Source organism: Streptomyces aureus (assembly GCF_000725495.1).
Lineage (GTDB): Bacteria > Actinomycetota > Actinomycetes > Streptomycetales > Streptomycetaceae > Streptomyces > Streptomyces aureus_B.
In genome coordinates this window covers 1-47,462 of the sequence record NZ_JNZD01000039.1, presented here as the reverse complement: position 1 = coordinate 47,462, position 47,462 = coordinate 1, and the positions used below count along the sequence as shown (strand labels likewise).

Genomic DNA, 47,462 nt, shown 5'->3' with positions numbered 1-47,462 from the left:
GGTGTCCGGTTTGGTGAGGGTGCGGGTGAACGTCTCGTCGAACAGGGGTTTGTTGTGGTGGATCGGGACGGGAACGGTGGCGGCGTCCTTCCAGCCGCTCTTGCCGTCCTTGGAGTACTGCAGGGTGACGGTGGGGTGGGCGGGCCAGTGGGCGCGGGTGTCTTCGTAGGAGACGTAGCCGTGAGTTCGCAGGGCTCCGTCGTCGTCGAGTGATGCGCTCAGCCCGGTGTGCGTGGTGTAGGCGACGTGGAGGCTGAAGGGTTGGGTGGCGTACTGCTGGAAGGGCATGTCGCCCGTGCCTGCGATGAGTTCGCCGTTCGGGGCGGCGCCGTCCGAGGAGACATGCAGGGTGTAGTTGCCCTGGCTGTCGGTGGTCGTCGTGTCGGCCACGTGCGCCCGGTCCTGCAGCGTGATCGCGGTGTGGGGCAGCGGTTGCCAGCCCGAGGTGGTCTGGATCTCCGCGTGGCCGGTGACGGTCCCCGCCGCGCCCTGTTGCAAGTTCAGGGCGTGGGTGCTGGCGGTGAAGCGGATCGGTGCCTGAGCTGTGTGCATGCTCTGGGGGGACACCGGCGGGCGGATCGCCCCGGGGTAGCGGCTGGAGGCCTCGGGTGAGGCCCACAGTTGGAAGAACGTCATGGTGGGGACGAAGGTGGCGGTGAAGCGGCCGTCTTCGGAGGTGGTCGCGGTCGTGTGGATGTGTCCGGCGTCGACATCGACGGTTACGCCGCCGGCGGGAACCGGGACGTCGCGGTCGCGGGGGTCGCGGGCGACGGCGATTCCACTGACGGAGACGTTCTGGTGGAGGTAGTCCGGCACGTTAGGGGTGGCGGTGACGCCGGTGAGCCTGATGACCGTCTGGTAGTGCAGGGTGTGCGGGGAGAGAGCCCCGGTGACGGTTGCGCCGGAGGCGTCCTGCAGATCGACGGTCACCCGGTAGTCGCCGAGTTCGGACAGGTGCACAGGCGCTCGCCAGACTCCGGATCGGGCGTCCTCCCCGGAGTACTGGGTGAAGTCCGTGGTCGATCCGGCATCCGCGGTTCCGTCCGGTGCGTCCAGTGGGGAGAAGTGGGCTGTGATGCGGGTGAGCGGGCTGTCGGAGTGTGCCGTGACGTAGAGCAGGCCCGGTTCGTACCAGCCGTCGGCGTCGGACAGCACGGGACCGCCGGTGGTGCCGTCCGCGTGGGCCGGGGCGGTTCCTGTGAACAGGGATGCGGACAGGGCGGTCGCCGTGGCCGCGGCCAGGAAGGTACTGCGTCTCATGAAGGTTCCCAGGGCAGAGGTGGGTTGCGTTGCGTGGGGGAGCCGGATTCCGGATTCGTGTCGGGTGCCGCCCGCACCCGAGGGTGTCCGGGTGCGGGCGACGGTACGGAATGACGGTCAGGTGTCAGTCGAGCTGGGCGACCTTGGGCAGGTCATCGGCGGACGCTGCGTCGGCTGGTGGAAGAGCATAGGGATAGATGCGGACGTTGCTGATCGCGCCGTTGGTGTATTCGCCGTAGGTCCCAGAGGCGAGCTTGCGGCCCAGCTGCAATGGGCCGGTGGCGTTCCACGGGGAGTAGGTCCAGTCGGTGGTGGCTGCGAGTTTGCCGTCGACGTAGAGGCGGATTTCCTTGGCGGTGGCGTCGTAGATGCCGACGAGATGCGTCCACCGGCCGGCGACCGCCTTGGTGCCGTACGTGGCTCGCCAGACGGCACTACTGGTGTCCGTGCTGTGCCGACCGAACGCCCAGGACTGGGCGCCGGAGGAGAAGTACAGCTGGAAGCCGTTGTTGGTGGTGCCGTTCTGCGAGATGAACGTGCTGTTGGCTGCCAGTGAGTTGAGCTTGACCCAGGCTGAGACGGTGAAGCTCTTGGAGGTGTCCACGGCCGGGCCGGTCGCGCTGCCGTAGCCGGTGGTGCCGTTCAGCGTGAGGGCGTTTCCTCGGGTGGTGTCGTTGGTCCAGGAGTAGCCGCCGGACAGGCCGGCTGTGAGTGTTCCGGTGCCGTCTGCGGTTGTGGCGCCGCTGCCTTCAGCCAGCTTCCACCAATGGGTGGCGATGTCGGTGACCGATCCCAGTGCGACGGCTGGGGCGAAGTCATAGGTCGGCGGTGAGGTGAGAACCGGACTCTGGCGGTAGTTGTACTCGAGGAGCTGGCCGTAGGTGTCGACGGCATACAGGTCCGGCATGCCGTCCGGGCCACCGGGGTGGGTGGAGGTGCTTCGGACCGGGCTGTTGACGTCGCCGGGGGAGGCGACGACCGGGTAGGCGGTCGGCGACAGGGTGAGGCCGAGGCTGGTGTGCGTGCCCGGGTGGAGCAGGTCGGGGACCAATGTGGCCGGGTCGACGGTGATCGGATAGCTGTACAGCTGGCCGGTTGTGTTGTCGCGGGACCACAGGACGGGCTTGTCCTTGAAGGTGCCCGCGGCGATCAGGCTCTGGCCGGTCCAGTCGCCGTCACCGAGCAGGAGCGGGTTCTTGAGGTGGTAGCCGCCGTCAGACTGGTAGATCCAGAGTTCCTTGTTCTCGACGGTGATGACTGCGGGGTAGTCGTCGGTGTTGCCGAAGACGTTGCCCGGGGCGATGAGCTGGCTGACGTTCCAGCTCGTGCTGTTGTAGTCGGTGGCGCGGCAGCGTGTGTCGTCGGCGACGACGTCGGACGCCGCGCAGGCGTCCTTGACGACGCGGTCGAAGCGCTTGTCGACGAAGCCGCCGAGGGTGGACCATTGGGTTTGTGGGATGGAGGCGTCGTTGACCGGGTCCAGGTCGTTCTTGACGATGTAGAGGTTGTGGCTGTTCTTGTTGTACGCCCACAGGTCGTCGCCGCTCGCGCCGTGCAAGTTGCCGCGGTGGGCGATGAGGTAGTTGTTCCAGCTGGTGCCGTCGGGGGAGTCCTCCTTGGTCGAGACCGTGACGGGGCCGGTGACGTCCGGCGCTTTGCCTGCGACCGGGTCGCTGTGGACGGGTGCGGTGTTCTGGCCCGGGTCCTGGTTGCCGGGGATCAGGTCGAGGTCGCCGGTTTTTGTGGTGGCGAGCAGGTCGGGCACGCCGTCGCCGGTGATGTCGCCCGGCTTGATGGGGGTGGCGGGGTCCCAAGGGACCGTGAAGGTGTAGCCGGCGGGGCTGGCGGATATGTTGCCCGCCTTGTCTACTCCGGCGACGTACAGGGTGTGCACGCCCCAATCCTGGATCGGGACCTGGATGGTGGCGGTGGAGCGGCCCTGGCTGTCGGTGCCGGAGATCGCGGCGGGCCGGCTGTCCGCCTCGGTGGGCGGTGAGTCGAGCTGCCACAGGAAGGACTGTATGCCGCTGGACTTGCAGGCGCCGGGGGTGCAGGTGTCGTCGCTGGAGGGGGCGTCAGTGCCGGCGACGGTGAAGTTGGTGGTCTTGCCGGGGCCGGCGTAGACGGGGTCGCTCTCGCGCGGGGTGCCGACCGGTGGGAAGGCGGGGTTGCCGGAGATGTCCGGGGCTGGTGGTGCGGTGAAGTCGGTGTTGAACCAGCAGTGGTCGGACTTGCCCGAGGTCAGGGCTTGGTCGGAGTCAGTTTCGGCGTAGACGTCCCAGCCGTATTGGTGTCCGTCTTTGAGGGTGGCGCCGATTTTCAGTGCCGCGTCGGTGCCGGAGGCCAGCGATGCGCTGTCCGGGGTCGAGACGGCGGCGCCGTTGCCGTCGCCGTCGGGGTCGATGGTGCGGTCCCACACGTAGTAGTGCGCTTTGACCTTCTCGCCGGAGATCTGGCTGGTGACGGTGGAATGGAGGGTGATGTTGCTGCCGGCGTCGGAGTAGGTGGTGGCGCCGATCCAGCCGACGCCGCTGGTGGTGCACGGGGCCGAGGCGTCGGTGGCGCCCGGGGTGATGTGCAGGTCGGTGGGGATGCCGGGCGGGACGTCAAACGTGGTGGTGAGGGTGAGCGTGGTGGACAGGCGAAGGTAGTCGTCGTTGCTCGAGGACTCCGACTCGTTGCCGTACAGGCCGATGGTCCAGGTGTTGGCACCGTCACCGAAGGTGCCGTCCGCGTCGTAGCCGTTGCCGTCCTCATCGGCGATCTTCTGGGCCTGGCTCTTAACGTGGAAGGTGGCGGTGCTGTTGCTGCAGGAGCTTCCGGAGTTGGCGCCGCTGGGCACGGTGTCGGTCACCGGAGGGAAGGCTGTGTCGTGGACGCCGGGGCGTGACAGCCAGTCGGTGCTGGAGCTGATGGCGTTGGTGGTGTGGAGGGTGAGCGGCTGGTTCTGGCTGCAGTTGTAGCTCGCTGCGAAGGTGGTGGAGATCTTCACGTAGGCGTCGGAGATCACGTACGAGGCGTGGAGTCTGTCGGTGGTGATCGCCCAGTAGGACCGCTCCAGCCCTGTCCCGCAGGCGCCGCCCCACCGCTGGTAGCCCGCGCCCTGTCCGTTGGTCTGCGCCTTGTCGTACTGCGGGGAGTTGTTGCAGGCCGAGCTGGAGTAGACCTCGGTGTAGTGGCCGGTGTGCGAGGAGACGGGGTTGGTGTAGGGGTCGATGTACACCGGGTAGGTGGTGTCCGGGCCGGTGAGCATGCCGGCGTCGGGGGTCAGCGTCACGGCGTCGCTCGTGGCGGTCATGGCGACCGGTTTGGTGGTTGCCTCCGGGCCGGGACCGTCCACGGAGGACGTGAGGTCGGCCACCGGGCCGCCGAGTCGGGGCGGGGTGGTAGCGGAGTCCCACATCAGCGGTTGCGGGCTGGTGTAGGCCACGTCGCCATCGGCGGTGGTGGCCTTCATACTGTCGGCGTCGGTGGCAGCGAGTGTGAGGCCGCGAGTGTCGGCGGCCAGCGTGAGCTTTTTCAGACGCGGGTTGGCCGCCGCGTCCGCGTTGTGGACGATCAGGACGTCGCTGAAGCCACCCTGGCTGGTGACGGATACCGACAAGTCAACTCCGGGCAGCACCGAAGAGTACAGCGCCGTGTCGTCGCTGACGCTCGGTGCCGGCAGGGTGAACGGCAGAGTCAGCGCCATGCTGGGGCCATCTGCATGGGTCAGCGTGACCAGAGGGCCGTCGCCGCCGCCGGAGAGGGTGACCTTGTTCGGTGTGGCCTGGGGCGCGTAGTTGCCGTGGCCGTCTGCGGCAAGGGTGGAGTCTACGGGAGTCCACTCGCCGTTCTTGAGGACGCGGGTGGGCAGCGCGCTGGTGGTGCTGGTGAAGGTGCCGTCCGGCAGCGCGTCGGTGGTGGAGACCTCCGTGGTCAGCGCGTCCACCGGGACGGTCCTGCCCGTTGAGAGGGCCTCGGTCCGGGCTGCCAGCAGCGGGTCGGCCGGAGCGGGCATGGAGTCGTCGGCGACGGCGGGCAGTTGAGGGAACATCGCCACCAGGCTCATGAGCGCGGTGAACATGGCCAGTCTGCCGGCCGCAACGGCGCGCCTACGGCGGTTGCGTATCGGGGGTCTCAACACCTGGCAGGCTTCCTTCGGTTCGAGGGGCAGCGGGGTGGGAGAGCCCGAGTGCCACAGTGATCTGAGAAGTGATCAATTCCGGCACAGAAACTACACAGAATCTGTCATGGGCATGCATTGCTTCTCCCTTGAATCGGCAAAGCGTCTTGAGCCGTGATCATGAAGCTACCTAACCTCCGTTCGATCGCTCACCTGTGATCGCACTGTGTGACAGCCCGTCAAGAGGGTTGTGTCCTGGGGGGTTTACGCGTGAGTGGCAGACGGCGCTGGTTTGCGGGGACATGGCACCGGATATTCCTCGGCGGACTCGGGCTGTGGACCGTTCCGATCGCCCTGCTCGCGCTCCTGGTGCCCGTAGCCATCACCACGGGCTTCGGCATGCCCGGTTTCATGGCAGGCCACTCCGGCGACGACGGCTTCGGCCACCACGGCGGCTTCACCTTCGACGGCACCGTGTGGCGCCCCAAGAAACTCGCCGCCACCAAAGCGGTAGGGGCACACCTCCTGCAGCCGAAGGCGCAGAGCCACCCCAAGGGCTACAAACGACTGGCCACTTACCGTCCACAGGCGAAGCATTGGCCCAAAGCCGGCACCGCCGTCGTCGACCTCCGCGCACAGGGCGCCGCGAAGCCTGTCAAGGCAGGTTCCCTGCCCGTCTGGGTGGCACCCGCCGACCCCAAGCAGAGTGTCGATTCCGCGAGGGTCCAGGCCGCGTCCCACACCCAGACGCTGCGCGCCGGCGCCAACGGCATGCTTCTCGGCATCACCCCGTCCGGCAGTCCGTCAAGCACCCCTTCCGGCACGGTATCCACGCGCGACCGGGTCAAGGTGGTCATCGACTACTCGGACATCGCCCGGGCGTACGGAGGCGGTTACGGCTCCCGACTGCGGCTGGTGCAACTGCCGGGCTGCGCGCTGACCACTCCCGAGAAGGCGGAGTGCCAGAAGGTCACCCCGCTGAAGTTCACCAACCGGGCCTCCGCCGAGCAACTGACGGCGACCGTCACCTTGGCCTCCGCGTCCGGCGCCGACGGCACGGCCGATCCCAAGTCGACCGACGACACCGCCAGTTTGACGCCGACCGCGAGCGCCGGTCTCTCGCAGGCCCCGGACGCCACCGCCACCGAAACCGCGAAGCCGACCACCGGCGCGGAATCTCCGAAGCCCGACCAGAGCACCGCATCCCCCAAACCGTCCGAGAGCGCGAACGGGCCGGAGGTGATGTCGGAGCGCACCGCACCACTGACCGCGGCCGCTGCCGCCGGCACCACGGCGCTCGCCGTGACCTCCGGCGCCTCCGGCTCCCAAGGCGACTACGGGGCAACGGAGTTGTCGGCCGCCGGTACCTGGCAGGCATCGGCCACCGGCTCCTTCACCTACTCCTACCCGATCTCTGTGCCCGCCGCAGTCGGCGGCAACGCGCCCTCGGTGGGCCTGGGTTATGACTCCCAGTCCGTCGACGGGGAGACCACCGCCCGCAACTCCCAGGCCTCCTGGGTCGGCGACGGCTGGAGTTACCAGGTCGGTTACGTGGAGCGGCGCTACCGCAGTTGCAGCTCGCTGCTCGACTCCGACGGCAAGAAGCTCGTCAAGGGGTCGGGGGACGAGTGCTGGGGCGGGGACAACGCCATGCTCTCCTTCGGGTCGCACTCCGGCGTGCTGGTGCCCGACGGTGTCGACTCCGGCGTGCCCGGCGAGATCAAGCAGTGGAGGATCCAGGGCGACGACGGCACGCTCGTGCAGGAGCTGTCCGGCGCGGCCAACGGGCTGCACGACGGCGTCTACTACCGGGTGCTGACCTCGGACGGCACCGCCGCTTACTTCGGGGCCGACCACTCACCGAAGGACCCCGGCACCAGCACTGCCATGCCCGCCGATCCCGCCGACGCTTCCACGCATTCGGCCTGGGGCGTTCCCGTCCTGCACCCGCGCTCAACGGACCCTTGCCACGATGACGCCAAGGGAAAGTTGTCTCAGTGCGACAAGCCCGAAGGCTGGCGCTGGAACCTCGACTTTGTTGTCGCGCCCGACGGTTTCGTGCAGCGCTACGACTACACCAGTGAGTCCAACTACTACGACCTCGGCGGCGGTCAGGCGGCCGCTACCGACGACCCGGACGACACCGGCACGCTCACTTCCTACACCCGCGGCGGTGCGCTGACGCTGATCTCGTACGGCTACACGCTGGATGACGAGCAGGCCGGCCGCACTCCTGGCGCCGAGGTCGATTTCGGGCTGGCGCAACGGTGCCAGACGACCAGCACGTTCACCGACTGCTCGAGCGACAACCTCAAGGACAGCACCGCCACCCACTGGCCGGACGTGCCGTGGGACCTGCACTGTGACTCCACGGACAAGACCAAGCTTCCCGACGGCGCCACCACCGTCCCGGCCGACGTGTGCGTTACTTCCGGCCCGAGCTTCTGGACCACGACGCGCCTGGACTCCATCACCACCAAGGTCCACGTGAAGGCCACCGACCAGCTCACCGCGGTCGACACCTACAAGCTGGGTCAGGTCTACTCGGACGCGGGCGGCACCGTCGACCCGGTCACCGGCACCACGGTGGACCCGAAGGACGCCGGGATGCTGCAGGCCGTGATGTGGCTGCAGTCCCTCCGCCATACCGGCAAGGGCACCTACGACAACGGCAACAGCGACATCGCTCTGAACCAGGTGTCGTTCACCGGCACCGAGATCGACAACCGGGTCAACGACGACTCCCCGTCCGCCCCACCCCTGTACCGGCCGCGTATCTCCAGCATCCAGACGGAGACCGGCGAGTCGATCGCCGTCGAGTACAACACGGCCCCCTGCGCGGGCAAAACACTCTCGATTTCCCAAGCCGACAGCAACACCGAATCCTGCTACCCCGTCTACTGGACCGTGCCCGGTGCTTCGAAGCCGATCGCGGACTGGTTCAACAAGGTCACGGTCGACAGCGTCGCCACCTCTGACCTGACCATCGCCGGCCAGTACAAGCCGGACGCCCAGAACAACCCGGCCGGCTCCGAGACGCAGATCTCGCACTACAGCTACTCAGGTCCGGCCTGGCACCGTGACGACTCCGCACAGACCGACGACCAGTACCGCACCTGGGACCAGTTCCGCGGATTCCGCACCGTCACCGTACAGACCGGGCAGGCCCCCGAACCCGTCACCCAACAGACCACCACATATCTGCAGGGCATGGACGGCGACTACAAGGCCGACGGCACCCGTCGCTCCGTCAGCGTCGACGCCAAGGTCGACGGCAACACGGTGCTGAGTGTCACCGACGCCGACCAACTGGCCGGCACCGATTTCCAGGACACCAACTACACCCAGGCCGGCGGCACAGTCGACGCAGTCGGCATCAACGGCCCGTTCGCCTTCACCACCACCGCCTCCGCGGCCCAGACCTCCTGGACGGCCTGGACCCAGGACGACAATCCCGGCGGGACCAAACCAGACCCCTCCACCCTGCCCGACCTCACCGCACACCGCATCAAAGCCAGCAGCTCCCTCCAGTACGAACGTCTCGCCAACAACACCTGGCGGCACACCAAGACCGACACCACCTACGACAGCCAAGGACGGCTGTCCACCGTCAACGCCCACGGCGACGGCGTCGACCCCAAGCAGGAAAAGTGCGCCACCACGACGTACGCCGACCCACCGTCGTCGAACACGATGATGCTGTCCTACCCCGACCGCGTCACCTCGGTCGCAAGTGACTGCACCACCGCAGCAAGCGCGAGCAACCTGCTGACAGACAAGAAGATCTACTACCTCGGTGACGGCACCCCCAGTGGTCTCGGCACCTACGGGAAGGTCTCCGCCACCGGCGCGTCGACCGCGACACAGACGGCCACCAGCTACACCGGCACGACGGAGAACTGGCTGACCACCTCGGCCATGGGCTACGACGGCGCAGGCCGAGTCACCGACTCCTACGACGCCACCGGGCAGAAGACACACACCGACTTCAGTCCCGCATGGAGCAACGCCGGCGGCAACACCAACGCCACCAGCGAGACCTCCACCAACAGCAAGGGATGGAAGGTCACCTCCACCCTCGACGCCCTGCGCGGTTCGACCCTGGAGAGCGTCGACGCCAACGGCCGCAAGACCGACATGACCTACGACGCGCTCGGACGGCGTACCGCGGTGTGGCTGCCCGGCCGGGACAAGGCATCCGGCCAGAGCGCCGACCGCACCTTCGCCTACTCCATCAACCCCGGAGCCGTCCCCGCACCCGGCGACACGATCACCCAGCCCGGCGCGCCCACCTCCGTCACCTCGAAGACGCTGCGGGACGACGGCACGTACGCGACCTCCGTCTCGATCTACGACGGCATGCTCCAGCCCCGTCAGATCCAGGCCACCGCCATGGGCGACTCCAACTCGGGCCGGGTCATCTCCGACACCTTCTACGACTCCCACGGCTGGCAGGTCTCTGCCTACGCGCCGTATTCGGAGCCGACCACCTTCCCCTCGACCACGCTGTACGCCGCGAACGAGAACCAGATCCCCTCGGAGACCACCACCACCTACGACGGTGAGGGCCGGCCCCTGAAGGCGACCCTCTGGCACCAGGCCGTCGAGCAGTGGCACACCTCCACCAGCTACCCGGGCGCCGACGAGGTCGACACCACGGCTGCTGCCGGAGGCCGCTCGACCGCCTCCTTCACCAACGCCGTCGGCCAGACCACCAGCACCGTGGTCAAGAACACCGGCTCCACCGTCACCCTGTCGGGCGGCTCGGTTATTCCATCCGGTACGTCGCTAACCTCCGACAGCGTGCGTCTGACGATGCAGCCGGACGGCAACCTCGTCCTCTCCGCCCTGGCGAGCGGGGCGACCATCTGGTCGTCGGGCACCTCCGGACACGCCGGCGCCTGGGCGAAGTTCGGCACCGACGGCAACCTCGTCATCTACAGCACCGCCGCAGCCCAGCTGTGGACCACCGGCCTGACCGCCACCACGGGCGCCACCTTCCGAGTCCGCAACGACTCCACCGTGGTCGTCGTCGCCTCCAACGGCACCACCGTGCTGTGGAAGCAAGGCACCGCAGGTGCCGTCGCGGCCGCCGACTCCACCACCAAGTACACCTATTTCCCTGCGGGCCAGATCGAGTCGATCAAGGACAACGCGGGCAACGCCTGGTCGTACACCTACAACCTGCTCGGCCAGAAGCTCACCCAGAACGACCCGAACACCGGCACAACCACGTTCGACAAGTACGACGTCGCCGGCAACCTGCTCCAGACGACCGACTCCCGCGGCCAGGCCACATCCTTCACCTACGACTGGGACAACCGGCCCACGGCCGAGTACGCCGCCGCCTGGTCGGCCAACCCCGACCCGTCCAAGCTGCTGGTCTCCCACGTCTACGACACGCTGGAGAAGGGCTACGCGACCTCCGCCACCCGCTACGTCGGCGGCGCCTCAGGGACCGCGTACACCCAGGCCGTCACCGCATACAACACGGCCTACCAGCCGCTCGGCACCACGCTTACCGTCCCGTCCTCCGACGGCTTCGCCGCCGCCGGGCAGTCCAGCGCACCCGCCTCCGGCAGCGTGACCTACACCGCCACCAACCACTACACCGACACGGTCGGCCTGCTGTCCACCACGCACTTCCAGGCCGACGGCAACCTGCCGGCCGAGGACATCGACTACGGCTACACCCAGCAGGGCAACCTTGACGGCATCGGCGGCTTCATCAACTCCGCCAACACCCCCGCCTACCTCGACACCGCCGTCCACGACGCCTTCGGACGCGTCCTGCAGGCCAACTACGGCCGCACCGGCAAGGAACTGGCGACCTTCGCCCAGTACGACGCCACCACCGGACGCGTCACCCAAACCAGCAGCATGCTCCAGACGTCGGCCAACGCCCTGGACGTCACCAACCTGCGCTACAACCAGGCCGGCGAACTCACGGCGATCGACGACCTGCAGGACAACACCACACACGACACTCAATGCTTCACCTACGACTCCTTCCAGCGCCTGACCACCGCCTGGACCGACACCGCGGGCATCACCAACCCGAACGCGGCCACTCCCGGCGCGGTCGGCGCCTGCACCACCGCACGGGTGCAGACGACCACCACGTCCCCCATCACCGCCACCACAGTGGGAGGCCCGGCCCCCTACTGGCAGAGCTACACCTACGACCAACTCGGTGACCGCACCGGCACGGTCAACCACGACACCACCGGCAACGCCCTCAACGACACCACCCAGGCCGTCACCTACCCTGGCGCGGACGGCACGGCGCCCGCGCCCCTGCCCGACCAGGCAGGCACGGCCACCCTCACCAACCCGGCCGGTACGGCGACCATCGCCCCGACCTACACCGACCCCGCCCACGGCAACGTGAACGCCGGCGACACGATCAGCCGGAAAGTAACCTCCACCGGTCCGCTGACCAGTTCCTTCAGCATCACCGGCGGTGTCAAGCGGTGCGTCGACGACGCCGGCGGTTCCACCACGGCCGGCACCAAGGTGCAGGTCAACACCTGCAACGGCGCCACCAGCGAGAAGTGGACGGTCGGTACCGACGGCACGGTGAAGGTCCTCGGCATGTGCCTGGACACCACCGGCAACGCCACCACCAGCGGCACCCTCGTGGTGATCGACACCTGCAAGACCGACGCCACCCAGAAGTGGAAGGTCACCACCACCGGCACCCTGGTCAGCAACGCCAACACGGCGATGTGTCTGACCGACCCGGCCGCCTCTGCCACCACCGGCACCCAGCTCACCCTCGCCGCCTGCGGCGGCACCGGTCAGACCTGGACCAACGCCGCGACCGGCGCCGTCCCGGCCGGCCAGAGCCAGACCTTCACCTATGACGCCGAAGGCCGTACCGCCACCGTCGCCACGACCTCCGGCACCCACACCAACACCAGCAAGTACCTCTACGACGCCCAGGGCGGCCTGCTCGAGCAGACCGCCGCCGTCGACGGCACGGACAAGACCCGCATCCTCTATCTCTTTGGCGGCGCCGAGCAGATCACCCTGAACGTCTCGGCCAAGACCTGGACCGGCCTGCGCAACATCGCCGGCCCCGACGGCACCACCGTCACCCGCTCCAGCACGGGGACGGTCTCCTACCAGGTCGCCAACGGCCAAGGCACCGCCGTCACCGCTGTCGACGCGTCGACCCTGGCCGTCACCCGCCGCTCCTTCGATCCCTTCGGCAACCCTCGCGGCAACAAACCGAGTTCCTGGGTGGCTGCGGACGAGAACCACGGCTTCCTCGGACAACCCGCCGACCCCGTCAGCGGCCTGAACCTGCTGGGCGCCCGCGACTACGACCCCGTCCTGGGCCGCTTCCTCACCCCCGACCCGGTCTTCGAGCCCGGCGACCCCAACCAGATGGGCGGCTACACCTACTCCGGCGACAACCCGGCCAGCTCCTCCGACCCGAGCGGCCTGATGGAGATGATGGACTCCAGTGGAGGCGGCTGCAGCGCCAAGTGCGCCGCCGCCAACGACAAGGTGTACTCGTCCACCTCCACTTCCAGCGGAACGAAGAAGCACAGCAGCGGCTGCTCGGGCTTCTGGGGATGCGCCGGGCACTACTTCCACAAGGCACTCCCGGTCGCTGAGAAGGTCGCGACCGTGGTCGCAGTCGTGGCCGTGGCCGTGGTCGTGGTGGTGGCCGTTGTCACCTGCGCCGGAACCGTGCTCGCAGCCCCCGCTTGTCTCATAGCGGGCGGTGAAGCGGTCGCTGCAGTCGGTGGTCTGGTCGGTGGTGCCGACTGCATGGCCATGGGCTGCGGCGGAGGCGAACCAATAGCCGAAGAAGCAGGCGACTCGCCACCCGCAGGAGGCAGCGCTGGTGAGGCCGGCGAGGCCCCGAAGGGTTCGGCCGATGCCGCACCCCACGACGCGGGCAGCGGCTCGGGCGACGCCGCCGCCGCCTCGGGCGCGAGCAAGGAAGCCGCCAGCGACTCTGCGGGCACCAACGCGGCGGCGCCCAAGAAGGCCAACTCCCAGGACGAGGCTGCCTCCTCGAGCAGGGCAGCGGCTGCACCGGACGAACCCAGCACGGGCAATTCTGGAACCACAGCCGAAAACTCCCGCAGCGGCAACCGCTCGGGATGCAGCTTCTCACCCGGGACACCCGTCCTCCTGGCAGGCGGCAAAACCAAGGCAATCGGTAAGATCAAGACCGGCGACAAGGTCGAATCCGCCGACCCCAAGACGGGCAAGCACCAAGGCACCCGCACCGTCCAGCACATCTGGATCAACCACGACAAGGACCTGCTCGACGTCACCGTCCGGGACAAGGACGGCCACACCGCAACCCTCCACACCACCGCCAACCACCCCTTCTGGGACGACACCACCCACACCTGGAAACCGGCTGGGGAATTCCACCACGGTGATGTCCTCAACACAGTCGACGACGGTCACGCTTCCGTCGTGAAGATCCGGGTTACGCCTGGTACTGCGAATCGTTGGAACCTTACGGTCCGTGAACTGCACACGTATTATGTGCTCGCGGGCGGCATCTCGATCTTGGTGCATAACACCGAGGACGGTTTCTGCCCGCATGGCGGAGTCGGCCACCTCCAGGACGGTGTCGACGACATTACGGCCGCGGCCGGTGGTGGTGCGAAGTACCGAACGATGGGGGGACTTCATGCCGGCCTACCGACCGGGAAGGGCGGCATGGACTTCTACGCGGCAGGAGCCCGTTCGGATCTCACCGGCGCTCAGTACAACGAGTTGGATCCAGCTGGTGAGGGAGAATTCGGATTCCGTGTGCCTCAGCCACAGAAGCTGGTGGACAAAGAGGACCTGTGGCACGTCGAGGTGAAACTGTTCAACGAGGTGGCAGGCGTCTTGCAGATGCGACCAATGTTTTTGGTGGTCAGCAGACCGATCTGCCCGGCGTGTGAGTCCTTCTTGACCCGGAGAGGCGCCACTTTGACATCCGACAGGTCAGCGGAATGGTAGTCCTCGTGCTCGAGGGCTACGGGGCGGTACGGAGCGGAGATCGAGATGCCTGATTCTCAGGAGACGGCTGAAAGTCATGAGTCGAAGGCGTTGGCTTGTGCTACGGCGATTCGAGTCGGTGGCGCGCTGTACATTCTGGCCGAAGCGGCGGGCCTGGAGGATGCCTACTATGGTGCGGATGCCGGAATCCAGGCCGGGATCATTGCGATTACGCGGCAACGAGAGCTGAACCACGACGTCGTTCATGCCGCCATCGGTGACTGTGCTTCGCTGAGTGCCGAGTATCCAGGAACGGCGAATGCCGCGGCCTTCTTCGGTGCTGGCATCCGGGTGATCCGGATGGTCCTTGAAATGATCAGCGAGGATCACTCCGACGGGTCGTTGCAGCGGATCAACCACAAGGCCCGAGAGGCCGCGGGTTATTGGCCGACTGCCATCGTTGCGGGGGGTCGGGCATCGCTTGCCGAGTTCGAAGCTGACTGTCAGAACGCGGCTGTCGGCGTGTTTGGCAGCGATGGCGCGCGGGCCCTACGGGATGAGGCCGGAAAGCATGCGCTTGTGTACCGCCGTGCGGCGCAGGCACTTCGCTGAACCGCGAACAACCACCCCCTGACAAAGACGGGCTTCGGTGGGGTCAAGAACATCACTCTCGAGGGCAGCGTCACGGTCAAGTTCAGTGAAAGCGCAAAAGTAGAACTTGATCTCGAGACGGGCGAGGTTTCCTTGTTGCCGCAGAATTCTCTGACATCCCGAAGGGCTGAAAAATGCCGTATGTAATCATCGGTCTTATGAGTCTACTCGCTGGCCGCCGGGCAGTGGCGATTCGGCGTCGAGCGTTGAGCTCAGATGCTGCTGAGCCTTCTATGCTGCTCCATCGGCCTACGTTCCTTGCCGTACTTGCGGGTATTGCCATAGCTGGAGGCCTCTTTCTCCTAGTGGTTGGAGTTGCCGCTCTTTCCCTGGGGTGATGACCGCTGTAGCCGCCGTAAATCGGCCATCGCAATTGCGGCCTACTGCGCTTGGCCCGCGACCTCGTCGTTGAGAAGTCGTTTTCTCCCGTTGTTCATCCACGGAGCCATCGATTTGGCTAGGTCGACCGCCATCGGTGGCAGGCCGCTGCTCGCCACAGCTGTCGCATACGACATCTACGATGTGGCGACGCCGCCGAGCGGCGCAGCGCACGCAGACGGCCGTGCACGACGGGGCGAGCCTGGCGGGCCGGCTTGCGAGCCCGGGCTACGGCGCCAGGGCCAGCTCCTTCGGCGGGCAGGTCGAGCTGTGGTCGGCAGCGGGATCGGCGAGGGCAATCGTGGACGGAATCGAGGATCTGTTCCAGATGAGGAACTGGCTGGCAAGGCTGCTCAGGAAAGAGCGGCACCGCAGTGCGGAAGAGGACTCGGCAGCGGTCTCGTCGCCGGGCCCGGTGTGGAGCGATCCGGATCTCCCGGACGAGGAGCGCGCGGTTCTGCTCGTGCACCTCCTCGAAGACCCCACGGCGCGCGAGGACGAGCAGGAGGACGCGGCGTCGGCTCTGGAGTTCCTCTCTGGTCCGTTCGTCGAGGCGGCCTTGATCCTGGCCATCCGGGACGGCGACTTCAACAGCGACCTAGCCCAGGCCTGCGCCGAGTCCCTCGCCGGCCTCTGGGCCAGGGAGGGCCAAGTCGATGCCGCCTTCCTGGCGGAACTGCGACCTCGGCAACCGTGCCCCGCGCTTGCTGCCCCCTAGCGCCCTCTAGAGATCTTTAACGCCTGAGGATGCGGCGGTTGGAGGTTGAGGCCGGTTTTGGTGATGAGCCCATCGATGAGGCCGGGTCGGCACTCCAACTGTTTGAGCCGGACCTGCTCACGCCGATCCCGCTCCTTGGCCGTCAGCCCACCGCCATGGGGATACCTCATCTCTCCGGCATAGCGCGGCCCACGACAACCCTCACGACCCCCTAACCCCAACCATTAAAGATCTCTAGAGCTACGGATCAGAAGGTTTCTGACATCCACGGCTGACATCAACGACGCCGGACGAGGGCGTACGACAGCGACGCCGTACAGCCGTCACGTCAGGCGACAGCAGCGGCCGGAGGGGGTTCGGAGCGAACTTACAAGGCGAGTGTCAGCCCGTGTGATCCGGACGGCCGGAGGTCACGTAGTCGTGGTACTCGTCGCCGACAAATCCGAGATTGACCCAGCGGTCAGCGACCGCTCTGAACTCCCGCTCGGCCAGGCTGATGGCTTCCTCCGGAGTCGCCACGGTGGTGATCTTCTTGCCCCATGTCTCGTCCTCCGGGTCGAGCGGCAGATGGTCGGTGATGTCACGGAACGTCTCGGAGGGGATGTCTTCTACCTCCTGCAGATAGACCCCGACGCGAGCACGGCCAGGGCTGAGCGCGATCCAACGAACGCCACGCTGGCCGCCCCGCTCCACCGTGCCGAGGAACTGCTCGATCTCCTTGCCGCGCCGCAATGCTCCCAGCGCGAACATAGGCGTGAGATGCCGTACCAAAGCGCCTCCTTTCTCACTGTCCAGACGACGCCGCAAGGTCTTCGGCGCTGCACCAGAGATCAGGTGTCACCCTCACAGGCCAGAGGACCAGGGGTGCCAACACGCGCCCGCGCGTGCCACATCGGGCGGTCAGCCACGGTCAACGACGGTTCGCCGCGGTCACGATGACTGGCGCAGCTGACCACTCTTCAAAGCCGCTATGCCCGCGCACTCTCGATGACCTTGGCCACCAGGCTTACAAGGCAGACGTCAGCGGTTGCTCCCCACCCTCGCGAGGATGGTTCCAGCGCAGGACCTGATCGATATTGCATAGAGTCCCGCGAGCGCTGGTGTGGTGCCTGGTCGGATCAGCCATGTTTCCTCCAGCTCTCAGGGCTGGGTGTCGGCTGGTGTTTTCTGATGGCGTGCCAGCGGCGTTCGTAGTCGCGTGTGTGGCTGAGGAGGTCGTCGGTGGTGATGGCGCGGTTGTATTGGGCGGTGATGCCGCGCTGGGCGCAGATCCGAGCCACGGTGTGCGGTGCGGGAACCGTCCTCTCGAGCCGGCAACCCGCCCAGATCTCGTAGATGTGGAAGTGCAGGAAGTATCGGCGCAGTGTGGAGGTGCTGACTGGGCTGCCCCGCGGCCTGTTGTGCCCTTGCTTGCGAGGTGTGCGGAGAGCTCCTTGCCGGAGGGTTGGTCGCCGTGCACGTCTTGTAGACCCTCCATGCGAGGTTGTACCGGTCGACTACAGTGAGACCACTGTCGGTTCTCGCTTCTGGCTCCTCATGCTCTTCGACGTCCGCGGTCACTCGTGTGATACGCGTTCCCTGGGCGGTGTGGGCTCTTACGTCTGCGAGTGGAGCCGGGGCACGGTCGTGATCCGAACCGCCTTTCGAATGGCTGAGGTCGGCCGACGGTTCGTCGGCGGCCGACTCTCCATGGCCGAAGCGGTCGTACTGTTCGCTTGCCACGGACTGTACGTCGTGCGCGGCGGGGAGCTTACCCGCTGCGGTGATAGTGCTGTCGCGCTCAAGGACGTCGTGAGGCCGGGCGACCGCGTTCAGGAACCTGTCGTCCGTGAACTCGTCATGCCGGCCGCGGCGAGGCCGGCGGGGGCCGTCTGTGCTAGGGGCACGCCGTAGCTGTTTGGCCCTGGTCTGCGTGAGTCGGTAGGGCGCGGTGCAGGTCCGACGAAGCCGCCCTCGCTCCTCCCGCTCTCCTACTGGGTCTGTTGCGAAAGTGGATCGAGGTCGCGGATCGAGTGTGTGTGGGGGAGGTGGGCGGACGGACGAACTCCGACCACCCCCGGAGTGCCAGGGCACTGGTAGAGAATGGAGGTGGCCATCTGGCGGAAGGCGATCTTCCTTGAGATGCGTGATAGCGGCATGACGTACCGTGAGATCGCCAATGAGGCGCGGGGATCAGCTTCGGCTGTGTCCGCCAGGTCCTCGCGAAGGACCTGGACGCCGTGCCGTCCGAGGAACGAGGCCGATCAGTGTCGAAGACCGTCGGCCGACGCAGTCGGCAAGTGGGCAGACCCCAGCAGTACGCAGAGACGAAGGAGCGGCCATGCCGCAGAGGCCGGAACCCGTCAGCCAGCCGGACTACCTGACCGAGAAGCAGTGGATCGACCTCGCCTTCGCGGTGATGCGCGGCGTGGTCGAGGGGTGTCGGACGGCGGAACTCGGACTGGACCCGGCTCAGCTCTCGGACCTGGGCACGGCTGCGGTGAACGGGTTCCGGGCCCACTTGGACCAGGTGATGGCGGAGTCGCACGACGGATGACCTGGTGCGGTGGTACGCAGAGTTCGACGAGGACGAGCGGCTCGCGCCGGCGATGAACGCCGCCCTGGTGCAGCACGGTATGACGGGACTGCTCCCTCCCTGGCGGTGACGGCCGGCACCGGCAGGGACCGCTCCCTCCCTGATGGTGACGGCCGGCACCGGCGGCCGTCACCGAAGGGCGTCGAGCCGGGTGATCTGCCGGGCCGCTCTCCTTTCGATGGCGGCGGCGAGGTCCTTCGCCCGCTCGGCGCTCCCTGACCTGCGTTCACTCGCGCACAGCGTGCGGACCTGGGCCAGATGGGCCCGCAGACTCTCGGTGAAGAGGCGGTCGAAGTTGTCGCCCGTCACCGTCCGCGCCCTGCGCACCGTGTCGAGCGTGACCATGCCCGGCATGTTGTGCCCCTCGTGGGGGCGGGTGTCGGGCACACCCGAGGCCTCCAACAGCGCGCGCAGGTCCACGAGTTCGTCCTTCAGTCTCCTTTCCGCCCCCGCGGCCCAGCCGGCCAGGGCCGGGCGACCGGCGCGGGTGGGCGCCAAGTCGACCAGCAGCGAGGCCCGTTCGTCCATGGGGATCATCAACTGGAGCCATGCCGTGTCGGTGTCGTTGAAGGCGGCGGGCGCCGGCCTGTCGGTCGCCGGCTGCGGGGTGCAGCCGGCGACCGCCAGGCCCAGGAGCAGGGCGGCCGCCGTCCGCCGGGTCAGAACGTTCCGGCCGAGTTGCACTTGGCGCTCTGCACGATGCAGTCCTTCACACGCTGCCCGAGGGCCACGGTGTCCCAGGCGTTGAAGAAGTCACCATGGATGGACGAGGCCATGCCCGACGCCAGGCTGAACCCGTCGGCGCTCCCGCTGGTCGGGTAGCTGATGACGAACGACACCGAGGGGATGGCCACCGGGTAGGCGCCGCTGCACTTGCCGTCGTAGGTGAAGGCGACGTGCGACTTGTGGTCCGGGCTGTCAAGGTGCTTGCCGTCCCAGCAGTCCGGGAAGACCAGCTGGTACACCAGGTTGGCGGTGGGGGCGCACTGCGGCCAGTTGCCGTCGGCGCTGCGGCCGGTCTCGCCGCCGGGGCCGGCGCACCAGAACTGGTTGGGCGAGCCGGCCGGAGTGGCCACCTGCAACTTGGCGTTGCCCGCAATCATGCGGAAGCCCTGCGGGAAGGGAACGGTCGCCGTGGGGTCGGGCAGCCGCGACCCGTAGTAGACGATCATCCCGTCGGGTTCGACCGCCTTGCCGCGCTCGTAGAGCGTGGGGATCCAGTACGCCGAGAGGTCCTTGGCGGGTGTGCAGCTCGTCCCCGTGTTGGCCAGCAGGCTCTGGGTGGTGGTGAACGCGTCGGTGCTCTTGTTGCCGAAGAAGCTGTGCATGTGGGACGCACCGGGCAGGCCCGGAGCGACGATCGGGTCGTCCGGCTTGGAGTGGCTGTACGTGCAGGTGGCGTTGAACTCGGGGACGCGCACGGCGTCGGCGGGCACCGGTGCCGGGGTCATCGCCCGGAACTGGGTCAGCTGGGCCTGCCACTTGGCCTGGTCGACGTCGACCCAGCCCGGCGCGGGCCCGTCGCCGCCGCTGACGAACGAGAACCAGTTGATGTTGACGAAGTCGCCGGGCATGGTGCTGCGCAGCACCGCGAACACGGTCTGGGCGCCGGTCGGGTGGGTGGTGACGTCGGCGCTGCGCGTCGCCCAGGTCTGCCAGCCCCCGGTGGGGTCTGTCTGGATCACGGCGAGCAGGGGGCCGGTCAGGGAACCGGTGCGCAGTTCGACGGACCCGCTGCCCGTGGCGGCGGCGATGCGCGCCGACACCGCCAGGTGGCCGGCGGGCCCGAGGTCGACCTGGTCGAAGCGCATCCAGTCGCCGTCGGCGAGGTAGGCGGCGTTCTGCCCGCCGCCCATGTCGGCGGTCGTCTCCAGGATGACGCCGGACTGCGCCGCGTAGGACTCGGCCTGGACGGTGACCGTGGCGGCCCGCGCCGCGGGGGCACCGAGGGTGATGCCGAGGGCGGCGGCCAGGGCGATCGCCAGGGCACCGATCAACACGGGATAGAGGTGTAAGGAGTGTCTGCGCATGTCACTTCCTCATCGGAGGGGGAGGGGGAGGGGGAGCCGGAGGGGCGTGGTACGGCTGGGGTCCGGGCCGAAACCGAGGTGTCCAAGCCGGGCCGAAGGGGAGGTGTCCCGGGGTGTCCGGGCCTGGCCAAGACCGAGGTGCTCGGTCCAGCCCGGAACCGAGGCGCCAGGCCCGGCCCGGAACCGAGGTGCCCGGGCCGGATCTGACAAGGGGGCCGGTGCCGACTGCGCTACTGGTACACGCGCACGTAGTCGACGAGCATCCGGGACGGGAACGGCGTCGACGCGTCGGTCGGGCCGGGCCAGTCGCCGCCGACCGCGAGGTTGAGGATCATGTAGTGCGGGTGGTCGAAGATCCAGGGTCCGCGCGTGCGCTCCACCTGGTCCTTGTCCAGGGTGAACACAGTGCGCCCGTCGAGGCTGAAGACGATGCCCTTGCTGTTCCAGTCGGCGGCCCAGGTGTGGAAGTCGTCCGAGAAGTCGGCGTTCGAGGGCAGCCCGTACGGCGCGCCGATGCCGTTGCCACCGTTGTAGGCGGGGGCGTGCACGGTCGAGTAGGCCGTCTTCACGTCCTTGCCGAGGACCTCCATGATGTCGACCTCGCCGTTGTACGGCCACGGACGGCCGGTGAGGAAGTCGGCGCCCATCATCCAGAAGGCGGGCCACAGTCCGTTGCCCTTGGGCACCTTGATACGGGCCTCGACGCGTCCGTAGGTGAACTGGAAGGTGGCGCCGGTGTTCATGCGGGCCGAGGTGTACTGGCAGGTGGTGCTGCCGGTCAGCGGGTCGGGCGGGCAGGCCCGGCCGGGGCTGGCTTCCTTGCGGGCCTCCATGACGAGGTGGCCGCCACCGTCGAGCGCGGCGTTCTGCTGGTCGGTGTAGTACTGCAGCTCGCCGTTCTGACCGGTGCCGGGGTCGGCGCGCCACTTCGCCGGGTCGGGCCTGCTGCCGGCGGCCCCGTCGAAGTCGTCGCTCCACACCAGCCGCGGCGGCTGCGCCGGGTCCGGCGGCAGCGGTGGCGCCGGGATGGGGGCGCCTCCGGTGCCGTACACCTGGAACTCCCAGAGGGAGTAGCCGTACGGGGTGGCGCGTTCGGTGCCGTACATGCGGACGTAGCGCCCCGTGCCGGAGACGGCCAGGGTCTGTTTGAAGCCGGTGCCGGACGTGGTCGAGTAGATCGGCGTCCAGTCGGTGCCGTTGGACGAGACCTGGATCTGGAATGACTTGGCGTAGGCGGGGTCCCACTGCAGGACGACCTTGGTGATCTGCGCGGTCGCGCCCAGGTCGACGGAGATCCAGCCGGGGTCGGTCCACCCGGTGGTGGAGCTGGTCGCCCACCGGGAGGCCGGGTCGCGGTCGAAGGCCCGGGCCGGGGTGCACTCCCAGCAGTTGCCGTCGCTCTGCGACGAGGAGGCCGCGCCGGTCTTCCCGTACGACAGCAGGGTGTCCCCGCCACCGCCGGTGTCGGCCGTGCCGTACACCTGGAACTCCCAGAGGGAGAAGCCGTATTGAGTGCTGCGCTGGGTGCCGTACATGCGGACGTAGCGGCCGGTGGCCGTGAGGGTCAGGTTCTGGGTGCCGCCGGTGCCGTCCGTCGTCTCCTGGACGGTGGACCAGGTCTCGGCGTCGTTCGACACCTGGATGCGGAAGGCCTTGCCGTAGGCGGCCTCCCACTGGAGGGTGACCCGGCTGATCCGGGCCGGGGCCCCGAGGTCGACCCTGATCCACTGCGGGTCGGAGAAGGCGCTGGACCAGCGCGTCGCCGGGTTGCCGTCGACGGCTCCCGGCGCGGTGAACGGGTCCTCGGTGCTCGACGCGACGACGGGCCGGCCCTGCGACAGCAGGGTCTCGGCGGCGTGGGCGCGGGGCGCGGGCAGGCTGACGAGGGTGAGCAGGACGGCCGCGACGAGGGCGGGTAAGCCGAAGCGGCGGAGCAGGGGATGCACGGGCGACTCCTCAGTGGGGGAAAGGGTGAGGGAGCGCTCCCTGACGGCTGAGAATGGGCCCGTGTCGGTGGCCTGTCAAGGCTTGCGGCAACAGGCCGGCAACACCACCGAATCACGCGCCGCGTGTCAGGGAACGGTTCCTGAGATCCACTGAGGCGGAGCGCGAGACGCCGGCCGACCGGTCCCGGACAGCGGCAAGTTGAGGCTAGAGACCGCCAACCAGAAGCATGAAAAGCGTCGTTGACAGGCGGATCGGACCGAGGTCATCCTGAGGGGAAACGCTCCCTGGACTCGACGACCGGGCACCGGTGATCGGAAGGCGATGAAACGACCCACACTCGAGGTGGTCGCCGCCCGGGCCGGCGTGTCCAAGTCGAGCGTCTCCCGAGTCGTCAACGGGGAGACCACCGTCGCGCCGGAGATCCGGGACGTCGTCATGCGGGCGGTACGGGAACTCGGCTACGTGCCGAACGCCGCCGCCCGCAACCTGGTCACCCGCCGCACGGACGCCGTGGCCGTGGTCGTGTCCGACCCGCCCAAGGGCGTGGTGTCCGACGATCCGCTGTTCTCCACCGTGGTGCGCACCGTCAGCCGGGAGTTGGAGGCCGTCGGCAGACGCGTGGTGCTGATCCTCGCCGAGTCCGACGAGAGCCGGGCCCGGGTGGAGCGCTACGTGGCGGGGGGCCATGTGGACGGCGTGATGCTCGTGGCGCTGCACGGCGCCGATCCCCTGCCGGCCGCGCTCGCCCGCATGGGCCTGCCGGTCGCGTCCTTCAACCGCACCGCCGCGACGGACGTCCCGTACGTGGCGCTGGACAACGCGGGCGGTGCGGAGCTGGCCGTACGGCACCTGCTGGAGCGGGGCAGACGCCGGATCGCCACGATCACCGGGCCGCTGGACCTGTACGAGGCCCGCGAACGGCTCGAGGGGTACCGCGCGACCCTGCGGGACACCGGCCGCCGCTCCATCGTCGCGCTGGGCGACTTCACGCGGGTGTCGGGCGCGGAAGGCATGCGGCAGCTCCTGGAGGACGACCCGGACGTCGACGCGGTGTTCGCGGCCAACGACCTCATGGCCATCGGGGCGCTGCGCACCCTGCACCAGGCGGGCCGCCGGGTCCCCGAGGACGTGGCCGTGGTCGGGTTCGACGACATCGAGGCCGCCGCGTACACGACTCCCGCGCTCACCTCGGTGCGCAGTTCCATGGCCGACCAGGCCACCGCCACGGTGCGCCTGCTGCTGGCGCTCATCGAGGGCGGTCCCAGGAAGCCGGTGATCATGCCGAACGAACTGGTGGTCCGCGAGTCCAGCTGACCGGAGGGCCCGCGCTCCGCCCGTCCGCCCCTCCGCCCTCCGTCAGGAAGTTCCGGTCCCGTTCGAGGGGACCTCACCTCTGTGACAGCTCCCGTCGATGACAGACGGAGCGTCGCCTATGGGGGCAGCCGGCCGGAGTTCTGCGGGACCGAGGCTCACAACCGGGTGGAATCGTCGCGGCTGAAACGGATCTTGTCCGGGCGCCCCTCCAGCAGGAGCAGAGCGAGGGTGACGACGGGATCGAGTGCGGCGTCGCTGTGTGTATCGAAGACGCGGGCGCCGCCGCTGCGTCGGAACCGTTCACGCACGCGCAGAATCGTGTGCTCGCCGACGGTAACCCTGAAGTTCAGTCTGGGCCAGAGCCATTGCCGGTGGAGGCGGTACTCCTGAGACCAGAGCCTCACGGTGTTCCCCGAGCGCTCACCCACCTGCTGCTTCTGTGGCTTGTCGGCGTACAGCCGGGCCGATCCGCTACTGAAGTCGACCTGGAGCCGAGGGCCGCGACTCCCCGCCGGATCCGATCCGAGCCATATGCCCTGCCGGTCATGGCCGTTCTGCATCGCGACCACGGACGAAGGCTCGCCGTCCATGCGTAGTGTGGTGGTGAGCCTGACCATTTCGGCCCGGCCGGGGCGCAGTTCGTCAGTCATGAACGCCGTGCTTTCGCTGTTGGAGGGTCGGTATCAGGTGCCGGCGACGCGGAAGGTTCCCGCCATCACTCCGGCGCCGCCCGGAGCGACAGGATCCGGTCGGGTACGTCGGCGATCCGGGCCTCCGGGGTGGCGTACACCCGCAGGGTCTCACCTGCTCGGACGACTTGTGGTTCGGTCCAGGTCTCGTGAGGTCCGGGGATCAGCGTCTGTGTGGAGCCGTGAGCCGTGTCGTGGATCAGCACGGAGGCGATCCCGGTGACCGGCAGCCCCGGGCCGTACGACTGCAGGGGATGATCGTCCGGCCCCTCTGCCTGTACCACCAGGAGTCTGCCGTCGAGCCAGTGCCCGTAGGGGTTCAAGTCGTCCGCAGTGCCCACCGGGATACCGTCCACCCACAATCGCACGGTCGACGCCTCCATGTCGTGCCAGAACACCGCACGATGGAGGTCTTCTCCACCGCTGAACCACACATGAACCGTGAAGTCACCCCGAAAGCTGTGGAATCCGCCGCAGGCACCCTGGACCGGGCCCTCGCGCTCGCCACGTGGCGCATCCTCGGCGGGAGTTGGCGCAACAGGGTCCAGCCGGCACACCGACGGCTCTCGGCAGACACGATCGATGCGCCGTGTGCACCCGAACCCCGCCGCCGCACAGTCACGCGCGGACGCGTCAGCCAGCAGGGACGCCAGCCGCTCCCCGTAGGCGTCCCGGTCGGTACGACTCATTCCGTCCCGCGCCTGCTGCCACCAAGCGAGCAACTCCGTTCCCTCCGGCGACTGCCGCAGGTACTCACCCCAGGCCTCGTCCCGCACCCCTGACACTCCCTCACGGGCTCGCCGACGCCTGCCCCACCCCAGTCCCTTCATCAGCTTCCCGCCCCACCGCCGTGTCGATCGCCAGAGACGGCCAGACTTCCAGACATGTGTCGTACCAGCGAAGGCGGCCTCTTCGGAAGGTACTGGCCGCGGGCGGTGGGCGTGGTTGCGGTACTTCACCGCTGTACCGCTGTACCGCTGTACCGCAACCAAATCAGCGGTTGACCGTTGGCCAACGCCGTACGCTTCCTCTGATCAATCAAAGAATCAGTGGGGGGAACATTTTGCGCAAAGCCATGCGCCTTGCCCTGCTCGGCACCAGCGTCGCACTGGTCGCCACCGCAATCGGGGCCACCAACGCTCAGGCGGCAGACGGCGGTTCGGGCAACATCACGATCGACAAGGTCGTCGTCAACGGCGGCAAGCCGGTCGTGGTCGGTACCACCAACGTGGTGTCCGCCAAGGTCTCCGTGACTGCGTCGGACGATTCGGGCATCGCCGAAACCACGTACATCAGCGCCTCCGGTCCGAAACCGAACTTCGCCCAGATCTGGTACGACGACGGTGACATCACGTGCGTCAAGGCGAGCGCCACTACGTCTACCTGCACGGGCACTCTGACGTTCGACCCGCAGGCGTCGACCGGCTTCGTGGACAACAACGCGGCGGCCACCTGGAACCTCGCCACGCTGGTATCCGCCAACGACTACAACTACATCCACCGGGATGCGGCCACCACGTTCAAGGTGCAGCGCTACTCGAAGCTGACGGTCAACGCCTCGCCGGAGCCGGTGAAGAAGGGCAAGACCGTCACGGTCACCGGAAAGCTCTCGCGGGCCAACTGGGAGGACAACAAGTACCACGGCTACACGAACCAGTCGGTAAAGCTGCAGTTCCGCAAGAAGGGCAGCGACACCTACACCACGGTGAAGACGATCAAGTCCGACGCGACGGGCAACCTGCGGACGACCGTCACCGCTTCCGTCGACGGCTACTTCCGTTACAGCTTCGCGGGCACGACGACGACTCCGGCGGTCAACGCGACCGGCGACTTCGTGGACGTCCAATAGCCAGGTACTGAGAGCGTTTCCGACGTCAGGCGGCCGTCGCACCACACCTGGTCGAGTGTCAGCGGATGTCCAGTGGGGGCGCCGTTCCTAACGGGACGGCGCCCCCACCCGTATGACGTTGATCCTCTGGACCTGTGGCCTCACCCTCATCAGGTCGACCACGACGGCCTGCCGACGTTATTCAACCAACTCTGTCCTGAGCGGCAGTACTGCCTCGGCGCGACCGCTTGCACGTGAGGCTCAGTCCCCGGAAGAACCGAAGAAGCCGACATGGGTGGGTTGGCTGTCGGTGTAGAGGACTACGTAGACGCCGGTCCAGCGCATCCGATCTTCGCCAAGCAGGGTCGTGTCCTGCTCCAGGGGATGTCTGGTGCGCATGGCCTCATAGGCCCGAGCCATCGCGTCTTCGTACTGCTGCACGGTTGGGCGATCCGAGCCAAAGTGCTGCACGAGCCGGGCGGGGGGCAGCGGGCGGAGCGTGAAGTAGTCCGCTTCCCGCTGCTGCGGGGGCTCGGTCGTCTCGACCACGCGGAGGACGTCCAAGATCGAATGAGTGCCCTCTTCGCTCATGAACTCCTCGTCGGCGTAGAGCTCCTCACGGCTCTCATACTCCTCGCCATCGCCGTACAGCTCCTGAAACACCTCGTCGTGCAGGGCCTCCAGCGTCACCTCGACACTTCCGCTGTAGGCAGCGACGTAGTTCCATCCGCTGGCACCCACGGCCGGCTCCTTCCGCCGTTGCTGACTAGTGGGGCCTCAAAATAGCGCCCGGGTCCGACAGCGGTAGAACGAGGACGATCCGCTGCCCACCACGCTTCCCGGCTCCCGTCCCGTCCGCCGTCGACCACGCACCGTGGCGCGGGCGTGGTTCATAGGGTTCGGGTGAAGCGCGCCACTGGGCGAACCCCTACGTCAAGTTGTTGATCACCTGTGTAGTCTCTCCTCCCACAAATCAGGGGAGGGATCATGCAAGGCAGAACGGCCAGGACCGCCTGGATCCTGGCGACCGGTGCCTCGGCGTTCACGCTGTTGGCCGCGACCGGGGCTCACGCGGAAGGCCGGGGTGACATCCGCGTCACCGCCGCCGTCGTGAACGGCGGGAACAACGTCATCATCGGCACCACGAAGCGCGTCACCTACCCGATCGCCATCACCATCCGGGACAACTCCGGGGTGAAGGGCCTGTCACGTGTCGATGTCATCAACAAGAGCAACGGCTGGGGCTTCAGCGACTGGGTGGACACCCGGTGCGCGAAGAAGAGTTCCACCACGTCGGTCTGCACGGCCTCCATGGTGATCGACCCGGCATGGCTCCCGGACAGCCTGCCCGAGGACGTGAACCACACCGCGGGCGTCTGGCAGGCCGATGCGACCGTCAAGGCCAACGACGGCGACTACTGGATCGCCGACCACATCGCCGAGTTCAAGATGAAGCGCGCATCCCAGCTCACCACGAACGCGACACCTGAACCCGTCGCCAAGGGTGCAACGCTCACCATCAGCGGCAAGCTGTCCCGGGCCAACTGGGAAGACCGGAAGTACCACGGTTTCACAGGACAGGACGTGAAGCTCCAGTACAGGAAGGCCGGCGCCGCTCACTACAGCACCGTCAAGACAGTGAAATCCGGCGAAGCAGGCACTCTCAGCACCAAGGTCACCGCCACCTCGGCGGGCAGCTGGCGCTGGTACTTCCCCGGTACGACAACGACTGCTCGCGTGGTGTCCACGGGAGACGCGGTAGCACTGAAGTAGCAGCCTCGCGGATGCCCGGGCGTCCCACAGACGCTCGGTCTACGTCGACGAGCGCAACCCCACGAGGGCGGTGCGGAGTCAAGAGCCGCACCGCCTTCCACATGCGGCCGGCCCCAAGCGCACGGACGTACAGCCGGTCAGAACCCCGCGTACCCCGTCGGTCACCGTCGTCGTGGCGCCGACGGGGTACACCCGTCACCCGCGAGCGGAGTGCGCCTTCAGCGGATGCGGTGCTTCCGCCAGAAGGGGCCGAGGTCCCTGTGCGTCATCGACTGTGCGGCCCTCTTGAAGTCGACGGTGGTGGAGACGCCGTACCAGTGGTCGTGGGCGTACTTCTTGATGAGGCGTGCCATGGTGCCGGCCCCGAGGACGTGCTCCAGGTCGGCCAGGACGCAGGGGCCGATCCCGTACACGACCTGGAAGTACTCGCCACGGTGTGCAGACCAGTAGGCCATCGAGTTGGTGGGTGCGGCGGTGGCGCTCGGCCAGGAGTCGTCCGGCGAGCACTCGAACCCGTCCCAGCGGTAGTAGCGCGCGGTCGCGTACTGAGCGAAACTCTCGTCCAGCCAGGGTGAGTTGTATTCGTCGTTGCCCACGACGCCGTACCACCACTGGTGGGCGATCTCATGGACGGTGGCGCCGCCCTCCTCCTCGGTGCCGAGGATGACCAGGCCGGGGTACTCCATGCCGCCGGCGAACCGGGGGGTCATCACGAGGTCCATCTCGCCGTACGGATAGCGGCCGAACTCCCTGCCGAACCGGTCGATGGCGGCGACGCCGTCCTTGCGGTTGAGGCGGACACCGGCGGCGGGCGTGTTCGGCGACCAGTACGACTTCACGCGCACGCCGTCGGGCGAGGTCTGGGTCGCGGTGCGGAACGGGCCCGCCGCCCATGCGAAGTCCCGCACCCGCTTGGCGACGCTGTGGGTGACCGTACGCCCGGTACCGCCGGGGCGGGTCCATGTGCTGCCGGTCGCCGGGACCTTGAGGGCGGACGGGTGGTCGAGGCGCACCCGGAAGTCGCTCGCCAGGGTGTAGAAGCTCTCGCCGTACGACACATACGGATCGAGGTGCCACCCCCTCGCGTCGTGCACGGCGAGGACCGGTAGCGCGTTGCCCAGGAAGCGGAACGCGCCTTCGCGGCCGAAGCGGTTGTTGCGTGCGGGCACGGTGAGGGCCACGTCGAACGAGACGGCCGTCCGCTCACCGCGTGCGAGCGGCCTCGGCAGGGTGATGCGCAGCGCCGTGCACTTCACGCCGGGGCGGCCAGGAGTGCCGCCGCGCACGTGGGAGATGCGGACGGGGGACGGTCTTCCGGATGTCCCGCAGCCGTCCTCGCCATTGCCCCACAGGCGTATGTACACCTCACGCAGGGGCCGGCTGGAGGCGTTGCGGAAGGACACCGTCTGCCGGCCCGCCCAGTGGGAGCCGTCGGCGTCGGCGCGCAGCTTCACGTCGTAGCTGGGGCGGTCGGGCGTCGCGGGTTCGGCCGCTCTCACCGCGGCGCCGGGCGCCGGGCCGGACGGCGTGCCGGCCTCGGCCACGGTGGAGCCTGCAGTCGCGAGCAGCGCGAGCAGGGCGACCAGCAGACGGCGACCGGTTCTTGAGGGGCCCGTGGGCGACGAAGGCGACGAAGTTAACGAAGGCATGGCAGACGACATGACAGATGACATGCCAGCGGATCTTGTCACAGGGTTCCCCACGGCCGACACAGGCCCGCGCGAAGAGGGGAGGCTGGCTCCGCTTGGGCGGCGAAAGCGCCAGATATGGCGTCTCCGCCTGGCACCACGGTCTTCGGTCGGGGCGGTGCGCGCCGGCCCGGAACCGGCCCTCGGCCCGGTGCGCCCCGGGGCGGGGACGCGGCCCGCATGGTGACCCGGACCCAGTCCGGCCGGGCTCCGGCGGAGGGAGGGGACAGGGTCACCAGGAGGGCTCTGTTCAGCGGTCGTTGAGCGCCCGGATCTCGTCGGCGATCAGCTTGGGGTCCTCCTCGGCCATGAAGTGACCGCAGGAGACCGTACGGTGCCGGAGGTCGTCGGTCCAGGCGCTCCACAGGCCCTGGGCGTGGTAGCCGAGGGCGGCGCCCCAGTCCTGCTGGAGGACGGTCACCGGCATGGCCAGCTTGTTGCCCGCGTCGCGATCGGCGGTGTCGTGGTCGACGTCCACGCCGGCCGAGGCGCGGTAGTCCGCGACGATGGAGGGCACCGCCTGCGCGGACGCCGCGAGGTAGTGCCGGCGGACATCGGCGGGGATCGCGTCCGGGTCCTTCGTCCAGGCGTCGAGGAAGTAGGCGAAGAAGGTGTCGGCGGCCCCCTGGATCATCTCCTCGGGCAGGCCGGGGGCCTGCGCCATCAGGTACAGGTGGAAACCGACCGCGGCAGAGACACCATGCAGGGCGTCCCACATGTCCAGGGTGGGCAGTACGTCGAGGAAGAGGGCGCCGGAGACGGTGTCCGGGTGGTCCATCGCGGCGCGGAAGGCGACCAGGGCGCCGCGGTCGTGACCGGCCAGAACGAACCGGTCGTGTCCCAGTTCGGCGGCGAGGCGCACGACGTCCCGGGCCATGGTCCGCTTGGAGTAGACCTCGGGGCCGGTCTCGGCCGGCTTGTCGCTGGCGCCGTAGCCGCGCAGGTCGGGGCAGATGACGGTGTGGTCGGTCGCGAGGTCGGCGGCGACGTGCCGCCACATCAGGTGGGTCTGCGGAAAGCCGTGCAGCAGGACGACCGGCGCGCCCTCGCCGCCGACGGCGGCGTTCAGCGTGACGCCGTCGTCGACCCGCACGCGGCGTTCGCTGAATCCGGGGATGCTCGGGGTTGTCACGGTGACTCCTGTGGTTCGTGGCAGAGTGGACGTTCCGGGCCCTGCGGCACGGTTCGTCCGGGGACGTCACCCAGGTTGCGGCCCCCGGATCAGCGATCGATGAGTGAACACGCGGCACCCGCCGGGCACGGCGCCGCCCGCGAGAGGATCTGACGTGGGCGTGGAGTTCGGACTGCTGGGGCCGGTCGCCGCCTGGGACGGCGACGGCGCGGTCCTCCCGCTCGGGGCGCCCCGCCACCGGGAGGTGCTCGGGCGGTTGCTGATCGCGCGGGGCCGGGTGGTGCCGGTCGGCCGGCTCGTGACCGACCTGTGGGAGGACGAGCCTCCGGCGGGTGCGGTGGGCGCGGTCCGCACCTTCGTGGCGGCGCTGCGACGCACCCTGGAACCCGGCCGTCCGCCCCGGCAGCCCTCCCGCCTGCTGGTCACCGACGGCCCCGGATACGCCCTGCGCACCGTTCCCGAGGCGGTGGACGCCCGGCGCTTCGAGGACACCGCCGCGCGGGCGGCCGGGACACCGCCCCACGCGGCCGTCGCCCTGTGGGACGAGGCGCTCGCCCTGTGGCGGGGGCCGGTGCTGGCCGACTTCCCCACTGCCGCCTGGGCAGCCGCCGAGCAGGCCCGGCTGGAGGCGCTCCGCCTCGACGCGGTCGAGCGGCGCGCGGACGCCATGCTGGCCACCGGCGCCGCCCGCGACGCCGTCGCCGACCTCCGCGCCCATGTCGCCGCCCACCCCGGGCGGGAGGACGGCTGGGTCCTGCTGGCCACCGCGCTCGACCGCGCCGGACGGCACGGTGAGGCGGTGGAGACGCTGAGCCTCGCTCGTTCCGCCCTCGCCGGGGCGGGCGGACGGTACGACCCGGGGGGCCCTCTGGCTCGTGCGGAGGCCCGCGTCCTCGGCGGCACCGCCGGCTCCGCGACCGAACCGGCCGGAATGACCGACGGCGTATGGGACCGGGCCGCCGCCTCGTGGGACCGCTCGGTGCCCGCCCGGTCCCGGGCCCGGCTGCACGCCACCGCCGGCCTGCTGCGCGACCTCGCGGTGACCGGGCCCGACGGCCTCGAGGAAGCACAGCGACACCGACGGGATCTCGTCACGGCGGCCGAGACGACCGGCGACGCGGAACTGGCCGCCCGGATCATCGGGGCCTACGACGTCCCCGCGGTGTGGACCCGCGCCGACGACCCCGACGGCGCCGGCGAACTGTCCCGGGCCGCCGCGCGGGCCGCCTCCCGGCTCGGAGCCGACGGCCCCGCCGCGCTGCGCGCCCGGCTGCTGTCCGTCGTGGCGATCGAGTCACGGGGCGACGCCGCCGCCGACGCTCCCCTTCCCCGGGCGGCCGGGGCCCCCGCCGTCGAACCGTGGCGCCGGCGCGCCGAACGCGCCGCCGAGGAGGCCGTCCGGCTCGCCCGGCGCCTCGGAGACCCCGCCGTCCTGGCGTTCGCCCTCAACGGCGCCTTCATGCAGTCGTTCGCCGGCTGCGGATCGGCCCGCCGCCGGGATGCCCTCGGCGGCGAACTGACTCGGCTCGCCGTCGACCACCAGCTTCCCGGGCACGAAGTCCTGGGCCGCATCGTCCGTCTCCAGGCGCTCGCCGGCCTGGGCGACCTCGCGTCGGCGGACGCCGAGGCGGAAGAGATCGACCGGCTCGCCCGCCGCAACGAACGACCGCTGGCCGAGGTGTTCACGTCCTGGTACCGCGCCCTGCGCACCTGCGAGACCGAAGGCTGGGTGGCGGCCCGTCCCGGGTACGAACAGGTCCTTGCACGGACCGCCGACTGCGGCATGCCCGGCCTCATCCGGGGCGCGGGTGCGCTGGTCGCCCTGGTGCCGGTCATGCGAGACGGCGCCGCACCGGATCCCGACGACTTCGCCCACCTCGACGCCGGTCCCTATCAACCGTGGCTCGCCCCGCTGTTGTTGGCCGAGTCCGGTGCCGTGGAAGAGGCGCGGCACGCACTCACGGCCGTACCCCGGCCTCCGCACGACCTCCTCCAGGAGGCACTGTGGTGCGTACTGGCCCGCGCGGCGGCGACCGTCGGGCACCGGCCGGTCCTGCTCCGGGCCCGTGACGAACTCTCCGCCGCCGTGGGAGAGCGGGCCGGCGCCGGGAGCGGCCTGGTCTCGTTCGGCCCGGTCGAGGATCACGTGAGGGCAGCCGACAGAGCCCTGGGAGACGGTTGACCGGGCCCTGCTCGGCGCGCATCGCGTTGGACCCGGCGGCCACATACGGCCCGGCGGTCGCCGACCTCCGCATGCCGGGCCTGACCGGCGCCCCGGCACCGTCGGGTAGACGGTTCGTACGAAGTGCAGCTGAACCGGCTCCCATCATCGGCCGATTGAGTACTGCACCCTCACCGCGATGCGAACGGGCCAGAACGCGAAAGCGTCCCCGGAACCCGTAGCCAAGGACAAGGCGATCACCGCCACGGGGCATCGCGCAGCACGCCAACCGGAGTGAGCACCGCTACGACAACTACGGTGGCCGACCGGTGAAACGGCGGTTCGAGCCCGCCGGTCCCAGCAGCTACTCCACGCTCACAACAGCGACCGCCGCCAGCGCCGGCTCTCTGAAGGCCACCGTGACAGCCTCCCAGGACGGCACTTGGCGCCGGAGCTACGGCGGCAACACCACCAACGGTTGCCGGCAACTCATCCGTCGACTAAGTCGACGTGACCTGAGCCCCGCACCATGGTCACCGCGCCGGACCGAAGCGAAGGCCCCGCCGTCGAGCTTCGGCGGCGCGTCCGGAGCGCTGCCGCGAAGGCTCGAGGGTGGCGCCTGAATAGCGTCGTGGCCCGCCTGCGTACGGCGCGCTCGGACGGGTCTGCGAGGATGTCCGGCGGCCGTCCGCACCGGGCCCCGCAGCGCTGCGCGGGTCCGGGAGTGCGCAGGCGGCGAGAGGTGGGCGGGACGGGCCCGGTGGGCGGGAGAGCGGATTGGTGGGGGACGTGCCGGAGTACCCGGAGTACCTTGCCGCGGCGGTGTTCGCCGTGGGCGGCGTCGTCCATGCCGTGCTGGCGCCGCACCGGTTCGCCACCGCCGTGCTGTTCTGTCTCGCGGTGACGTCGGCCGGGCTCGGCGTGGCCGCCCGCAGCGCGGTGCCCTACCCCACCGTCGTGACCGTGCTCGCCGTCGCCGCCCTGCTCATGACGCTCGCGCTGGGCCTGCTCCTGCTGGTCGACGGCATCGTCCTGGTCCGGCGCTACGGACCGCAGGCGGCCCTGCTAACTACCGGCGCCGCCGGCTGCGCCCTGCTGGCGGTGCTCGGCCTCGACGCGGTCGTCCAGGTGGCCGGGGGAGAGGTGGCGGGTGACCTCATGGTGGCGGTGAACGCGGCCGCCGGATACCTCAGCCTGCTCTTCCTGGCCTTCACCGGCTACGTGTTCGTCCGGGGCCGCAGCATCCCGCCGTCGGAGACCACCCATGTCGTCGTCCTGGGCGCCGGGCTCAATGGCGACCGGCCCGGTCCGCTTTTGCGCCGCAGGCTGGAGCGGGCCCTCGCGGTCGACGCCGCCGGCGCACCGGACGCGGACGGTGTGGTGTTCGTCGTCTCGGGCGGCCAGGGTGGCGACGAGGTGCGCTCCGAGGCGGACGCGATGGCCGACTACCTGCGCGCACGCGGGGTGGCAGCCGACCGGATCGTGCGGGAGGACCGCTCCGTGAACACCGGGCAGAACCTCCGCTTCAGCGCGGACCTCATGGACCACACCGCTTCCGGGCACCGTGCCACGGTGGTCACCAGCGGCTTCCACGTCTACCGCACGGCCCTGCTGGCCCGTCGCGCCGGCGTTTCCGTCCACGTCGTGGGTGCGCCGACCTCCCCCGCGTACTGGCTCTCCGCGACCCTGCGCGAGTTCGTCGCCGTCCTGTGGCTGGACCGGCTGCCCCTGATCGGGCTCAGCCTGCTGCTGGCGGTGCCCGTGACGACAGCGGTCTTCCAGCGCTGAGGCACCCGTCGTGCGCGTCGCCCCGGGAAGCAGGGTCGGCGTGGCTCCGTCGGCAACCCGCGCCCGCGCCGAACAGCGGGAGTGGCCGCCGACTGACGGAGCCTGCAGGTCACAGTGCGATCGGACGGTATCGGAGAGCTTCGTCGACGATCTGCTCAGCCGAGGCGTCCAGCAGTCCGGCCGGGGGGTGAAAGATCAGGTCGCTGACCCGGGGATGCGGCACGTTGGCTTCGAGGAGCCGCAGGTAGTGGTCGGTCTGCGGGTCGCCGGCCAGGATTCTGCGGACGATCTCGGCGAGTTCCTCCGTGGTGACGTCCGCGATCCGGGGTCGGGCCGGCCGGGCGGCCTGCAACGCGAACTCGGCCAGGCCCTGGCTGCCGTCGTACTCGACGAAGTCGAGAGGCATGTAGTCGTGGCCCGTTCGCGCGTTGAAAGCAGTGATCTCTGCGTCGGATTTTTCGGACGCGCAGAGCACCAGGTCGGCGATCCGCGAGATCTCACGGCTGAGCTCGTCCAGCTGCTGCCGGCTTACCGACGGGGGCATCAGTTCCGCTCGCAGATCCACGACACGGATTATGCCGTCGGGCCCCGGCACACCGACACGACCCTCCAGGTGCCCTCGGTTCTCGCCGACATCGTCCGGCATCTCGATCAAGAACCGATGTCAAAATCCGGCGCTCAACGGGGCGAAGAGATCGTTCTCGTGGACCACAGGCGGGCAGGACGCGCACATCGGGCAGTGAGCCGTGAACGACGCGCAGGCCGTGGCGGCCGACGTGCAGTTGGAGTGCGGCGTGACCTGGAACGCGGCCTGGAAGGCGGCGTCCTCGTCGGCGACAGATCATCCTGGAGTTCGACATCTCCGCGATCAAGCAGAGCCGGCGACGCCCACCCCAGCGGCACGGTCGAGATGGTCGATCAGCGCCGCCTCCTTTCGGAGCAACCGGTCGCGCTCATGGGCAGGCAGCGACGCCAGGGCGTCGACCAGGACCCGCCTGCGAGGGACGTGAACCATGTTGCCGTCGTAGATCCGGCATCCCGAGCACCAGGCCAGCCCGATGCACCGCTCGAACATCGAGGACTCGGGCGGGTGGAAGCGGTACTGGTAGGAACGGAGAGGCTCCCGGCACACAACGCAGGTCCAGCGTTCACCGTCGAGGACGGCCCATCCGGGTCCCCTCTTGCGCCAGGATTCGCGTCCGGCCGGTGCTCTTCAAGTCGTCATGCCGAGCATTGTCCCCAGGGCCCCTCCCGCCGTCCAGGTCGGTCCTACCGGGGCAAGCTCGAGCCGGAAGTCGGGGCCACATCGGACCGGAGCATCGACCGGAAACCGCTCACGGTGGGACGGCTTCGAGCCGGACAGGCTGGGCCATTTCACGTTCCCACATCCGGAAGCGATCGTAGATCGTCGACCAAGAACCGTAGCTCTCCGGCGTATCCCGCCAGTGGCTGCCCGTACGGGACTGCCGCATCGCCGCGTTGAAGGAGCCGCGCAGGTCAGGGACCGGTCCGAACGCTGCCAGAGACAGATGTGGCTCGATCAACTCCCGCTCGGCATCGGTCGGATCCACCAGGAGCCACGGGACAGGTCGACCGCAGACAGCACCCATCTGATGCGGGAAGGACCGATCCCATGACCTCGGATCGAGCCGGCTTTCAGCGGTGGCTGGCCGGGGTTCGGTAGGAGTCCGCTGTGGCGCCGAGTATCTCGGTCCAGGAGGTGGGCTCGAGGCCGAAAGTGGCGGTGGCCGCGCCCGAGTCCATCACGAAGGGCCGTTCGAGCTGGTAGGCGACCTCGCGCAGGGCCCGCACGGTCGGGTTGACCAGGCCCAGCGCGGCCAGCATGGCGGCCGGGATCTCGCTGACGCGGACCGGTGCGACCCCCGCAGCCTCGGCGAGGTCGGCGACGGCCTCGCGCTGGGTGCGGGGCGCGTTGCTGGGGACGTGCCAGGGCCTGCCCCAGGCCCGTTCCTCGCCGCCGACGGTGACCAGCAGCCGGGCGGCGTCCTCGGTGTAGGTCCAGCTGTGGGCGGTGTCGGCGCTGCGCAGCACCTGGACTCCGCGGCCGGCCAGCAGGCGCGGTACGACCCGGGCCCCGAGCGGGCTCTCGGCGTGCGGGCCGATGTAGTCGGAGCCGCGGATCTCGGTGACCCTGACGCGCCCGGCCCGGTGCAGGGCGAGCGCGTCCTCCCACATCCGGGCACGTACCCGGCCCTTCACGGAGTTGGGGTCGAGCGGGGTGTCCTCGGTCATCGGGGCGGCGACCGCGCCGTAGCCGTAGAGGTTGCTCACCGTGGCCAGGACGGCGCCGGAGCGCTCGGCGGCGGCGAGCAGGGCGGCGGCGAGCGGGGGCCAGTCCGTCGCCCAGCGGTGGTAGGCAGGGTTGGCGCAGTTGTAGAGCACCGCCGCCCCGGCGGCCAGCTCGCCGAGCGCTTCGGCGTCGGTGGCGTCCAGCCGCACGGACCGTACGCCCGGCAGGTCGGCGAGGCCGGCCGTGGCGGGCGCGGCGCCGGAGCGGCTGACCAGGACGACCTCCTCGCCGCGGGCGGCGAGCAGCCGCGCGGTGGCCGAGCCGATGGGACCCACGCCGACGATCAGGTGCTTACTCACGATTTCCTCCGAAGCGCGAGAGAGAACAATGTTCTCGCTTTGGCCGACATCGAGAGACTGGCGCAGCGCGGGAAGATTGTCAAGAACGGTGTTCTCGTTTGCGTTCAGTGTTCTCGCTTTCGTCGTCCCGTGCCAGGATGGACCCATGTCCTCCCCGCAGAAGCCCCTCACCGCACGGGAACGGGCCCGGATCGAGTTCACCGCGGAGATCAAGGCGGTGGCCCGCAGACAGCTCGCCGAGAGCGGCGCCGCCGCGCTCTCCCTGCGCGCCGTCGCCCGGGAACTCGGCCTGGCCACCCCGTCCGCGCTCTACCGCTACTTCCCGGGCCGCGACGCCCTGCTCACCGCGCTCATCCTGGACGCCTACACGTCCTTGGGCGCCGCGGCCGAGGCCGCCTACGCCGCGCTGGACGGGGCGGACGAGGAGCCGGTGGAGGCGTTGGAGCACTGGGTCGGCGTCTGCCACGCGGTGCGGGACTGGGCGCTGGCGCATCCGCACGAGTACGCGCTGATCTACGGTTCGCCGGTGCCCGGCTACGCCGCCCCCCAGGACACCGTGGCGCAGGCGACCCGGGTCCCCTACCTGATCGGCACCCTCTTCACCGACCCTCCCGGCCAGGACGGCCACCGCCCCGGCGAGACCCGGCCCGCGATGCCCGACGACGCCCGGCAGTCACTGGCGCCGCTGCTCGCCGGACTCCCGCCGGACACCCCGGCCGACCGGGTCATGGGCAGTCTGATGGCCTGGACCTACCTCTTCGGCGCCATCTCCTTCGAACTCTTCGGCCACCGCAGCGCGATCGTCGCCGACCCTCGCGCCTTCTTCGACCACGAGGCACGCCGCCTCGGCACGGCCCTCGGCCTCGCCGGCTGACTGGGCATCGAACCTGCGGGTCGGCAGCGGTCGCCGGTACCATCGCTGGTGCTGGTGCTGGTGCTGGTGCTGGTGCTGGTGCTGGTGCTGGTGCTGGTGCTGGTGCTGGTGCTGCCGCTGCGCGGGAAGGGCGGCCTCGACAGTGTGCTGCACCTCACCGAGACTGATCGCCATGGGGGACAGTGCGATGTGGGTCGCGGCTTTCACCGGCGGTACGGCCGTCTTGGCGAGCTGGGTGACCAACCTGGGGAACGTACGGGCTGCCCGGGTCCAGGCCGAGGCATCGGTACAGGCTCAGCATCGAGGACGCGTTCGGGAGCTGCGACGCGCGGCCTACCTCGAGCTGATGCAACGCGCCCACGAAACCGCGGAGTTGTACTGGAAGGTCTCGGACGCCTTCTTCCAGATACCCGACCCCCAGCAGCAGTTGGCGCGGCTGGAGGAGTTACGCATTGAACTCCGCGAAGCGTACGCACCACTCATGCACAGCGTCCGGGTCGTCGTCCTGGAGGGGCCGGCCGCCTCTGCCGATGCGGCTCAGGCCGTTCAAGACGCTGCGCTGAAGGCGAACCAATACCTATGGCACATCAGCCGCGGGGACACGGACGCGCGCGATCGCTTCGACGCCGCGGAGGCCGCCTACCGGCAATGCCAAGCGCGATTCGTCGAGCGAGCACGCGCAGCAACCGAGGCCTCGTGATCACCCGATGGTGCAAGAACGGCTGCAGGACCGCAGCTCACTGCGCACTCCGTCCGGTTGTCAGTGGTCTCGCCTAGTCTCCGGCCATGAGCATGATCGGTGAGTACCTGCGCGTCACGGCTGCTGAGCTTGACCGCGTGATCCATGATCCCGACTGGGCTTTGGACTTCGTGGAAGAGGTTCAGAATGCCGAGGCGGACTCGGAGCCTGCGCCGGCCGAAGCGCGCCACTTCAGCACGTACAAGACCTGGGACATGCTTCGCTTCCTGCTGGCGCGTGCCGAGTTCCCGGTGAACGTGGTCCACGGTGAGGAGCCGTTCGCCGAGGATGAGGACTGGGGATACGGGCCTCCGAGGTACCTGCGGTCCGAGCGGGTCCGGCTCGCAGCGAAAGCTCTGCGAGGTACCACCTATGCCCAGCTGATCAGTGGGGTGGACCCCGCTGAACTGACCAGTGCCGAGGTGTATCCACTCGGATGGAGCGAGCCCGGCTCGCTGGAGTGGGGCCGTCCCTGGTACGACGGCCTCACACAGTTCTTCGAGGCTGCGGCCGGGGCGGACGACGCGATGCTCGTCTGGCTGGACTGATACGCCTCGACGGCAGAATCCTCGGCTTGGGAAGCTGAGGCGATCCTTCCTGAAGGTGGACCCAGGGTCCAGCCGAAGATGTCAAACGCCTCCGGTCCGGGTGGACCGGGGCCTTCGTGCTGGTGGGGCTAACAGGCTGTGAACCTGCGGCCTCATCACATCAGGTCGACCGCAGGGGTCGTGTCGTACGGTTTCGGCTCCCCGGTAGACGACGGCGAGGTCGTTGCTGCTCTACCTCGGCTCACCGGTAGTCCTCCGGGTGGCCCTGCATCCAGGCGTTGATCTTGTCCCGCGTCCCGGTGAGCAGATCCTGGTGCTTCTTGAGGTTCTCGAAGGACCTGTCGCCGCCCAGTCTGGTCCGGAGTCGCGCGATCCATGCACGGGGCTCCTTGAAGTGTTCAGGGCCTTGGGGATCCGCTTCCATCGCCTTGTCGAGAGCGCTGAGGTTGTCGAACACGCGCCCGAGGAAGTACTCGCAGTTCCCCGAGGTCGTACACCCGTCGTTGTAGGTGGCCTGAAGCTGGGCGAACACGTCGCGGACCTTCTCGACACCGGCCCCCGGTGCCGGTTGCGCCGTGCTCGGGGCAGGCGTCGCCTCAGTCGCAGGGGCCGATGCCGTCTTGCGGACTTCGGCGACGGGGGACTTTTCGTTCCCCGGGGCCGCGGCCTGGCCGCCGGAACAGGCGAGCGACAAAGACGCAAGGATCACCACGAGCGAAGAAGCAGAGAGGACGTGCCGCACACGTATGTCGATCATGCTCCGTACGACACCTCAGGAGGCTCACTGGTTGCACTGCTCTCTCGCCTCACGCCGGGACGGACGAAGGAGCACCCCTTTTGTCAGGGCCTGGTTCGCGCGCTCGCACGAGGTTGGGGCTCATGGGTGTGACCAGTGGACGACGAGTCGGCGACCGGCCGTCTGTACGGGGATCTGGCCCACCGCCCGAGAACAGCACCGCACCATCGAACACGAGACGGCCCTGACGGGGTGTGAGGGCGGGCTGACCTGCCCGATCTGCTGGCCGTTCGTCGGCGGTTAACGGCAGATCCGTCCGCTTCGACGCCGCTACGCTGGTGGAACTGTCGCGCATGAACGAAGGACGTACATGGCTCGCCCCTACGACCCCGGACCGAAGCAGTTCGTCTTCGCTGTCGGTGACGGCAACGACCGACAGGTCTCCGTGGGCGACCCTCAGGAAGCCTATGTGGCGTTCTCCGCGTTCTTCCGTGGCCGGGATGCCGACACCTACACCATCAACGATGAACCGTCGGGGCAGAGTCTGGTCCTCATGCCCGGGCAGGGCCTGATCTCACGGATCAAGGACGCGGACCCACCTCGGTCGGAATACCTCCAGGTCGACAGGCCCAACCGCTACCTTCCGAGCGCGATGCTGTTCTTCGAGAACGGACACGCCGGCCTCGACCGCTTCGGACAGTGGTTCTCCGACCTCTCCGACCTCGACGCGTCACCGGAGACTCGCGGTGCCGCCCGCGCCGCCACGATCACGACGGAAGCAGCGGCGATCGAAGAAGTCGCGCGGATCTGGGCGGATTCGGGCTGCGTGGACCCGAGCGACCAGTACTACGTCTTCTTCGACGCGCACGGTGTCGACGACGACCGAGCCGAACGAGCCGTCCTGCTCAAGTTGATCGAGTTCCTCGGTCTGGAACGCATCGACGCCCCGGCCGAAGCCGCCGAGGGCGAAGTCTGGGTGCGCACCGAGGCCCGCCTCGACGTCGAATGCGCCCGGTGGTCCTGAGCCCATGAGCGACACCGTTTTCCGCCGCATGAGCGGCTGGATCCCGAGCGTGGTCCGTGAGGCCGGCGAGCTGAAGCTGATGCTCGGTGCCGGGGCCGACGCCACCCACGAGCCTCGCACGTTCACGTTCCCGGTCGGCGAAGCCCATCTTGCGGTGATCCGGCAGGACCTGGCCAGACACCTGCTGCTGTGGAGCGCGGTCCTTCCGTTGTGCGACGCCGCCGGAACCCGAGGCCGGCTCGACGAGTACGCCGCCACCGCACTCCTGGACCCGATCCTCCTCGCCGCGCCCGCGGACGTCGACGCCCTCTTCCAGCGCATCCCGTGGGACAGGAGCCGGCTCATCGCCCACGGGGCCGACACCGGTCTGCTCGAGCGCGGTCAGGTATACGAGGCGATGCGCGCGGCGACAGAGACGTCGGACGAGAAACGAGCTCAGGAGTACGGAGCGAACCGCCGTCGCGCCCTGCGCGGGACCGTACTCGGTACCCTCGACACCGCGATTCTGAGGTACACGGGCCAGTACCTGCACGGGGCGACGGTTCCCCGACGGATGCCCGATGCCGTCGACCACTCGCTGCTGCCCGCGGTCATGCGGGTGATCGCCACCGCGGAGCAGGCGTGCGCCGGGATGCGGATCGGCCGCGATCCGCGACGGGGAAACCGTGCCACGGACAGGCGCGACTGGCATCGGCTGGAGACGACGGTCCAAGCGGCCGTGCGCCGTGTACACCCCGAGCTCGCCGATGACGCGGTGCGAACCGTGAGCTTCCTGATGTGCTCGGAGGCCGCGGACCGCTCCAGGAACACACCCATGGAGGATGACGAGGAAGCTGCCGGCCACCGTGCCGACGTCGGGGGGAGCGCGAGGAAGACGGCCCTGTCGTTCACCGACGACAAGGGCGTCGAGAAGAAGTGGCGACGGGACGGTCCCCGAGGCGCCGCCGCGGAGTTCTGGGACTTCGTCGGCGATCGCTCCGCAGCGGACAACGAAGTGTTCACCATCGAGGACGAGGAGATGGGCGAAGGGGTCCAGCTCCATTTCTACGCGGACTCCGTCGCCCGGATCACGACGCTGCGCGAGGGCGAGGGCCGCTCGGATCCGGAGTACCGGGTCGAGTACACCCTGGTCGACGGGATCAGCGGGTACCGAACCCTGGTGAACGACTTCGTCCGCGGCGGCTGCGCCGCGCTCGAGCCTCACGGTCCCTGGATGTCCGATGTCACCGAGTTCGAACGCGCGCGACGGCGGCGCGACACCCGGTAGCCCCGGCGGAAGCCCGTGCACGCGCCGCACAGGAACCTGCGAAGTGCAGCGACGGGACGGCTCCCGCCGAGAACCGCACCATCGCGGTGCCACGGGGATCAAAGGAACCCGGTTCGACCTGGGCCTCGCGTGGCCGTGCTCAGGAGAAGAGGGCGAGGCCGTTCGAGGGGACCAGCGGCTGCGACGGCGGGTGCCGCCTCGTAGGCTGCGGCCATGACCCAGACCCAGACCCCGACGCCCCGCGACGCCTTCGACCTGCTCATGGCCGGTAACCAGCGCTTCGTCTCAGGCACTCCCGAGCACCCGAACCAGGACGCCACCCGCCGCACCGAGATCGCACCGTCCCAACAGCCCTTCGCCGTGCTGTTCGGTTGCTCCGACTCCCGACTGGCCGCCGAGATCATCTTCGACCGCGGCCTGGGCGACCTGTTCGTGGTCCGCACCGCCGGGCACGTAGCCGGTACCGAAGTCCTCGGGTCCATAGAGTTCGGCGTGAGCGTCCTCAACGCGCCGCTGGTCGTCGTCCTCGGCCACGACTCGTGCGGGGCGGTCGCCGCAGCCCGTTCCGCCCTGGAGAACGGGCAGACGCCGGGCGGCTTCGACGCGGTGGCTGCCGGCCGCCTCGCCGTGGTGGGGCTGTCCTACCGCCTGTCCGACGGCAGCGCCCAGCTGGTCGCCACCCGCGGCCTCGACGCGGAGCTCCCCACCGCGTCCTGACCGCCCGGGCCGTGGCCGCTCACGCGGAGGTCCCCACCGCGTCCTGACCGCTCCGGCCGTGACCGCTCACGAGGAGGGTCGGGGCCCCGCAGCCCGGCGAAGCCGGTTGGCGACCGCCAGCCCCAGCCCCTCCTCCACCGGCAGGGACGCGACAATGAGGTCGCACCCCTGCTGGTCGAGCTCACGCAGGAACCCGTACAGCCCCTGTGCGTAGGCGTCCAGTGAACCGGGCAGGGCCACCACGGCGTGCGCCTTCACCGCAGCATCGGCGAAGGACGGGGGCAGAAAGACGCCCACCTGATGCCCCGCCTCCTGCGCGAGCTCGGCTTCGGCGACGACCTTCTCCGGCTCGACGAGGACGACCCGCGCACGCGGCGCGTAATGCGACGGGTGTTGGCCCGGCACCCGGACACCGCTGGTGGACGGGACCGCGACCGGGTGCCCCAGCACCGCTTCGAGGTCCTCACGCGTCACCCCGCCCGGTCGCAGGATGCTCGGGGTCTCGCCGGTGACGTCGACGATGGTCGACTCGACGCCGACCTGGCAGGAGCCGCCGTCCAGGACGAAATCGACGGCGTCACCGAGCTCCGCCCGGACGTGGTCCGCGGTCGTGGGGCTGACCGAGCCGAAGCGGTTGGCGGACGGGGCGGTGACCCCGCCGCCGAAGGCCGACAGCAGCGCGAGAGCCAGGGGGTGGTCGGGCACACGCACGGCCACCGTCTCCAGACCACCGGTCGCTTCGAGCGGCACGCGATCGCCGCGTCGCAGGACCAGGGTCAAGGGCCCGGGCCAGAAGTGTTCGGCCAGCAGGCGCGCGGTCGCGGGCACCTCTTCGACCCAGTCGTCCAGCTGGTCGACTGCGGCGATGTGGACGATCAGCGGGTGGGAGGGCGGCCGACCCTTGACCTGGAAGATCCGCGAAACGGCGACGGCGTCCTCGGCGTTCGCGCCCAGACCGTAGACGGTCTCGGTCGGCAAGGCCACCAGGCCCCCCGCGCGCAGCACACCCGCTGCCCTCTCGATGTCAGTGGCCATTGCCGTCACCCTTGCACTTCTCTCTCACGGTTCCGTTCACCACGCACCTGATCGCGTCGCCCTGTGACGACGAGACCCATGCACGCCCTACCGCCCCCATCATGCCGCGCAGGCCGGACGGCCCTGCCCCGCCGACCGGAACAACACCTGTGCGGGACCGACACAGCTCGGACCGAGCGGGCTGGGAGCCGGAGTTCACCGTAGTCCCGCCGCTCTCCTTCCGCGGACGCTTGCCTCTGTGCGGGAGGCATCGTCCGGAGCGTGGGCCACGTCTCCATGGTCCTGGCCCCGCTGTTGCGCGGCGCATTACCAGGGCAGCGATGAGCGTCGGTCGAAATCGCCGTTCTACTGCTCGTCGGTGAACTGCGGGTCCTTCTTTTGGTTGTAGATCTCCTTTCCGGATGAGTTGTAGGCATGGACGTAGGGGCTCGGGCCCGCATAGTGAGGGTCGGAGTCTTCCGTGGCGAGAGCCGCCGCGTAGACGAATGCGCCACCTGCCATGGCCGCTGGATATTCTTTCGGGTTGTCGCCGTAGCTGATAGTGATTTTGGAGATGTTGGATGCGTAATGCCCGGCACCCAGCGCAAGGTATCGCCCCTTGCCCGCGGGCTCGAGGGTGGAGTCGAAATACTCGATCGAATGACCGGTGCCCCACAGGCGATTGTTGATGAACGTGGGCGGAGAATCCTGGCTGTTGCCCTTGTCGCCCTTTGACTCGCATTGCACGTACTGATCGTCGGAGTTGACGGCGACGACCACGCCGTCCCCGTTCCGCGAGGAGATGGGAGCGCGGACCGCGACCACCGTGTGGTACCGGGATGCATCCGAGCCCAGGCAGGAAGCCAGGATCTTGGCGACGGTCCCGGCGCGGACCGGCGCTGTCGTCCCGCTGATGACGGTGAACGCGTCCGAGGTGGAAGTCGTGCGCGTCGAAGAGGGCGCCGAGCCGGCTCCGGTCGACGTGACTCCGCGCGTTGTGCTCGGAGTCGATGACGCGGCGGCGTTCGTAGGGTTTCCGGCAGGATCGGCGAGAAGTGGCTTGGCGTCCCCTGCCCCGCTGAAGACGGACATGGCCGCGACACTTACGCCCGCGACGCCGGCGGCAACACCCAGCGGCACCGCCCACCTGCGTCGCAGCGAAGCACCGTTGTCCTCTGGACCGATCTTCGTCAGGAGCTCCTCTCGGATCCGCCGGTGGTTCGGCAGATCACGATCGGAAGGAGCCGCGGGAACGCCCGGCATGTCATTCATCGTGCGACCTCTTCCGCGTTGACAGGACTCTTCGAACTGAACGACGCCAAAACCGGGGCTCCGCCGAGGAGGTCGGCCCCCAGCCTCCGCCGTGCGCGGTGCAGTCTGGACTTCACGGTGCCGACCGCCACCTTCAGCGTTGCCGCAGCCGCCTGCTGATCCAGGCCCGACCACACGCAGAGCTCGACGACCTCTCGTTCATGGCGCGGCAACCGGGCCAACGCCCGGTGGATCTCCGACATACGACGCTCGTCGTCGACCAGGACGGCGACGCGGTCCGCGTGGTCGCCCACGGACTCGCCATGCGAGACGAGCCGGTGCAACAACGCCTCGGCCCGCCTCAGCCGCCGCCGGGTGTTCGACAGCAGACGGTCGGCGACGCCGAGCAGCCACGGCAGGGCCGAGTCGCGGTCCAGCACCGTCTCCGATCGCCGACGCCAGGCGTGCAAGAACACGGTCGACGTGAGGTCTTCAGCCTCGGACCAGTCGGCCGTCCGTCGGAACAGGTAGTTGTAGACGGTTTTCGCATGGCGGTCGAAGATCCGACCGAACGCCTCCCGGTCGCCGTCGACGGCCCTCGCCCACAGCTCCCGATCAGAGACCCCTCCGATCGGAACAGCGGGACCAGCGTTGTTCAGTTCCATGCTCCGTACGTGTCCGGCAACCGGTCGAAGGTTCCCGCCGAGTCAGATTCGTTTCTACGGGCTTGGTTCACCCGGTCGGCAACAGTGCTGGTCGAGGGTGGCATACGCGGCGAGCGGGAGGAGATCTCGCCCGTGCTGTTCCGGCAGTCATGCCGGGCCGTCGCCTGCTTCCGGGAGCGTACGGTGTCCACGATCAGCCGTGAAGTCGGCAACAGCGGTGGACGCGTGTCTGCCGGGAGACTGCCGCGGGGACGGGCGGTCGGCAGCACCCGGAGGCCCGAGCGATGCCCGCTCTCCCGTCGGCCTGCGTGGAGACGGACGGCGTTCCCGAACTGGCCGTGCGATCCGCAAGAACAAGCGCCACGCGATGAAATGCCAGTGACGTTCACGGATCGCCGATGCCCGACGGATGGCGGAACCGCTCCGGCGGAACCTGCCCAAAGCAACAAACCTGCCCGACGTTCAGCCATGACGAGAGCTTGAGGCCATCGCAACGAATCTCGACATCCGTCGCGTACGTGCCTGGGAATTCTGACGAGCCGAGCGTGCTGTCTCGACCGGTTGAATCCAAGGTCAGTACCTGTCGCCTACTCGGTAAAAAACCCCGGAGGAAGCCGCAACTCGTCCCTGTCGCCCAATGATGCTCGTTACAAGGCCACTTGCTCTGAGGAAGATTGAGTCACTACAGTCCCCATCCGAACCTTTGCTCGGTCGTTCACTCGTTGGGGGTGACAGTGAAGGATCACCGCCCGTCGGCGTATTCGACAGGCGGCCGGAGAAAAAGGAGCTCGCCTTCGTGGCATCCCACCGTCGACCCAAGCAGCCGAGCCGCGCCCGTGTGACCGTGCTCACCACCGCCGCAGCGGCAGCAGTTGCGTTCGGCGCCAACGCCGCCAACGCGGCCCCGTCCGAGAAGCCCGACAAGGACGAGGTCAAGACCAAGGTCGACAAGCTCTACGAAGAGGCCGAGCAGGCGACCGAGAAGCTCGACGGCGCCAAGGAGAAGCAGCAGAAGCTGC

The 47,462-nt window shown here is 68.8% G+C and carries 34 protein-coding genes and 2 pseudogenes; 16 read left to right on the top strand and 20 right to left on the bottom strand.

Annotated features, from left to right (window positions below):
• Both IO36_RS33605 and IO36_RS33600 read right to left on the bottom strand, forming a co-directional pair.
• On the bottom strand, nucleotides 1-1,260 hold a 1,260-nt coding region (locus IO36_RS33605), incomplete at its 3' end, for a hypothetical protein (RefSeq protein WP_037625587.1).
• A gap of 124 nt (nucleotides 1,261-1,384) precedes the next feature.
• Nucleotides 1,385-5,326, bottom strand: a complete 3,942-nt coding sequence (locus IO36_RS33600) for a LamG domain-containing protein (RefSeq protein ID WP_037625585.1) — start codon at nucleotides 5,324-5,326, stop codon at nucleotides 1,385-1,387.
• 309 nt (nucleotides 5,327-5,635) lie between these two features.
• Here IO36_RS33600 and IO36_RS33595 point away from each other — a divergent pair, with 309 nt between their 5' ends.
• The 3 genes from IO36_RS33595 (at nucleotide 5,636) to IO36_RS33585 (ending at nucleotide 16,073) form a co-directional block, all read left to right on the top strand.
• A complete protein-coding gene (locus IO36_RS33595; protein WP_158997664.1) occupies nucleotides 5,636-14,347 on the top strand; it encodes a ricin-type beta-trefoil lectin domain protein in 8,712 nt (2,903 codons plus the stop codon).
• 45 nt (nucleotides 14,348-14,392) lie between these two features.
• Nucleotides 14,393-14,938 (top strand): hypothetical protein, encoded by a 546-nt coding sequence (locus IO36_RS33590; protein WP_037625581.1) that lies wholly within the window; start codon nucleotides 14,393-14,395, stop codon nucleotides 14,936-14,938.
• 601 nt (nucleotides 14,939-15,539) lie between these two features.
• Nucleotides 15,540-16,073 carry a hypothetical protein gene (locus IO36_RS33585; protein ID WP_158997662.1) on the top strand — a complete coding sequence of 178 codons (534 nt, stop codon included), beginning with the start codon at nucleotides 15,540-15,542 and terminating at the stop codon, nucleotides 16,071-16,073.
• A 104-nt stretch (nucleotides 16,074-16,177) separates the two neighbouring features.
• Here the strand turns inward: IO36_RS33585 and IO36_RS49455 are convergent.
• Nucleotides 16,178-16,243: pseudogene (locus tag IO36_RS49455) on the bottom strand (helix-turn-helix domain-containing protein); the annotation flags it as partial.
• Between the two features lie 211 nt (nucleotides 16,244-16,454).
• The gene (locus IO36_RS33580; RefSeq protein WP_051901149.1) at nucleotides 16,455-16,823 is read right to left on the bottom strand and encodes a hypothetical protein; all 369 of its coding nucleotides are present in this window, start codon (nucleotides 16,821-16,823) and stop codon (nucleotides 16,455-16,457) included.
• A 1,570-nt stretch (nucleotides 16,824-18,393) separates the two neighbouring features.
• Here IO36_RS33580 and IO36_RS33570 point away from each other — a divergent pair.
• The gene (locus tag IO36_RS33570; protein WP_037625575.1) at nucleotides 18,394-18,609 is read left to right on the top strand and encodes a hypothetical protein; all 216 of its coding nucleotides are present in this window, start codon (nucleotides 18,394-18,396) and stop codon (nucleotides 18,607-18,609) included.
• 168 nt (nucleotides 18,610-18,777) lie between these two features.
• Here the strand turns inward: IO36_RS33570 and IO36_RS33565 are convergent, their stop codons facing one another.
• From IO36_RS33565 to IO36_RS33555, 3 genes are all read right to left on the bottom strand, one after another.
• A complete protein-coding gene (locus IO36_RS33565; RefSeq protein ID WP_051901148.1) occupies nucleotides 18,778-19,332 on the bottom strand; it encodes a DUF305 domain-containing protein in 555 nt (184 codons plus the stop codon).
• Nucleotides 19,308-20,678: a DUF1996 domain-containing protein gene (locus tag IO36_RS33560; protein ID WP_037625573.1), complete on the bottom strand. Its 1,371-nt coding sequence runs from the start codon at nucleotides 20,676-20,678 to the stop codon at nucleotides 19,308-19,310. The genes IO36_RS33565 and IO36_RS33560 overlap by 25 nt, the downstream gene beginning before the upstream one ends.
• A 230-nt stretch (nucleotides 20,679-20,908) precedes the next feature.
• Nucleotides 20,909-22,624, bottom strand: coding sequence for a discoidin domain-containing protein (locus IO36_RS33555; RefSeq protein ID WP_078943609.1), 1,716 nt, complete (start codon nucleotides 22,622-22,624; stop codon nucleotides 20,909-20,911).
• Between the two features lie 322 nt (nucleotides 22,625-22,946).
• Here IO36_RS33555 and IO36_RS33550 point away from each other — a divergent pair, with 322 nt between their 5' ends.
• Nucleotides 22,947-23,939 carry a LacI family DNA-binding transcriptional regulator gene (locus IO36_RS33550; protein ID WP_037625571.1) on the top strand — a complete coding sequence of 331 codons (993 nt, stop codon included), beginning with the start codon at nucleotides 22,947-22,949 and terminating at the stop codon, nucleotides 23,937-23,939.
• Nucleotides 23,940-24,094: 155 nt separating this feature from the next.
• Here the strand turns inward: IO36_RS33550 and IO36_RS33545 are convergent, their stop codons facing one another.
• Nucleotides 24,095-24,589 (bottom strand): hypothetical protein, encoded by a 495-nt coding sequence (locus tag IO36_RS33545; RefSeq protein ID WP_158997660.1) that lies wholly within the window; start codon nucleotides 24,587-24,589, stop codon nucleotides 24,095-24,097.
• Between the two features lie 65 nt (nucleotides 24,590-24,654).
• Complete coding sequence (locus IO36_RS47180) at nucleotides 24,655-25,026, bottom strand: hypothetical protein (protein ID WP_158997658.1); 372 nt, start codon at nucleotides 25,024-25,026, stop codon at nucleotides 24,655-24,657.
• Between the two features lie 677 nt (nucleotides 25,027-25,703).
• Here IO36_RS47180 and IO36_RS33535 point away from each other — a divergent pair.
• Nucleotides 25,704-26,477, top strand: a complete 774-nt coding sequence (locus IO36_RS33535) for a single-stranded DNA-binding protein (RefSeq protein WP_037625566.1) — start codon at nucleotides 25,704-25,706, stop codon at nucleotides 26,475-26,477.
• A gap of 240 nt (nucleotides 26,478-26,717) precedes the next feature.
• On the opposite strand, the gene IO36_RS33530 is transcribed toward IO36_RS33535, so the two are convergent.
• Nucleotides 26,718-27,197 carry a hypothetical protein gene (locus tag IO36_RS33530; protein WP_037625564.1) on the bottom strand — a complete coding sequence of 160 codons (480 nt, stop codon included), beginning with the start codon at nucleotides 27,195-27,197 and terminating at the stop codon, nucleotides 26,718-26,720.
• A 246-nt stretch (nucleotides 27,198-27,443) separates the two neighbouring features.
• Between IO36_RS33530 and IO36_RS33525 the strand changes: the two genes are divergently transcribed.
• Complete coding sequence (locus tag IO36_RS33525) at nucleotides 27,444-28,229, top strand: hypothetical protein (protein WP_245173578.1); 786 nt, start codon at nucleotides 27,444-27,446, stop codon at nucleotides 28,227-28,229.
• Nucleotides 28,230-28,447: 218 nt separating this feature from the next.
• Here the strand turns inward: IO36_RS33525 and IO36_RS33520 are convergent, their stop codons facing one another.
• Together IO36_RS33520 and IO36_RS33515 are read right to left on the bottom strand one after the other, a co-directional pair.
• Nucleotides 28,448-29,878, bottom strand: coding sequence for a M1 family metallopeptidase (locus IO36_RS33520; protein WP_167347432.1), 1,431 nt, complete (start codon nucleotides 29,876-29,878; stop codon nucleotides 28,448-28,450).
• Nucleotides 29,879-30,167: 289 nt separating this feature from the next.
• The gene (locus IO36_RS33515) at nucleotides 30,168-31,049 is read right to left on the bottom strand and encodes an alpha/beta hydrolase (RefSeq protein ID WP_037625560.1); all 882 of its coding nucleotides are present in this window, start codon (nucleotides 31,047-31,049) and stop codon (nucleotides 30,168-30,170) included.
• Nucleotides 31,050-31,203: 154 nt separating this feature from the next.
• On the opposite strand from IO36_RS33515, the gene IO36_RS33510 reads away from it, so the two are divergent.
• Nucleotides 31,204-33,231, top strand: coding sequence for an AfsR/SARP family transcriptional regulator (locus tag IO36_RS33510; RefSeq protein WP_037625558.1), 2,028 nt, complete (start codon nucleotides 31,204-31,206; stop codon nucleotides 33,229-33,231).
• 759 nt (nucleotides 33,232-33,990) lie between these two features.
• Nucleotides 33,991-34,998: a YdcF family protein gene (locus IO36_RS33505; protein ID WP_051901146.1), complete on the top strand. Its 1,008-nt coding sequence runs from the start codon at nucleotides 33,991-33,993 to the stop codon at nucleotides 34,996-34,998.
• 109 nt (nucleotides 34,999-35,107) lie between these two features.
• Here IO36_RS33505 and IO36_RS45210 read toward each other — a convergent pair whose 3' ends face one another.
• The 4 genes from IO36_RS45210 to IO36_RS33490 form a co-directional block, all read right to left on the bottom strand.
• On the bottom strand, nucleotides 35,108-35,563 hold the full coding sequence (locus IO36_RS45210; RefSeq protein ID WP_051901151.1) for a hypothetical protein: 456 nt from the start codon (nucleotides 35,561-35,563) through the stop codon (nucleotides 35,108-35,110).
• A gap of 303 nt (nucleotides 35,564-35,866) precedes the next feature.
• Nucleotides 35,867-36,130 carry a hypothetical protein gene (locus IO36_RS33495; RefSeq protein ID WP_037625556.1) on the bottom strand — a complete coding sequence of 88 codons (264 nt, stop codon included), beginning with the start codon at nucleotides 36,128-36,130 and terminating at the stop codon, nucleotides 35,867-35,869.
• Nucleotides 36,131-36,332: 202 nt separating this feature from the next.
• Entirely contained in the window at nucleotides 36,333-36,569 is a 237-nt protein-coding gene (locus tag IO36_RS45205; RefSeq protein WP_158997656.1) for a transposase, read from the bottom strand.
• An 85-nt stretch (nucleotides 36,570-36,654) separates the two neighbouring features.
• The gene (locus tag IO36_RS33490) at nucleotides 36,655-37,608 is read right to left on the bottom strand and encodes an NAD-dependent epimerase/dehydratase family protein (protein ID WP_037625554.1); all 954 of its coding nucleotides are present in this window, start codon (nucleotides 37,606-37,608) and stop codon (nucleotides 36,655-36,657) included.
• Nucleotides 37,609-37,753: 145 nt separating this feature from the next.
• Between IO36_RS33490 and IO36_RS33485 the strand changes: the two genes are divergently transcribed.
• From IO36_RS33485 to IO36_RS33475, 3 genes are all read left to right on the top strand, one after another.
• Nucleotides 37,754-38,482 carry a TetR/AcrR family transcriptional regulator gene (locus IO36_RS33485; protein ID WP_037625553.1) on the top strand — a complete coding sequence of 243 codons (729 nt, stop codon included), beginning with the start codon at nucleotides 37,754-37,756 and terminating at the stop codon, nucleotides 38,480-38,482.
• A gap of 172 nt (nucleotides 38,483-38,654) precedes the next feature.
• Nucleotides 38,655-39,182, top strand: a complete 528-nt coding sequence (locus IO36_RS33480) for a hypothetical protein (protein ID WP_037625552.1) — start codon at nucleotides 38,655-38,657, stop codon at nucleotides 39,180-39,182.
• An 86-nt stretch (nucleotides 39,183-39,268) separates the two neighbouring features.
• On the top strand, nucleotides 39,269-39,769 hold the full coding sequence (locus IO36_RS33475) for a YfbM family protein (protein ID WP_037625551.1): 501 nt from the start codon (nucleotides 39,269-39,271) through the stop codon (nucleotides 39,767-39,769).
• A 241-nt stretch (nucleotides 39,770-40,010) separates the two neighbouring features.
• Here IO36_RS33475 and IO36_RS43915 read toward each other — a convergent pair whose 3' ends face one another.
• Entirely contained in the window at nucleotides 40,011-40,526 is a 516-nt protein-coding gene (locus IO36_RS43915) for a hypothetical protein (RefSeq protein ID WP_037625550.1), read from the bottom strand.
• Between the two features lie 349 nt (nucleotides 40,527-40,875).
• On the opposite strand from IO36_RS43915, the gene IO36_RS33465 reads away from it, so the two are divergent.
• The 3 genes from IO36_RS33465 (at nucleotide 40,876) to IO36_RS33455 (ending at nucleotide 43,513) form a co-directional block, all read left to right on the top strand.
• The gene (locus IO36_RS33465; RefSeq protein ID WP_037625549.1) at nucleotides 40,876-41,529 is read left to right on the top strand and encodes a hypothetical protein; all 654 of its coding nucleotides are present in this window, start codon (nucleotides 40,876-40,878) and stop codon (nucleotides 41,527-41,529) included.
• A 4-nt stretch (nucleotides 41,530-41,533) separates the two neighbouring features.
• Nucleotides 41,534-42,796 carry a DUF6357 family protein gene (locus IO36_RS33460; protein WP_037625547.1) on the top strand — a complete coding sequence of 421 codons (1,263 nt, stop codon included), beginning with the start codon at nucleotides 41,534-41,536 and terminating at the stop codon, nucleotides 42,794-42,796.
• 213 nt (nucleotides 42,797-43,009) lie between these two features.
• Nucleotides 43,010-43,513: a carbonic anhydrase gene (locus IO36_RS33455; RefSeq protein WP_037625545.1), complete on the top strand. Its 504-nt coding sequence runs from the start codon at nucleotides 43,010-43,012 to the stop codon at nucleotides 43,511-43,513.
• Nucleotides 43,514-43,579: 66 nt separating this feature from the next.
• Here IO36_RS33455 and IO36_RS33450 read toward each other — a convergent pair whose 3' ends face one another.
• From IO36_RS33450 to IO36_RS33440, 3 genes are all read right to left on the bottom strand, one after another.
• Nucleotides 43,580-44,548, bottom strand: coding sequence for an L-threonylcarbamoyladenylate synthase (locus IO36_RS33450; protein WP_037625543.1), 969 nt, complete (start codon nucleotides 44,546-44,548; stop codon nucleotides 43,580-43,582).
• A gap of 345 nt (nucleotides 44,549-44,893) precedes the next feature.
• Nucleotides 44,894-45,799 (bottom strand): hypothetical protein, encoded by a 906-nt coding sequence (locus IO36_RS33445; protein WP_107065862.1) that lies wholly within the window; start codon nucleotides 45,797-45,799, stop codon nucleotides 44,894-44,896.
• On the bottom strand, nucleotides 45,796-46,443 hold the full coding sequence (locus IO36_RS33440) for an RNA polymerase sigma factor (RefSeq protein ID WP_037625541.1): 648 nt from the start codon (nucleotides 46,441-46,443) through the stop codon (nucleotides 45,796-45,798). Before IO36_RS33440 ends, IO36_RS33445 begins: the two co-directional genes overlap by 4 nt.
• A 796-nt stretch (nucleotides 46,444-47,239) precedes the next feature.
• Between IO36_RS33440 and IO36_RS33435 the strand changes: the two are divergent.
• Nucleotides 47,240-47,462 (top strand): annotated as a pseudogene (locus IO36_RS33435) (hypothetical protein); the annotation flags it as partial.

Coding starts and splice junctions, on each gene's coding strand:
- IO36_RS33480 (WP_037625552.1), top strand. CDS start 38,655: ATGGGGGACAGTGCGATGTGGGTCGCGGCTTTCACCGGCGGTACGGCC.
- IO36_RS33580 (WP_051901149.1), bottom strand. CDS start 16,823: ATGTTCGCGCTGGGAGCATTGCGGCGCGGCAAGGAGATCGAGCAGTTC.
- IO36_RS33560 (WP_037625573.1), bottom strand. CDS start 20,678: ATGCGCAGACACTCCTTACACCTCTATCCCGTGTTGATCGGTGCCCTG.
- IO36_RS43915 (WP_037625550.1), bottom strand. CDS start 40,526: ATGATCGACATACGTGTGCGGCACGTCCTCTCTGCTTCTTCGCTCGTG.
- IO36_RS33445 (WP_107065862.1), bottom strand. CDS start 45,799: ATGAATGACATGCCGGGCGTTCCCGCGGCTCCTTCCGATCGTGATCTG.
- IO36_RS33475 (WP_037625551.1), top strand. CDS start 39,269: ATGAGCATGATCGGTGAGTACCTGCGCGTCACGGCTGCTGAGCTTGAC.
- IO36_RS33520 (WP_167347432.1), bottom strand. CDS start 29,878: ATGCCTTCGTTAACTTCGTCGCCTTCGTCGCCCACGGGCCCCTCAAGA.
- IO36_RS33535 (WP_037625566.1), top strand. CDS start 25,704: ATGCGCCTTGCCCTGCTCGGCACCAGCGTCGCACTGGTCGCCACCGCA.
- IO36_RS33550 (WP_037625571.1), top strand. CDS start 22,947: ATGAAACGACCCACACTCGAGGTGGTCGCCGCCCGGGCCGGCGTGTCC.
- IO36_RS33600 (WP_037625585.1), bottom strand. CDS start 5,326: ATGTTCACCGCGCTCATGAGCCTGGTGGCGATGTTCCCTCAACTGCCC.
- IO36_RS33465 (WP_037625549.1), top strand. CDS start 40,876: ATGGCTCGCCCCTACGACCCCGGACCGAAGCAGTTCGTCTTCGCTGTC.
- IO36_RS33440 (WP_037625541.1), bottom strand. CDS start 46,443: ATGGAACTGAACAACGCTGGTCCCGCTGTTCCGATCGGAGGGGTCTCT.
- IO36_RS33460 (WP_037625547.1), top strand. CDS start 41,534: ATGAGCGACACCGTTTTCCGCCGCATGAGCGGCTGGATCCCGAGCGTG.
- IO36_RS33450 (WP_037625543.1), bottom strand. CDS start 44,548: ATGGCCACTGACATCGAGAGGGCAGCGGGTGTGCTGCGCGCGGGGGGC.
- IO36_RS33590 (WP_037625581.1), top strand. CDS start 14,393: ATGCCTGATTCTCAGGAGACGGCTGAAAGTCATGAGTCGAAGGCGTTG.
- IO36_RS33525 (WP_245173578.1), top strand. CDS start 27,444: ATGCAAGGCAGAACGGCCAGGACCGCCTGGATCCTGGCGACCGGTGCC.
- IO36_RS33545 (WP_158997660.1), bottom strand. CDS start 24,589: ATGACTGACGAACTGCGCCCCGGCCGGGCCGAAATGGTCAGGCTCACC.
- IO36_RS33455 (WP_037625545.1), top strand. CDS start 43,010: ATGACCCAGACCCAGACCCCGACGCCCCGCGACGCCTTCGACCTGCTC.
- IO36_RS33485 (WP_037625553.1), top strand. CDS start 37,754: ATGTCCTCCCCGCAGAAGCCCCTCACCGCACGGGAACGGGCCCGGATC.
- IO36_RS33570 (WP_037625575.1), top strand. CDS start 18,394: ATGCCGCAGAGGCCGGAACCCGTCAGCCAGCCGGACTACCTGACCGAG.